Origin of the sequence: Bacillus sp. CR71, assembly GCF_003429245.1 — a bacterium.
In the GTDB taxonomy this organism is placed as follows: domain Bacteria; phylum Bacillota; class Bacilli; order Bacillales; family Bacillaceae_G; genus Bacillus_A; species Bacillus_A thuringiensis_S.
In genome coordinates this window covers 2,004,347-2,062,017 of sequence record NZ_CP031748.1, presented here as the reverse complement: position 1 = coordinate 2,062,017, position 57,671 = coordinate 2,004,347, and the positions used below count along the sequence as shown (strand labels likewise).

Here is a 57,671-nt window from a genome sequence, read left to right as displayed (position 1 = left end):
CTATCGTCAAAGACGAAAATATTTCTAACCCTTCTATGACAATTGTTGGTGATGTTGTTACTTTACGGAATCAAATTGCTTGGAAAGAACGTAAACCATTGCACGGCAAGAAAGTTTTACTTGCATCTGCAACAAATAAAAAAAGCGCAATAAAGCAAATGTTACAAGAGTCCGGTGCAGAAATATATCAAATTCCAATTTTCCAAAAGAAAGAATACACATTAACCTCTGAACAAATTAATAAGATTTTTAACGTTGATCGTCTTGTATTTTGTTCCGCTGAGAGTGTAGACATCTTAGTGCAATCATGTAGTAAATATCATAAAGATATTCGCTCCTTACAGGCAGAGCTTCAGTATATGAACCTTTCTATTCAAGAAAAGCTTATGCAATATGGATTGTTAAGTAAACCTGCGCAATTTTCTTCGAATTCAACGATTTATTTAGGACGAAACATTAACCGAATTGCTGTTATTCAAGAAAAAATTGGTGCTGGTTCCTATATGATGACTCATGAGTACACAATTGATCATCGCTTCGATGAAATTCATTCCCGTATGCTTTCTGAATTCTCATGGGACAGCATTGTATTTGAAGGTCGTGCTTCTATTGATACGTTTCTAGCAGAAATAAAACGCCTAGGCTTTATCAATATTCTTACTCTCCCATTCTCGTATACCGACGTTCCAACTTTACACTATGCGAATAAAGTCGGTTTTCATAATGTAGATGAGCAATTACAAGACATGATTATGAAGAAAGATTTGGTGGTACGATGAAAGGAATTGTATATGTTGGACACGGGAGCCGCTTACAAAAAGGTAACGAACAATTCATTCACTTTATTCAATCTGTTATAAAAGAACGTAACGAACGGATTCAAAAAATAGCTTTCCTAGAACTAACGACACCTACCATTTCGGATGCAGTTACAGAAGCAATACTAGAGGGTGCAACTGCAATAATGATTGTACCTGTTTTATTATTTGCAGCAGCTCACTATAAACGTGATATTCCTTTTGAGATAGAGAAAATACAAAAGCAATATCCACATATAACATTTTCAGTTGTACAACCTTTTAGTACACATCCACATATGGTTGAACTTGTAGTAAAAAGAATACGTGAAACTATGCCAATGCAAGGTAGTAGTGTTTTACTCGTAGGGAGAGGCAGTAGTGATCCACAGCCGTTACATGAATTACAACAAATCGGAGCAGTCGTCGAACGAAAACTCAGTATGCCAGTATCGTGCTCCTTTTTAACGAAAGGAACTCCCTCTTTTACTGCTGAGCTCAAGGCTATAACATCGACTTCATCCCATGTATATGTCATGCCGTACCTTCTCTTTACCGGATTATTACTTCAAAAAATTAAATTGCATGCAAAAAAATACGATCACGTTACAACTTGTAACTGTCTTCAGTTTGATAGATACATGAAGTTAACATTATTAGAACGAATGGAGGAATGCATATATGTATAACATGTACCCTCTTATGTTTAATTTAAATAAAAAAGTGGTCGTTATAGTTGGTGGTGGTAAAATCGCATATCGAAAAGCGTCCGGATTAAAGGATACAGGCGCTTTTGTCACCGTTATCAGCCCAGAAATTTGCGAGGAAATGAAGGAACTTCCTTATATTACTTGGAAGCAAAAAGCTTTTAGTAATAATGATATTAAAGATGCTCATCTTATTTATGCAGCTACAAATCAACATGCTGTAAATATGATGGTCAAACAGGCCGCCCATGATTTCCAGTGGGTTAACGTCGTAAGTGATGGTACAAAATCATCGTTTCACACACCTGGTGTCATCCGACATGATGAATATGTTGTCACTATTTCAACTTCAGGTAAAGATCCATCGTTTACGAAGCATTTGAAGCAGGAACTAACATCTATATTTCCTAAACTTATAAACAAGCTTTCTCGTACTCATAAAATGTAATCTATCACTTAGCTAAAATAGTAATTAACTTTGAACAAACGTTTTTTAGAGGCGTTTGTTCCTTTTGCTTTAGTTTCGCTTTTTAGGATCAGACAAACAATTGGACAAGAATCTGTGAAGAAAAATAGCGGCAACAATTACGGACAAAAAAAGCAGTTGCTTGAGAGCAACTGCTTCAATACAGGTTTTATATTGGATATTCATTCAACCAAATTAGCGCTTGTTCATAATCATCAAAAAATCTCACAGATTCTTTCGTATTAGATTGTTGTAAATAATCCATTATCTCCCCCTCTTCAAGGAGAAATGCAATTGCCTTACTGTTATTCAAAATGATTTCATTGAAGAACTTCTCTTTCCATACTTTTTGAACAGAAAAATGATTTGGCGTGTATCCTTTTCTATCCACCAACAATTTGTATTTCCGCCCTTCAGAAATGAATTGCTGACAAACCTGCTCAAAACCATTAAACCATTCATACACATCATCTGTTTTTATATTTCCAACTAGATGGGTAACAATTATATCTCCTGAAACTGTTGTGCTGATATTCTGTTTACTCAACTTGGAATCCCACCTTAGTTACAATTTTGCGGAAAAACCGCATAAAATCAATAAAGAAAAAATTCTTACTTGACACTCCCACCCCATCGCTATCAAACTAAGCTCATGTAACGTCAATTATAAGCGAAATTGTGTCTTTTTTCGCAAGTCTATATGTAGATGCTTTAAAGATTTGCATCCGAAATAACCCCTAATGCGTTTCCTTTTTTTGAATTAAACTGCTTGATTATCAGACATGGTACAATTGTAAACGACACCCAATATATCTAAGACTGTTTTCTTCTCATATCGATGGGATTTCCGTCCATCATTTATCGCCTCAAATCTATTCGTTTTTGCACGTATATTCAAAACAAAATATATGACAAATAAATAACGACAGTTACTGTAACAATGCTGAAAAGTGTTGAAAATAAAACGATTTGTGCATGTAGTTCAGGCTCTATTTGATACTCCATAGCAATGGTTGATGTATTTCTTGAAGTAGGAAAAGAACTTGCAATAAATAATGATTGTGCAACAATACCATCAATGTTTAGTAGATAGATCATGGCAAGTGCTAATAATGGTCCTATCAGTAACCTTCCAATTAAAGCCCATGTTATGACTCGATGGAAAAAATTAAGCTTAATGTTAGATAATTGCGCTCCTAGCAATATGATTGCTATTGCAACAAAACTATTCGCAAGCTGATTAAGAGGTAGAAAGATAGAATTAGGTATTTGAATTTTAAAAGATTGAAAGAGAACCCCTAATACAAGCGCATGAAGTACAGGCAGTCTTAGAAATGATTGAATAATACTTCCGATTGTTTTTGTTGCTGATAGTAAGTTATATATCCCATATGAATAAGTTAAAAGATTCTGGAAAATCACAATAAAAATTTGAATGGAAACCCCCACTGGATTGTGACTGAAAATCAATTGACTTACTGGTAATCCATAATTACCGGAATTCATTAACGAAATACTATTTTTTAGAGCTGCACTTTCTCCTTTTTCTAACTTTAATGTTTTTGAAATGAAATGACTTACTATGATCAGACTCAAACTATAAAGCATTAAATAGTATATTATCTGGAGCAACAAACCTGTCTCTATACTAATATCATATATATTCATAAATACAGCCGCTGGCATCAAGCAATAAGTAATAAGTGTAGATAGCTGCTTTAAGTTAAATTGGAACTTCCTTTGTAAAATTGCACCAATTAGCAGCAATATTAATATTGGTAATATTACGTCTAATATAATAAAAATAATCATTTAAAACCTCATTCTACATATATTTTAGTTGGATTAAACGCTCTCTTTTCTTTAACATATCAAATATGACTCATAAAGAAAATTATAGATTATTTATACAAATTCATAACTTTATCTTATTGAACTAAACTGTATTCTTTAGTTTAAGTGTACTTTTTTCACAATATCCGTTAGCCTTACCAAAAGATCTTGCCCTAAAAAAATCTGATACTGCAGTTACTATGCGAAGAATACTTACATCAATTCCATACTTGTCGCTTGAGTCACCTAACACACCTGATACTTGTTTATCTTGAGTGGACTTATATTTTTTTCATCTAAACATCCCGATTCAATTAAATATTTGCATTCTAAAAATGAGTTCGATCTTTAGAATAGATTTAAGATTTCCTTAACTAATCTGCCCTTTAATTAAATAACTTTTGACATCTATATTTTAAAATAAAATTCCATCAACCTTCTGTTTTTCATTTTAAAAGCACATTCTTATAGAAAACAAGCGTTTGTTGAGATAGCAATAAAAACATGTTGAAGCCTATTACTAAAAGAACCATCCCAAAATACTTTGGGATGGTTCTTTTTCCTTATTAATGATTCTTTAACATCACTAACAATTTCTCTTGGCTATACATCCATACTGTAATGATTAAACAAGCAAGTGCGACTTCTGATAACGCCATAAATCCAATTGCATAATGACCTGTTAATTGGAATAGTAATGTTAAAATTAGTGGCGGGAAGAATCCTCCTAGTCCGCCTAAAGCTGAAACGAGCCCATTTACAATACCGGCTTGTTCTGAGAAGTACATTGGAACGAGTTTGAAGATTGTACCATTTCCAATCCCTGCACAAAATGCGACTAGTAGGCAACCAAATGTATACACGTTCATACTAGGCATAAATGATAAAATAATACCTGAAAGTGTTAAACCGATAAATACGAAGATTAATATTTTAAATGGATTAAACTTATCACCGAGCCAACCACCAATCGGGCGCATAATTGTTGCGAGTACAATGAATCCGGCTGTCCGCATACCTGCATCTACTTTTTCTAATCCGAAGTGAGATACTAAAAAGTTTGGTAAGTATACTGTAAATGCGACAAATGATCCGAATGTTAAAAAGTAAAAGATACATAAAAACCAAAGTTTTTCATTTTTATATACACCTTTTATTTGTTCCATTAATGGTGTATTCACCTTTTTCTCCTTACGATCACCTAATAAAAAGTTCATAAGTGCAAATGCTGCAAGTAAAACTAAATAACATTGTACTGTCGTTCTCCAACCAACTGAAGTTGCGATAACAGGTGCTAAAAACGAAGTGATTGCTGTTCCGGCGTTACCGACACCGTAAATACCATTTACAAAACCGTGGCTCTCTTTCGGAAAGTATTTTGGTAAAGAAGTTACCCCTACTGAGAATACAGCTCCACCAATTCCTACAAATAATCCACCAATAATTAAATCCATCATAGAATTGGCAACACTAATATAAAAGACAGGAAATAATAATAGAATAAAACTAATAAAGAATAATTTTCTTGCTCCGAAACGATTTGTCCAATAGCCAATTGGAATACGAAGAACAGAACCTAAAATAACCGGTACTGCTGTTACCATAGAAATTTGTCCCGCAGTTAATGGAATATCCGCTTTAATATAAGGCATTAATGATGATAAAATAACCCATACCATAAAACCGATAACTAGATTAGAAGTTTGTAAACTTAATTGAAAATTAGGACCTTTCATCCTGTTCCCTCCTATGTATGCATAGTTATATTCATTCCCTCCAGCCTAATCACGTCCTAACATGATTAGGCTGAAAAGAATCAACCACCACTTACTGGCGGAATCATTGCTATGACATCGCCAGTTTGAATGATATCATCCTCATTTGCATACTCTTCATTTATAGCGACCATTATCTCACTTGAAATTGCTACGTTGTATTTCGTAATAAGGACTTCCTTTAGTTCAGCAACCGTAATATTTTCACAACCTATGTGTAATGCTGACTTACTTACTTCTTCTTGTAAATGTGCAAATAATAGTACTTCAATCATATTCTCATCTCCTTTCCAGGCTCACCATTTGCATACGCTACCTTCTCTAACTGATCACCTATCCATGACTCACCATCTTTCCAAAACTCTTTCTTCCATATTGGAACAATTTGTTTTATACGCTCCATAATATATTCGTTCGCCTCATAGGCAGCTTTCCGGTGTGGTGTAGAAACAGCGACGACAACAGCAAGATCAGAAATTTGTAATGTACCAATGCGATGTGTAATGGCGACATTTGTCCCAGGCCACATCTCTCCTACTTCGGTGCCAATTCTCTTAAGCTGTTTCTCCGCCATTGACTTATATGCTACATACTCTAAATATAGCGTACGACGGCCTTTCGTAAATTCTCTAACAGTACCAATGAAAGTCGCAACTGCGCCACATTCACGACGAATTACTTTGTTTGTAACTTCTTCAATTGAAATAGGTGTATCAATTACTTCATAATACGTATGTGCCATCTTGCACCTCTTATCTTTGTATAAGTTAGCAATCTATTTTTCTATTATTTGTATGATCGAAGTGGTTCTTCCCACGGCCACTCACTTCCGGCGCTTGATTCTAATAACAGTACCGAGACAGTTATTCCTGCTTTAAATCCTCTCGTTCCTCCCGGCAGGACGATACATGCATTCGCCCCTGCAAGTGAAGAAATTGCACTAGATTTGTCTAAACCAACTGGTGTAGCTTGCAATGTTCCATCTACAATTTCCACTTTCCCTCGTACAAAACGAGTAAATGGGTTTGCTTTCAGAAAGTCTTTCTGTAATATTGCCTCTGTACGATATACGTGCGAATCTTTTCTATGCAAATATGTTCCAATGACTGGCCGAACATATAATTCACAACCGACATAACAAGCTGAAGGATTACCAGATAGACCAAATAATAGTTTTCCTTCTAGCTCAGCTACAGTTGTCACACTTCCTGGTCGCATCGCTATTTTGTTGAAAAGCACATTAGCTCGTAATTCCTCATAAATAGCAGGTAAATAGTCATAGTCTCCTACCGAAACGCCACCAGTTGTAATTAAAATATCGACTTCTTTTATCGCTTTTTTCACAGTGTTATAACACGTCTCAAAATCGTCAGCGAATTGTCCATAATACTGTACAACTCCGCCCGCTCGTTCAACTTGAGCAGCTATCATATAGGAGTTACTATTTCGAATCTTCCCTGGCTTTAATTGTTCATGTACTTCAAGCAGTTCGCTTCCTGTCGTTACAATTCCGATAACCGGCTGTTTTACAACGTAAACGGTACTATAACCAAACGTAGAAAGAAGCGCCACTACTCCAGGGTTAATAACAGTCCCTTTTTTCACAAGGATGGTATTTTGTTTTACATCTTCACCTTTAAAAGAAATGTTATCCCCAGCAATAAAGGAGCGTTTCAATTTCATATAAGTCTTTTCACTTTCTTCAAATCCTTCAGTTAGCTCTAACATAACAACTGCATTACATCCGGCTGGAATTGCGGCACCTGTCATAATACGGACAGTTTGAAATGGTTTCACTTCTTCTGGAAAAACAAAACCTGCTCCAATTTCGCCAATCACTTCAAACTGAATGGGGTTACTACTACTCGCTTCTTTTGTATCTTCTGCTCGAATCGCAAACCCGTCGTATGGAGAGCGATCAAAGTGAGGGACATCATGATCTGCAATAACATCTTCTCCAAGAATTCTTCCGTAACTTTCTATAAGAGAAACCTTTTCTATTTCACCTTGATGAGCGTATTTCATTACACGTGCCACTGCTTCTGCCACCGGAATTGGTATACGTTTTTCTAACATTCTTTTTCACCTCGTTTTAATAAGGGGCAACGCTCTTTCTGTTCATCCTATATATTTTGCGTATAATCGTTTTGCTATTTTCACATCATTTGTTCCATGAATAAATGCCCTACCGTCTGTAAATAAAACGAAACGATATTCATCAATTAGAAATGATAGTAAGTAAGGCGTTTTTTGGACATGTACACTTTTTTGTAATCGTTTTTGAATTTCGTTTAAATTAAGATCTCTCTTTATTCCTGAACGGATTTGAACTGTATTCCGTCCGCATAGCACTTCCGTTTTCATCTGCGCTTCAAATGCTAGACTTGGATACGTTCGTGATTTCCCACAAGATGGACATGTACTTTTTTTCTGTCTATTTACTTTTAATGAAAGATATTGATTGTTCCAAATATCAAATGATAACATCGTTCCTCTTAACGACTCATAATCATCCACCAATATTTTCATCGCCTCTGTTACTTGGTGAGCAACGACCATTTGTACAGCTGGCTGAATGATTCCGGCTGTATCGCATGTTGCACCGCCCATAGGATGATCCATTAGACAGCGAAAACATGGTGTTTTCCCAGGAAGAATTGTATACGTTACACCGTAACTTCCAATGCATCCACCATATATCCAAGGTATATTTTCTTTTTGTGAAATGTCATTTATAAGTAGGCGCGTATCGAAATTGTCAGTCGCATCTATGATGAGATCCACTTCTTTTGTTAACTCTTCTATTTCTTGCATTGTGACATCCGTTACAACTGGTACAATTTTTACTTCAGAATTAATCTTCCTTACATGTTCTGCCGCTGCAATTGCTTTCGGTTTGCATTGCTGCGCATCTTCTTCTATGTATAACTGTTGCCGCTGTAAATTACTCCATTCCACGTAGTCACGGTCAGCGATTGTCAATTTCCCAATTCCCATCCTAACGAGTGTTTCTGCATTCGCAGCTCCTAATGCACCTGCACCAATTAGGAGCACATGCTTTTCTCTTATTTTTCTTTGTCCTATTTCACCAATTCCAGAAAACAATATTTGCCTTGCATATCGCTCTTGCATAGAGAATCCTCCTCTCACTATCCGCCAATGTAGGACATTTCAACTTTTGGACGTTGATTTGTACTTTCCGCCGTTCTTTCATCTGAATATCGATCTGTTCTATATCGCCATGTATGTTGTAAAATTTTTAATAGTGATGCATCAGAAATATTTCCTCGAAGAAGCGTTCGCAAATCCGTTCCTTTCGTTCCAAATAGACACGTGAAAAACTTGCCGTCTGCCGAGATACGAGCTCTCGTACAAGAAGAACAAAATGACTCAGATACTGAAGTAATAAACCCAACTTCTGCATCGCTCCCTACATATCGATACAATTTCGCAACTTCTCCAAAGTAACGAGGCTGAGCAGGCTCAACTGGATATACGCGATTAATCTTCTCTATTAATTGTTCCTTCGTAATAACTTGTTCAAAGTTCCAGTCGTTTGTACTGCCCACATCCATAAACTCTATAAAACGGAGCTGAATGTCTTGTTCTTTAAAATAACGAGCCATACGAAGAATTTGACTATCATTCATTCCTTTTTTTACGACCATATTTACCTTTACTTCTAATCCAGCAGCCTTTGCTGCTTCAATTCCTTTCAGTACAGGTTTTGTATTTACATTTCGTCCATTAATTTTTTTGAAGACATAATCCTCTATCGCATCTAAACTAATATTTACACGTTTTAATCCCGCTTCTTTTAACGCCTTTGCTTGTTTTGCTAAATGAATACCGTTTGTTGTGAGTCCAATATCTTTTAAGCCTTCTAGCTTTGCAAGTCTTGCAATTAACATCGGTAAGTCTTTACGCAATAACGGTTCACCGCCAGTAAGCCTAATTTTATTGACTCCCAGACTTATAAATAATCTCGCTAATCTTTCTATTTCATCAAACGTTAATAAAAGCTCTTCCTGTAAAAAAGCGTAATCAGGTCCGAACACTTCAGCAGGCATACAGTATGTACACCTAAAATTACAACGATCAATAACTGAAATACGTAAATCTTGAAGTGGACGTTCTAAAGAATCTTTCATGTTCTCGTGCATCTATATCCCTTCTTTTCTGCTGTAATCCTTAGTAAGCTTTCATTTTTTTATTTGCCTTCATTATAAAAAAGAAGCTACATATTCAATGTGACTTTTCTCACATTACTTTCCCCATTCAAAAATTCTTCACAAATCCGTTCGAATTTTGTTCACATCTTTAATCTCATCCACTTTGTCTATTGAATTTTTCAAACTAAAAATTGAAAATCACTTCCCCTTACGGTCATTGAAATTTCAATGTATTTTTAAAATAGCTCTTGCATTTTCATCATACTTACACTCAAAATAGGAAATGTATTGCTTATAAGAAGAAAGGTGATCACTGTGGCAAACAGTATGACATTATCTCAAGATTTAAAAGAATTACTTGCATCTGTTGAATATAAAATGCAAATTAAAAAAGGTAGTTTTATTTTTCAAGAAGGTATGGAGGCAACAGAGCTCTATATCATCCACTCAGGAAAAGTACAAATTAGTAAATTAAGTGCTGACGGGCAAGAATTAACACTCCGTATTTGTTCGGCATACGACATTATTGGAGAATTAACATTATTCACGGACAATGCGAAGTATTTATTAAATTCAAAATGCCTTGAAGATGTTGAAGTAGGGGTTATAAAGCGTGAAACCTTAGAAAAAGCATTGCTCCAAAAACCCGCACTTGTATTTGAATTTATGAAATGGATTAGTGAACATTTAAGAAGAATGCAAACGAAGTTCCGAGATTTAGTATTACACGGCAAAAAAGGTGCCCTGTATTCTACTCTTATACGAATGACAAATAGTTACGGTGTATTAAAAGAAAATGGGATTCTCATCGATTTACCATTAACGAATCAAGAACTTGCTAATTTCTGTGCAACTTCACGTGAAAGTGTAAATCGAATGTTAAATGAATTAAAAAAGCAAGGTACAATTTCTATTCATAAAGGGAAGATTACAATCCACGATTTACAATTTTTAAAATGTGAAATTGCTTGTGAAGATTGCTCTGCCTCTGTTTGTAGCATTGATTAGCATCTTATTTAGATGCTAATCTTTTTTCAATTTAAGCTACTTATTAACGGTTATTCCCTATATAAACAAAAACGAGGCCTTCCATATTAGACCTCGTTTCGTTTTAACCATTAGCTCCTATCCGTTTACAGCAGTATTATTTTTTCAACTCATTAGGAATACGTCTTCTGTAAATTACATAACTACGGCTTACATATTTAATTGGGGCACTAAATACATGTACAAGTCTTGTAAATGGCCATACTGCGAATAAACCCATTCCTGCAAGAATATGAATTTTAAACCATACTGGTACTTCCATCATATATTCAACTTTCGGTTGGAGAATAAAGAGACTTCGGAACCAAGGGCCAATCGTTGTACGATAATCAAATCCTTTTGAATCTATATTTAAAAATGTTGAAGAAAGTCCTGCTAGCATTACGATAAGTAATAAAATAAGCGCAATATAATCTCCCTTTGTACTCGTTGCAATGATACGCTTTACTGTTACACGGCGGTACGTTAATATAATTAAACCGATAATAGAAGCAATACCTGCCGGAAGCCCAAAACTAATTGCTACTACATGATACATATGCTCAGAAATACCTATTGAACGATATACAGCTTCTGGAATTAAAATCCCCATAACATGGCCGCCAATTACGAACATGATCCCAAAGTGGAATAATAGACTTCCGACCCGGAGCATCTTCTTTTCTAATAGTTCACTAGATTTTGATGTCCATCCAAATTGATCATAGTTGTATCTAAAAATATGTCCACCGATAAAGATCGCAAAAATGATATAGGGAAACAATACCCAAAGAAATTGATCCATCATTTTGACAACGCTCCTTTCTAATTTGTCTGTACACCCCATGTTTCGATAGCGAGTAGCACAGACGCAAGAATTGGTTCATACATACTACCCGCTTCTTTTAATTGAACATGTAATGCTTGTATATTTTCCGTGTATTTACTCATAATTGGTTCACTGTCTTGCTCATTTGCATTTGCAAAAAACTCAAGTAAAAGTGGTAAATAGTCAGGTAGTTCTTTATCTGTTACGCTAAAACCTGATTTTTTATAATGTTGTTTTAACTCTAGTAATTCAATACCTCTTTCTCTTTGTTCACCAGTGTTCATATAAGTAAGATACATATTTGTTTTCTTCCCAAAATCGAATGTATATACGTAACTATCAATGAGTTGATCATTCGTTTTATCTAGCGCTTGCTTTATAAAGCCTGTAAGTGACGCTTTAACGTCTTCCTGTTCTATTGTTTCAACCTCTTCTTGCAATTCAGTTAAAGCTTCTCTCCACCCTAGTTCGGGATAGGAGAGAAGAAAAGAAGAACAAGAAAAAGCTGTTTGTAAACTTTGTTTCATAATTTTCTGCCCCCTTTATTTAAGAAATTGTCATACAAGAGCCTGGACCACCTGTGAATGATAAACCACAGCTTCCTTGTTCGCTATATAAATCTGCCACTTGTTCACGGTGAGATGTCGGAATAACGAAGCGATCTTTATATTTCGCGATGGCAAGAAGACGATACATATCTTCTACATCCTGTTTCGTTAAACCAAGTTCTTTTAATACAGCTTCATTTGGCTCTTTATTAATTTGAAGTGCTCTCATATGCGTTCGCATAACAGCCATTTTCTTCAATGTAAGACGAATGTGTGATTCATCCCCCGCAGTGAGTAAATTCGCTAAATATTGAATTGGAATACGCATATTATCAATAGCAGGGAAAATCTCTTCTGCTTGCCAGTTACTACCTTTTCCCTCCACCATATTCATAATCGGGCTAAGCGGCGGGATATACCAAACCATTGGCATTGTACGATACTCTGGGTGAAGAGGTAGAGCAATTTTCCAATCGATAATCATTTTATAAATTGGCGATTGTTGCGCCGCTTTAATCCATTCTTCAGGAATTCCTTGTTTTTTCGCTTCAGCTGCCACTTCTGGATCATTTGGATCTAGAAAAACAGTAAGCTGAGATTCATATAAATCTTTTTCGTCTTCAACAGAAGCTGCTTCTTTTACTTTGTCAGCGTCATATAGCATTACCCCAATATACCGAATACGTCCTACACATGTTTCCGAACAAATCGTTGGCATACCCGCTTCAATACGTGGGAAACACATTGTACATTTTTCAGCTTTATTCGTTTGCCAGTTAAAATACACTTTTTTATATGGACAAGATGATACGCAGAATCTCCATGCGCGACATGCATTTTGATCGACAAGAACAATCCCATCTTCTTCACGTTTATACATCGCACCAGATGGACAAGATGATACGCACGAGGGATTCATACAATGTTCGCATATGCGTGGTAAATACATCATAAAGACGTTTTCAAAATCTGTTTTAATTTCTTCTTCCATTTTCTTTACGTTCGGATCTTGCAATCCTGTTATATGTCCGCCTGCTAAATCATCTTCCCAGTTTGGACCCCATTCAATTTTGTCGATAAATTCGCCTGTAATTGCTGATTTCGGACGAGCAACTGGTTGATGCTTACGTTGCGGACTATTTGTTAACGTTTCATAATCATAATTCCAAGGTTCAAAATAATCATCAATTGTTGGTTGATCTGGATTGTGGAAAATGTTCATAAGACGTTTCATTTTCGAACCAGATTTCAGCTGAATTTCACCATTTTTCAATTCCCAACCGCCTTTATATTTCTCCTGATCTTCCCATTGTTTCGGATAACCAATTCCAGGCTTCGTTTCTACGTTATTGAAGTACATATATTCAGCACCTGGACGATTTGTCCAGGTGTTTTTGCACGTTACGCTACAAGTATGGCAGCCGATGCATTTATCTAGATTCATTATCATTCCGACTTGTGCTTTAATCTTCAAGCCAATCTACCTCCTTCAGTTTGCGAATTACAACGTTTAAGTCACGCTGGTTCCCAGTCGGACCGTAATAGTTAAATCCATAACTTAATTGACCATATCCACCAATCATATGTGTCGGTTTTACGTGAATTCGAGTTGGACTATTATGCGTTCCCCCGCGGTTACTTGTTAATTTCGTACCAGGTACGTTAATGTGACGATCTTGTGCATGGTGCATAAACGCCATTCCTCTCGGTATACGATGCGTTACAACAGCACGGGCTACAACAACACCGTTACGATTAAAGCACTCAATCCAATCATTATCTGCTACACCAGCTTCTTCAGCATCCTCTTTATTCATCCAAACAGTTGGACCACCTCTAAACAGCGTTAACATCGGTAATGAATCGAAATACATACTATGAATGGACCACTTATTATGCGGCGTTAAATAATTTAACGTAATCTCTTTTCCTTCTACTTCAGGTCGTGATTTACGGAACGGTTTATGTTGCAGAATCGGTTTAAACGTTGCCATCGTTTCACCAAATTCTTTCATCATGTCATGATCTAAGTAGAAAGATTGTCGTCCAGTGATTGTTCTCCAAGGGATGAGGCGTTCCACATTTGTTGTAAACGGTGAGTAACGACGTCCACCTTTTTCAGAACCTGTAAAGGCCGGAGAAGTAATTACTGTTTTTGGCTGCGCTGTAATTTGTTCAAATGTGAAGCATTCTTCTTCACGTTCTTCTGCTAAATCACGTAATTTTAAATCCGTTTGTTTTTCAAGTGCTTCCCATGCTTTTACAGCCATATGACCATTTGTTGTAGAAGAAAGTGTTAATACCGCTTCAGCAGCATTGATTGCTTCTTTTATGTCTGGGCAACCTTTTGCAATAGAATCCGTTCGAACAACTCCTAATCGACTCTTTAATTGCTCATACTCTTTTTCTGCGGACCAAGAAATCCCTTTCGTACCAATCGGTTGTTTTCCCGCATTTGGTCCTAACGAAGTCATTTTGTCATAAATTGTTTTATAATCTCTTTCAACAACATGAATTTGTGGCATTGTTTTACCTGGTATTGGCTCACACTCACCTTTGCTCCAATCTTTAATCTTGCCAAGTGGTTGCGCTAATTCTTGCGGTGTATCGTGAAGAAGTGGCGTTGCAACAACTTCTTTCATTGGTTCAAGATCAATTTTCTTCGCTAAATCTGACACAGCTTTAGAAAGTGAAGTGAAAATATCCCAGTCAGAGCGCGCTTCCCACGGTGAACCGATTGCTGGATTAAATGGATGCACAAATGGATGCATATCTGTACTACTTAAATCATGTTTTTCGTACCAAGTTGAAGCAGGTAAGACGATATCAGAATAAAGCGCTGTTCCAGCCATACGGAAATCTAAGTTAATGAGTAAATCTAACTTCCCTTCTGGTGCTTCTTCATGCCATTTAATTTCTTCTGGTCGTAATGAATCACTATCGTCATTCATTAACCCGTTTGTTGTACCTAATAAATGTTTTAAGAAATATTCGTGTCCTTTACCAGAACTTGAAATTAAGTTCGCACGCCATACGAATAAGTTGCGCGGGAAGTTGTTTTTGTTATCTGGATCTTCAATCGCAAATTTTAGTTCTTTTTCTTTTAATCTTTGTGCAACATATTTTCCGATTTCTTCTTGCGTTGTTGCACCAGCAGCAACAGCTTCTTTATATAATTCAATCCCATTTTTCTCGAATGTCGGATACGAAGGTAGCCAGCCAAGTCGTGCCGCTAATACGTTGTAATCACCGTGATGTTGATAACGAGAGTTGCCTTCTACTGGTGATGCTAGATGTCCAACCGGTGTATCTTCATAGCGCCATTGATCTGTTACGAAATAGAAGAAAGATGTACCATTTTGTAATTTCGGTGGCCCTTGCCAATCTTTTGCCATCGCGATTGTTTGCCATCCTTCTGCTGGTCGTAATTTTTCTTGCCCAACATAATGCGCCCATCCCCCGCCGTTTACTCCTTGTGCTCCAACTAGAAGAACAAGATTTAAAACTGCGCGATAAATCGTATCAGAATTAAACCAATGGTTAATACCAGCTCCAACAATAATCATCGAGCGACCATTTGTATCAACGGCATTTTGTGCGAACTCACGAGCGATTTGAATAATTAGTTCTCGTTTCACTCCTGTCATTTTCTCTTGCCATGCAGGTGTAAACGGTACATCATCATTGAAGTCTTTCGGCTCTTGTCCGCCAAGCCCTCGGTTCACGCCGTAATTTGCTAACGTTAAGTCGTATACAGTTGTAACGAACACTTCGCCTTCTTCTGTCATAACCTTTTTCACTGGAATTGTACGTTCTAATACTTTGTTTCCATCATCAGAGAAGTACGGAATTTGTACAGTTCCAATCGATTCTTCCATTCCAAGTAAAGAAAGACGTGGGTCAATCTTTTCACCTGTTTCTTCATCTTCTAAACGCAAGTTCCATTTCTTTTCGTTATCCCAACGTGAGCCCATTGTGCCTTGAGGTGTTGCAAAATCATTCGTATTCTCGTTCCAAAGAACAGGCTTCCATTCTCCTAACTTCGTTTCGCGTCCAATATCAGAAGCGTTTAAGAAACGATCAGCAACGAATTGATCTCCTTTTTGTTTCAATGTGACAAAGAAAGGAAAATCAGTATATTGCTTCGCATACTTTGTGAAATATTCCACTTGATTATCTACGTAAAACTCTTGTAAGATCACATGCCCCATTGCCATCGCAAGTGCACCATCTGTACCTTGTTTTACACTAATCCAATCATCGGCAAACTTTGTAGATTCAGCGAAGTCAGGACTGACAGAAACGACTTTCGTTCCTTTATATCGAACCTCTGCTAAAAAGTGAGCATCTGGTGTTCTCGTCATCGGTACATTTGAACCCCATGTCATAATGTAACCAGAGTTATACCAGTCACTACTTTCTGGTACATCTGTTTGATCGCCCCAAATTTGAGGAGAAGCTGGTGGTAAATCTGCGTACCAATCATAGAAACTAAGCATTGGCCCGCCCATAAGTTGCATAAAACGACTACCAGCAGCATGACTTAACATCGACATAGCTGGAATTGGTGAAAAACCAACATTTCGGTCTGGACCGTATTTCATTACTGTGTAGAGTAATGAAGCAGAAACAAGTTGTAACACTTCATCCCAATTCGCACGAATGAATCCCCCTTTACCACGTGCCTGCTTATACTTGCGTGCTTTTTCAGGGTTTTCCACAATGCTTTTCCAAGCATCTAGTGGTGACTTGTTATTTTGTAATTCCTCTTGCCACATACTCCAAAGAACACCACGTACATACGGATATTTCACACGAAGTGGACTATAAATATACCAAGAAAAACTCGCTCCACGCGGACATCCTCGTGGTTCAAAATCAGGCATATCTGGACCTGTAGTTGGATAGTTAAGCTCCTGTCCTTCCCAAGTTACGATTCCATCTTTCACATATATATTCCAGCTACATGAACCAGTACAGTTCACACCATGTGTAGAACGAATTACTTTATCATGCTGCCAACGCTTTCTGTACACATTCTCCCATTCACGATCTTCATATGTTTCTTGAGTATGATTATCGTTATAACGATCTATTGGTGAAAAATATTTTAAACGTCTCATTAGTGCTGAAGGTTTCTTCTTCATACTGTTCACTCCTTTAATACGTCTCTCTTACATACCCTTACTATAAGAGAGGTTGTAAAATACAGATGTGACATTTCGCACAGTTCAAGAGATTGTCAAAAATTCAGTAGAAAATAAGTTTGTGAGAAAATCTTTTATTCCGTTTTGAAGGGTTATGATTAATCGTGATTATTAGGAGAATGGTATTTTGAGGTATCGACTATTTTGCAAAAGAAAAACGCAGGAGAAATTCCTACGTTTTTCTTTATAAATATATAAAAAAGAGTTTTGATATTATTTCAAAACTGCCATAAGGAAGAGTTTAGAAATTGTATATAAGGAATTTTTTCTTTAACAATACTATTTTATATCCAGACATATTTTACATAAAACTACAAATCATTATTTACTGTATTGCCCTTAGTTACGGAAACAATTATACTAGATGTAATCGAAATAAATATTCTGAATATTCTTAGAATTAACGATAAAATTTTTACTACCTGCAAATAGAATTATAAATTTGTCCACTAAATAGATTAGAAAACGATAATAAAATTAGGAGGATTACGATGCCCCAGCTTGATTCATTACATCCCACTGTAGAAAAAATAATCAATAATATTGAAAAAATAATGGTCGGAAAACGAAAAGAAACAATCTTAGCTTTGACAGCTCTCTTAGCTGAAGGTCATGTGCTATTAGAAGATGTTCCTGGTGTCGGCAAAACAATGCTAGTACGTGCTCTTTCTAAATCCATTGATGCGGATTACAAGCGAATTCAATTTACACCTGATTTACTGCCATCAGATGTAACAGGAGTTTCTATTTATAATCCGAAAGAGCTCCAATTTGAGTTCAAGCCTGGACCAATTATGGGGAATTTTGTACTTGCTGATGAAATTAATCGTACATCTCCTAAGACACAATCTGCTTTACTTGAATGTATGGAAGAAGGCAATATTACAATAGATGGCATTACAAGGCCTTTACCAAAGCCGTTCTTTGTCATGGCTACACAAAATCCGGTCGAATATGAAGGAACATATTCTCTACCAGAAGCTCAGCTCGATCGTTTCTTATTGAAACTAAAAATGGGATATCCTACACCAGAAGAAGAATTTGAAATTTTAAACCGGATGGAAAAAACAAATCCACTCTCTCAATTACAGGCCATTACTACAATAGAAGAATTACTTTATTTACAACAAAGCGTACGGGTAGTAAGTATGGACAAAGCAATTAAGCATTACATTGTAAAGCTTGTTAATCAGACTCGTACGTATAGCTCTATACAGCTAGGAGCAAGTCCACGTGGCTCAATTGCTTTAATGAAAGCTTCACAAGCTTATGCATTTATCCATGGCAGAAATTATGTTATTCCAGACGATGTTAAATTTTTAGCTCCTTACGTTTTAGCGCATAGGCTCATTCTAAAAATGGAAGCAAAATTTGAAGGGATAACAGGAGAACAAGTTATCGCAAAAATCGTTGCACGAACTACCGTGCCGACTCAAAGGACGATGAACCCTTGATGAAACAAATGCTGCGAGCGCTATATCACGTTATGAAGTTATTGCTACTCCCTTTATGCCTAGTCTTAACATTTGTGTACGCTATGTTTCAAGGAGGGTTTGTAAGTTGGTTTTTATTTTACAGCACAATTCCCATTGCTCTTTATTCACTACTACTCCCCTTCTACGCTTTACGGGACGCTGAAGTAAAACGAACAACAAACCAAAATGGATATGTAGTAGGAGAACAATTTGTAAGCACGATTACAATAAAAAGAAAATTTCCTTTTCCCTTACTTTATTTAGTTATAGAAGATGAACTGCCACCACAATTTATAAGTTGTAAACAAACAAAGATGAATAAGGTAGTACTCTTCCCAGGATTGAAACGAAATATTTCGTTTCAATATGTTATTGACACAATCCCTAGAGGCGAGCACACTTTTTCAAGCGTTCGTGTCAAAACTGGCGATTTATTCGGCATGATGGAGAAAGAAGTAACTTTTTCAGTTCCAGATACATTTTTAGTCTATCCCCAGTATGTAGATATAGCGTATCGACAATTGGAAAATCATTTCGAACAAGGAGCGCTTTCAGCAAATATAAATTCTGCAAAAGACTCTACAATCTCTGTCGGTGTCAGAGACTATAAACCTGGAGATCGCTTTTCATGGATTGATTGGAAAGCAACTGCACGAACAAACAATATTATGACAAAAGAGTTTGAACAACAGCGCAGCCATAATATCATGATATTCATAGACAGAACCGAGTCTCCTCTATTCGAATCAGTCGTCACATTTACTGCCTCTATCGTAAGGGCTGTCTTGAAACAAAATTCACCAGCATCATTCGTGTCTATCGGAAAAGAACAAACTATTTTCCCTTTAGATAATGGAGATACGCAGTTACAACAAATCCTTTGTCATTTAGCAAAAGTACAAGCAGACAGTGTATTCCCGCTCTCCCAGAGTGTAGAAATAGAACTAAGAAAAATTTATGAGCCCGTCACGGTTATACTCGTGACAAGTAATCTTTCTCCCGATATTCAAAAGGCGGCTGATTGTGCTGCTATAAGAAATAGAAAATGTATGATTTTTGTCGTGAAAGAAAAAGTGAATCAACTTTCACACCGAGAACTCAGTATATTAGAAACTCTAAAAAAACGACAAATATTTGTAAACACGGTTTATGAAAACCGGTATACAAACGTGTTTTTTGAGGTGAGCAAATGATAACATTACAAGCAAAATACAAGTGGGATACGAACAAATTCTTCATGCATGCATGTGTATTTCTTCTTTTACTAGAATGGATAAGACCTCTTATAGGTATTACAAATGTAGGTAGATTAGATATTTTCGTAACATTTATAGGAATTTGCTTCGCTCTCTCTTTTTTTCAAACGAGGTGGCAGATTCCAATAAAAATTGTCACAGTCCTATTTATCATTCATTCCCTATATTATAAAAATGCTTTTATAAATCCATCTTGGCTAACAACACTCTTTTCTGATATGTCTCGAAATTCCTCCCTATTTTTCCAAGGGAATTTACTAGATATTTCTCCAGTTTTTCCGACGGTTTTATTTTTTCTCTCATTTTGGTTTTTGAGTTCTTTCACTTCATTTTGGATTATTCATAAAAAACGTGGGTTTTTATTTCTTGTATTGACTATTATTTATATCGCAACTTTTCATAACTTACATTTATACACTGCAAACTACGCTATTATTCGTACTGTTGTCATCGGCTTTTTTATGCTTAGTCTTCTTCAAGTAGAACGAATAAAAGAGCGCGAACACTTACAAAATTATGCTAGGGAAATCTCAAAATTACTTAGACCACTTACAATATTTATTGTATTATTAGCAACCATCGCATACTTTGCTCCAAAATTTGGCCCTCAATGGCCAAACCCAATGGATTTTTTAAAATTCAACACATCTGAAGCAAGTAAAGAACAAAAAGTTTCTACAATTGGGTATGGTTTAGATGACTCGCGATTAGGTGGTCCTTTTAAGGCGGATCCTACAATTGTTTTCACAGCACGAACGCAAAACAAACAATATTGGCGAGTAGAAACAAAAGATTTTTATACAGGAAAAGGCTGGGAAATTTCTGAAAATCCGAAAAAGGTTTCTTTTAAAAATAAAAACGACGTCGTAAGCTGGTACGAACAAAATACAAAAACGGAAACGACTGAGGCAACAATTACCATGCTAAAAAGTTATCCTCACCTTACCTATCCAGCAGGATTAGTATCAGTTGAGGCTTCTTCTGATGTATCATACAGTGTTAACTCGTTTTCAGAAAAAATTTATACAATGAATGGAGACTCTTCTACTACTTTACATTCGTATAAAGTAACATATGAGATCCCTGAGTTTTCCATAGAAAACTTGAAAGCTGTAAAAACAAATGAAGGTCAAGAAACAAATCCTTATTTTATGACAAAGTACACACAACTTCCCGAGTCATTACCACAGCGCGTAAAAGACTTGGCTGCCAATCTTACAAATGATAAAGACAACCGATATGATAAAGTATTAGCTATTGAAAATTACTTCACAGACAACTCTTTTACATACGAATCAACGAATGTCTTATTTCCTGCCAAAAGCCAAGATTATGTAGATCAATTCCTTTTCGATACAAAAAGCGGCTACTGTAATAATTTTTCGACGTCTATGATTGTACTACTTCGTTCTGCCGGGATTCCTGCTCGCTGGGTAAAAGGCTATACAGAAGGAACTCTTGACAATACACTTGCCTCTGCAGAAGGTGCGGATGTTTATACAATCACGAACGATAACGCACACTCTTGGGTCGAAGTATATTTCCCAGGATACGGATGGATTCCATTCGAACCAACAAAAGGATTTACCAATCCCTATAATTTTATAAATAATACGCCTGCTCCTATTTCACAAAATAGCGAAGCAAATAATTCTAATAACGAGCAAATACACCAACGAAATAATGAAGCAAAACTTAAAAGTTTAATAGAACATACAGAAGAAGCTTCTACTAAAAAGGTCACAAATTCTAAAACTAGTTTTTCTTGGTGGTACGTATTCCTCTCTACGATACTAATTAGTATTGTGGGATACATTCTCTTTATCACTAGAATGAAATGGATGACATTTCTTATTATTCATTTCTATAGATACCGAAAAGATGATGCTGTTTATCAAAAAGCTTACGGTGCACTTTTAAAACAATTTGCGAGAATTGGCATACCACGGGGTGAAAGTCAAACATTCCGAGAATACGCTCTCCATATCGATACACTTTACAAATCGGCCGATATGCAACAACTTACTGCCAGTTATGAGAACGCTATATATCAACAGGGGCAGGCTGCAGCAGAATGGAAGACATCCGTACACTTATGGGAAGTGCTTATGAAAAAAGCAGGTTCTCTACCTAAATCAGATGGCTTTGATACAGTTATTTAATCTTGAAAATGTGAGTTTAAAGAAAACGTCTCAAAGAACTACATTGTTCTTTGAGACGTTTTTTAATAAAGTGAAACTCCTAATTATTCTCCAAGTACCTTCTCAATCTCAACCTCTAAATCTACCGGCTTCGTCTGCGGCGCAAAACGCCCTACTACTTTCCCGTCTTTTCCGATTAAAAACTTCGTAAAATTCCATTTCACTGCTTTCATACCGAGTAAACCTGGTGCTTGTTCTGTCATGTATGTATATAAAGGATGAGCCTTATCACCTTTCACATCAACCTTTGCAAACATTGGGAAGTTTACACCGTAGTTTAATTCACAAAAACTAGTAATGTCCGCTTCTGTACCTGGTTCTTGTCCCCCGAATTGGTTACAAGGAAATCCGAGTATTTCGAGTCCTTGGTCTTTATATTTATCATACACCTCTTGTAATCCTTTATATTGCGGTGTGAAACCACATTTACTAGCTACATTTACAATAAGAAGTGCTTTTCCTTCGTAATCTTTTAACGATTTTTCTTCACCTGTAATTGTTTTAGCTGAAAAATTATAAACTGTCATTGTCTTTGCCCCTCTCTTCACTATCATTCTATGTTTATACTATACTACATTCGTGAATATACAGCTCTTATTACGTACTTATACGCTATAATGATAGCGCTTTATTTCCGTTCGAAAATTCGGCACAAACTACTAGACTTTTATGATGGAAAGTTTTACAATCGAAATGTGAATAAAATGTGACAGTTTATATTCCATTATAAAAGAAAAGGATGGTGTTCATTATGAAAACTGCACAACATGAAACGATTTCAAATCGCGAGTTTTATTTCGTACTATATATGATGTTATTGTATGTTACTGGCTGGGTAATCGATGTAAATGGTTTATTCTTAAGCTCCTACTTTAATTTAGCAGGAGAAATTATGCTTCCATTAGTTGGTGGGATTGTTGGACTGTTCATTATGTCTATTAATAAACAACAAACGAAATAATAGTATTACAAAAGGCAGAAGACGAGCTTTCGTTTTCTGCCTTTTTTCTATTTTAGCGTATAATAGAAACATGTAATATATAAGGAGTGGTAAATATGAAAAAAGTAGAGCAATTATCTTCTCACCTATATCTTATTGATGATTTCGATTTACAGCATAATGAACGAACAGGTACGTACGTTTTATTAGGTGAAGATATTACTTTAATTGAAACTTGTGCAGCCCCTTCTCTTCCGTATATTTTAGACGGCTTACAACAATTACATATTGATTTAAACGAAGTTAAAAACATTATCGTTACACATGTTCATTTAGATCACGCCGGTGCTGCTGGTTTAATGATGGAAAAATGCCCAAATGCTACGTTATATGTGCATTCTCGTGGTGCTCGTCATATGATTGATCCAACAAAACTTATTTTAGGTGCAAAAGCTGTGTACAAAGAAGATTTCGATAAACTCTTTGATCCAATTCTTCCAATTGAAGAAGAACGTGTTCATATTGTACAACATGGTGATACGTTAAAAATTGCAGAAGACCGCATCCTTACATTTTATGATACACCAGGGCATGCGAAGCACCATATTAGCATTCACGATTCATTAACAAACGGGATTTTTACTGGCGATACAATTGGAATTTATTATAGAGAACTCGCAGACATTGATGTAGAGTTATATCTACCATCAACGTCCCCTTCACAATTCCAACCAGATGCGATGATTGCTTCTAAAAATCACATTCAAAGCATGAATGTAGATACTATTTATTTCGGTCATTACGGCGCATCCTCTCATGTTACAGAAATATATAATCAACTGGAACATTGGCTACCTATTTTCGTTCATACTGGTAAGGAAGTCTTTGAACAGTATAATGATTTCGATGAAGCGACTAAAGCTTTACAAACTTTATTAATGGATAAAATCTCTTCTCATCTTACAAAGTTAAACGTTCCAGCAGATCATTCCGTTTATAACATTTTACATCTAGATATAGAAATTAGTGCGATGGGCATTATTGATTATTTCACGAAGCAAGAAAAAGCAAACTCCACTATTAACTAACAGTAAAAGAAGAGATATACAACAGTAGTTATTGTATATCTCTTCTTTTTTTGAATATATTTTGAGTAAAGGATGGTGGAATATAATGCAAAGAGTAATGCTATACCTCTGCTTCACATTATTTATCGTCTTATTATTATTTGTTGGAGTGAAGATTCAATTTTATTTAGATACAGACGCGCAAGTGAACTTTAACGTTTATCCAAGATTATTCTACTTTACACTCTTTCCTCTTTTGGTCGGCATTTTATTACGATTCCTTCAATCCATTAATCACGAAACAAGTAAACAAAACTGGAGCTTTCAACCGGATAAGTTTATCGCTATTACAGTGCCTACAATATTAATTTCCTTTTCTCCAGCACTACTTTTCTCACCACTTGGCGAATACCTACCTTATTTAGCTAATGTTATTCTTATAAATACAACTTTTGTTACGATAATTAGTTTAATAGCTGGTTATTCACTATTAGATTGTTTTATACAAAAGGACAATGCAACGATGAAAAAATATAATTGAATGCTCTATTTAATCGTGCAAGTCAAGGATTGTACCTCCTTGGCTTGTTTTTAGAATAATTATATTCCTGTATAATACAGTTATCGAATAAAATTCGGAGGAATGATACAATGTTTTTTCAATTTTTTCTACTAGCAATCATTATGTCTTTTATTAGTGGTCGACTAATTGGTACAAAACTAAATCTTTTCAAACAAGCAAGTGCAGCAACTTTAGGTGTTTCACTTACGTCAGCTCTGTATTGGTTTTTATATTTACGCTATCAAGATGAATCGGTTGTCGGTGTTGATAGATATTTTTGGCTAGGAAGCTCATTAATTGTATCCATGCTTTGTTACCTAGTTTTTGAATTATTTGATCCTATTAGACGAGGCGAAATGGATGACGTAGTAACGGAAAGCCGAAATCCTATTTCAAAATTCTTCGCAAAGGTTGGTAGACAAAAAAGATATATGCGTGTCTCTTCTATTGCAATAAAACACGGAATGGGTAAATATTTAGCTTTAAAGCGCTCGCCAGAAGCAGATCGTAAGCTCGCCACTTCACTTCGAAATACACTAGAAGAATGCGGCGGTGTATTTATTAAATTCGGACAAGTTTTATCAACTCGCTCTGATTTATTACCACCTGCTTTTATTCACGAGTTATCAAACCTTCAGGAAAATGTAACGCGTTTATCACAAAAACAAGTTGAAGAAATATTAAAAAAGGAACTACATATACCAAAAGATGAAATTTTCAGCTCCTTTGAAATGGAACCGTTAGCTGCCGCCTCTATTGGCCAAGTACATAAAGCGAAGTTGAAAGAAAACGACCAGGATGTCGTCGTTAAACTACTACGTCCTAATATTTCTGAGACAATTAAACGTGACTTAGATATTTTAATTCATTTTTCTTTATGGATTTCCAACAAATCAACTTGGGCTAAAAATATCGGATTTCTTGATTTAGCACATGGCTTCTCCATCGCAATGAAAGAAGAAATTGATTTCAAAATTGAGGCTCGTAACTTCGAACAAGTGTCTGATTCACTAAAAAATAGCGAAACGAAAGTAAAAATACCGAAAGTATATAAAGAATACAGTAATTCAAAAATACTTGTGCTTGAATTTTTAGATGGAGTAAGTGTTAAAAGTGGGTCAGCATTATTAAATGAATTACAAATTGATACGAAAAAAGTACAACGACAACTCTTTGATTGTATTTTAGAGCAAATTTTCTTTAAAGGTATTTTCCATGCAGACCCTCATCCAGGTAATGTGTATATTCTTCGTGATGGCACACCTGCATTACTTGATTTCGGTTCCGTCGGGCGATTAGGAACACTACAACAAGATGCATTCAAGCGACTACTTATCGGCTTTGAGCGCAAAAATTCTTATGTCTTGCTTGATGGACTGCTTCAATTAGTTGAAAAGAAGCCAAATGTTGATAAAGAGGCATTAGAACAATCTATCAGTCAATTATTAATCCAAAGTACGTATGGTTCTACAAATGGTTCTGAAGAATTCATTCAGGGGCTATTTCAAATAATCGCTGAGTTTGAATTAGCATTTTATCCAATGGTTGCAGGGGCTTTCCGTTCTCTAATTACGCTAGAAGGAACGATGCTGCAACTAAATCCCGAATTCAATTTAATGGACGAAGCGAAACGCTTTGCGAAAGATCATGCAGCTAGTTTCATGTCAGTTAACAATTATTCTAGTTTAAAAGAAGCTGCAACAAACGAATTACTCGCTATGTTACCTGCCATGCGACGCATTCCTAGAAAACTAGATGATTTAAGTTCAAAACTAGAAAACGGAGAACTATCCGTTAAGGTTGGCTTTTTCTCTGACGAAACAAATGCATCGTTTATTACTACATTTATCTCACAATTCCTCATTGCATTTATTGGAACTGCATTTGGTGGGATTTCGGTAGGCGTATTGCATTTAGCAAACAGTGCGACAGAGCCAAATGATCAATTTTTAAGTGTCGTTGGTTACGGTGGTTTATTTATAAGTGCGATATTACTTGTAAGAGTCGCTATTCATGCGGTAAGGAAATTTAAGTAATAATAAAATGAGTATACAATCACGTAGATTGTATACTCATTTTTTATTGTTTACATATTCAATATGTAATAGTTAAACGAAAGAAAGCTTTGAGCTTTTTTACTTATCTCACCTTTTCATCTACATACTCCATAAACTGCTCCGCTTTAATAAATCTTTCTTTGTACGCCTCAGGTACTTCTTCTACTGTTATCCCGCCACTCGATTTCGTTTTTACTAACACAGTTTGATATGACATTAATGCCTCCATATATTGTTCATACTCTTCAGGAGTTAGTACTTCTTTACTAGATTTATGGCCATTTAATTTATCAAAATACGGATGAAGCTCCATTACTACCTTTTTCAATTCCTCTTTTTTAGCTGGTGATAATTGATCGTAATCTATATTACCGTTCGAATCTCCGTACGCAAGCTTTGCACTAGTTAATTTTTTCATTTCTTTTGTAAACTCTTCATATTCCTTCGTACCCATTTCATCTTTCGCTTCTGATAATTTTGCATTAAAACGCATATACGTTTCTAATGTCATTGCTCCGGCATGTTTTTTTAAATTCTCAAAAGATCCGTATATACCATCCGCCATAATAGATTGATACGCGAAACCAGTCGTCGGGATTAAAAGAGCTGCTGCAAGCACTCCTGCAATAAGATGTTTCTTTCTCTTACGCCCTCCTTGATTCATTTTAATTTGAACGATTACTTTTTCTTTTAACTCCGGCGGGGCAACAATCCCCTTCGCTTCTTCTCGTATAGATTCTCTAACTCTACAATCTAAACTCATTTCACATTCCCTACCTCTCCTAAAAAGATTTCTTCTACTTGCTCTTTTTGACGTAGTTTCTTTAATGCCGAATGAATTCTAGATTTCACAGTACCAATTGGAATATGTAATATTTGTGCTACTTCTTCTTGTGAATAATCGTGTAAGTATCTTAAGATAATAACTTGTTTCAATTTATACGGTAATTTATGAATGAGTTCAATTAGTTTTTTGTTTGATATTTTACTTACAACATCGTTAGAAAAATCAATTTGTACTGGTTTTCTTTGCTCTTCTGCTTTTTTTATAATGCGTAGTCGCATCCACCTCTTTCTTCTATAAGAGTGAATTTGTTTAATCGCAAGTCCAATTAGCCAAGGACGAAATGGCTTCTCACTATCATACTTACGAAGCGATTCATATAGTTGTATGTATATTTCTTGAACGACATCATCTACATCTGTTTTATCTTCAATTAAAAAATGTGCTGTTTTATATACTTCTTGAATCGTTTTATCATACAATTCGCTATACGCTTCTTTATTGCCTGATAAAGTTAATTGAATTAAATGTGCGTAATCTATTTCACCCTTCATATTCCAGCCCTCCTTTGTCTTACACTATATATTGGCAGGTAATTCATATTTCGTTCGATTTTTTAAAAGTTTTTTTATATAAATTAATATTATGATTCATTGAGTTCATAAGCTTCACTTATAAAGTCGCATAACTATTATATAATTTCCCAATTTCTAATGAACATTTAAAATGTTTTATATAGTCAAATTTAGGAGGACATATAATGAAAGCTATCGTTGTAACGTCGTTCGGTGGTCCTGAAGTGATGAAATATACAGATGTGGATATACCCGCTATTTCAGAAGATCAAGTTTTAATTCGTGTTGTTGCTACTAGTGTGAATTTCGCCGATATTAAATCCCGTTATGGTAAAAAAGGAAATAAAGCACTACCTTTTATACCAGGGATAGATGCCGCTGGTATTGTAGAACGTGTCGGTTCTCAAGTGAAAAATATTCATCCTGGACAACGTGTCATTGCTTTTCCTCAAAATGGATCTTACGCAGAATACGTTGTCGCAAACGAAAACCTTACTTTCGTTTTACCTGATGAAGTCGATTTTCAAACTGCAGCTGCTTGTCCGATTGTATCTTTTACAAGCTATAATTTACTCGCAAATGTTGCAAGGCTTCAACAAGGCGAGTCTGTACTCATTCATGCTGCGGCTGGCGGAATTGGTACAACAGCTATTCAACTTGCAAAACGATTAGGGGCTGGAACCGTTATTGGTACTGTCGGAAGTGAAGTAAAAAGAAAAATAGCTTTAAATGCTGGAGCTGATTATGTTATTTGTCACCAAGATGAGGATTTTGTAAAGAAAGTCAACGAACTGACAAACGGTGAAGGGGTTGATGTAATTTTAGACTCTATTTCTGGAACGGTTTCAGAAAAAAGTTTAAATTGTCTCGCTTATTATGGTCGCCTCATTCATTTCGGTAATGCTAGCGGTGAAATTGGTAATTTCCAAACGAAAGATTTACACGCAAGTTGTCGCTCTATACTCGGTTTTAGCTTTGGCACTACACGAAAAAAACGTCCTGAACTACTCCAAGAAACTGCAAATGAAGTTTTCCGTTATTTACGTGATGGCAGTCTAAAAGTAAAAGCAACGAAATCTTTTCCGCTTCAAGATGCAGGGAAAGCACATGAATGGGTCGAAAGTAGAAAAAGTACAGGGAAAGTAATACTAACTGTTCAGTCCTCTTCCTGAAATGAATACTTGAAACCGAGGTGTCATTCATGGGATCACGAATTATGCATGCTATTATCGCTATCAAGATTGCCGAAAAACTATATATCCAAGATAAAACTTCTTTCATACTTGGAGGTGTAGCCCCTGATGCGGTTCATTCAGCAGAAGAAAAAGGAACTTCACACTTTTACGCTGGTACAACGAAAAACTATACGAGAAGGATAGATTTCAATTCTTTTTTTCAAAAATATAAAGCTCATATGGATTCCCCTTTTCTCTTAGGCTATTACACCCATCTCATTGCCGATGACAATTGGCTAAGCGGCTTTTTTCTACCTTGGCTAAAAAATAGAATCGAAAATGACGAAACGATCGCACCCCTGTACTATAACGATTTTAAATTATTAAATGCAAAGTTGCTTCATCATTACGATACAGAACAGCAACTCTTCTCTCTTCTCAACCAAGAGGCTCACATCATGGATATTGAAGAAGTTTCTAAAGAAAACGTTTTTTCTTTTCGAAAGTATCTTTTTGAAGATATGTTGTATCCGGAGCAAAATTTGCATGAAGACTTACAAGTGTTTACGTTTGACCAAATCGTTGGTTATATTGAGACAGCCATTGAAAAAGGCGTATTTTATATTAATCAATTCTCTAATGAAAAATCCACTTCAAACATGTAATCCCCCTCAATATATTTGAGGGGGATTTTCACATAGTAATATTACTATTTGTTCTTTTCCATAACCGCAAAATAATTCCCTTCGCTATCAGCAAAGTTAAATACTTTACCAGAAGGCATAGTTACCATTTCTCCAACAGTAACATTTTTATTTTTTAAATCTGCATATAATTGATCCAGATTTTCTGAGAAGAACATTAAGGACGGTGTACCAAGATTTAATTCTGGGCTCATTTTCGAAATAACTTCTTTATTATGTAGTATAATGCTCGTTTCAGCACCATTAGTCGGAGCGATTTCAATCCATCTCATTCCTTGCTTGTTATCTTCCTCTGCTACTACATGAAACCCTACCTTTTCCGTCCAAAAATTTACTGCCTCATCTTGATTATTTACATACAGCATAATTTGTCCAACTTTATGGATCATTTCATTTCCCCCTAATGGTTTTTTATATTCTATGTAGGTTTCCACAGGTGCTATCGTTATTCCTTTTGAGTTGGTATGTACTTCTTTGCAAAATTTATCGACTGACTCATCCCATCCAGTTCGTCAAAATAATCATTTCTTTCAATCATGTTATATCCGTCGAATCCAATTTCATCTAATACTTTGAAAAATATATCGAAATCCACTTCACCATTTCCTACTGCTACTTCTATATACTTACTTGAACGATCGCTTTTCACTTCTTTACAATCTTTAATATGAGTTTGTACTATATAATCTTTTAATAGTAATAAACTTTCTTCCGGATTTTCATTTACATCACTTATTAAATTTGCTGGGTCAAAGTTAACAGCTAGTCCTTTCGAGTTTACAGTTTCTAAAAATTGTTTTAATACTATTGTTTTTTCAGATCCCGTCTCAATAGCAAAGACTCCCCCAAGTTTGAATGCTAATTCCCCTATCTCATAACAAACCCGTATCATTTTATCATAGTACTCACTTTTTTCATCATCTGGAACTTTCCCAATATGAGCTGTTATTATCTTTGCTCCCAGCTCCAAACCTCTGTCAGTAATATATTTAATCTGATCTATTGCACTGTCAACTTCTGTTCCTGTAATTCCATTTTCTCCAAAACTAATTGCTAATGATGGAATCTTTATTCCATTAAAAGATAAGCTTTTCTTTAAAGCAGTCCATTCTACCACTGGAATATTAGCTAAGTTGAAGTTTTTATTCATAGCATATAATTGAATATATTCTAAATCCCATTCCCTTGCTTTTTGTATTCCTTCGTTTACTTCAATATGTTTCGTATTCAAAAACATTCCTAATTTCCTATCCATATATGTACCTTCTTTTTATTATTTCGCATCAATTTAATATTCGACTTTTTTTATATTACTTCCTTTTACATATGTTGATTTAAAAAATGATGATAGATACATTTTAATAACCATTAATAAACCTCCTTGTATTATTCAATTGCAAATAAAAAAAGACGTAACTACAAATAGTTACGCCTTCCCCATTATTTATCTAGGCTTTTTCTTCCCAGTAAATGCTGGTTTCTTTTTCTTTGGTGCTTTCGGTTTCGTTTCTACGAATGATCCGTTGAACATTTCTTGCTTCGTAAATACGATGCCTAGTTTTTTCGCAAATTGCAGTAATTTACGTTCTTCTTGTTCTGTTACAAGAGAAACTACTGTTCCTTCTTTACCCATACGTCCAGTACGTCCTGAGCGGTGAATGTATTGGTCTACTGTGTCTGGTAACTCTAAGTGAATTACATGTGTTAAATCATCAATATCGATACCGCGTGCTGCAATATCAGTAGCAAGGAGAATCTCTAGTTTCCCACCACGGAATGCACGCATCGTCGCTTCACGCTCTTGCTTACTTGCTTCTGCATGAAGAGCTGCTGCTTTCATTTTACGGAATTGCAATTTCTGAGTAATTTCATCTAAACGGAATGGGTCATTTAAGAAAGCAACTGCTTTTACATCGCCCATATGCATAATTCTTCTTACGTAATCATTTTTTTCGCGTCGCTCACAAATGATATACGTATGTTCAACTAAGCTTTTTGACTCTGCACGTGTTATACGCACTAATTGTGGTTCAACTGCTAAATCGCGTGCAGCATCTTCTGCCGCTTTTGTAATTGTCGCCGAGAAGAATACTAATTGACGATCTCGCATTGTAGATTTAATTACATCTTGTACTGCGCCCATCATCTTTTGTTTTACAATTTGATCAAACTCATCAAATACAATCGTTTTTACTTCATGCATCTTTAACTTTTTCATTCGAATTAATTCTAAAATACGTCCTGGTGAACCGACAATTACTCTCGGGTGTTTCTTTAATTTTTCAACTTGGCGCTTAATATCTGCACCACCAATTAAAGATGCCCCTGAAATTTCAGTTCCTGCTGTAAACTTTTGAACCTCTTCATGAATTTGCATGACAAGTTCACGTGTTGGTGCTAAAACAACAACTTGTGGCTGTTTTACTTCAGGATTAATTTTATGTAAAAGGGGTAATAAGTACGCTAATGTTTTTCCTGTTCCAGTTGGAGATTCAGCTATAACGTCTTGTCCTTCTAAAATAGTTGGAATCGCTTGTTTTTGAATTTCAGTTAATTCTTTAAAACCAGCCTTCTCCCAAGCTTCTTGTAAAAATGGTTGCATATCTTTTATCATTTGTTTTTCTCCTTTATCTCTATTTTTGAAGAAAATGCTGTATTGTTCGCACCGTTTCTATCATGTGTGAAATAACAGCTATTAAATCATCAACATGGTCTTCTGTAATCGCTTTTTGAAATAGAACCTCTACCTTATTATGATATGAAATCGCTTGCTTATTATATTCGTATGAAACTTTCTGCATAATCATTCTTTCTTTTCCCCATATAGAACGCATTAAAGTTTCAATTTCTTCGCATCCTACTTCTGGTTGTTCTAACGGGAATGAAAATGCTAGCTTCATTTCACAACCTGGTGTAAACTGAGGCACTTCTAGTATTTCACCAGACAAGTTCTTTGCATCCACAGATAATGAAAATGTTGCTTCTACTAATGGTTCAAACGGTTCTGTTAATTGAAATGAGATATGATATATACGACTTAATGAAGCAAGGTCCATCATATCTTTTCGATCTGTTACAAGAATATCTCCATGTAGATCAAAATCATACACAGCACCTTCTACGATTACTTTTAAATTGTCAAAAGCAGTTGGATCAAACATAATTTCCTCCAAAAAACAGGCGCCTTTCGATGGAAAGGCGCCACTTGATGTATATATAGTTTACAGATAAACGAGATGAATTACAACCTTTTAGAATAAACCTACTGCTTTTCCATCTTCATTTACATCCATTTGAAGTGCTGCTGGTTGTTTTGGAAGACCTGGCATTGTTAACATTGTACCTGTTAACGCAACGATAAAGCCTGCACCGATAGATGGTTTTAACTCACGAATTGTAACGATAAAGTCAGATGGACGACCTAATTTTGTTGCATCGTCAGAAAGAGAGTATTGAGTTTTCGCCATACAAACTGGTAGGTTACTCCAACCTTCTCCTTCATATTGAGCTAATTGCTTACGTGCTTTCGGAGCAAATTCAATATCTTTTGCGCCATATACTTTTTGAGCAATTGTACGAATTTTTTCTTCTAAGGGTAATTCTAATTCATAAAGTGGTGCGTAGTTGTTTTCACCTTTTTCGATTTCTTTTAGTACTTTTTCAGCAAGATCAACTCCGCCTTGGCCACCTTTCTCCCAAACTTCTGTTAAGGATACTGCATAGCCACGCTCATTACACCACTCTTGTAAGTATGTAACTTCTGCATCTGTATCTGTAATGAATTTATTAATTGCAATTACGAAAGGCACACCGAAGCTTTGAATTGTTTCAACATGCTTCTGTAAGTTTTCCATACCTTTTGCTAATGCATCTACATTTTCTTCTTTTAATTGATCTTTTGCAACGCCGCCATGCATTTTAAGCGCACGAATAGTCGCAACAATAACAACTGCTTCTGGTTTAATACCAGCTGCACGGGCTTTAATATCTAAAAACTTTTCAGCGCCTAAATCAGCACCGAATCCAGCTTCTGTAATAACATAATCACCTAATTTTGCTGCCATTGTCGTAGCGATAACACTGTTACAACCGTGAGCAATATTCGCAAATGGTCCACCATGAATAATAGCTGGTGTATTTTCTAACGTTTGTACTAAGTTTGGCTTTAATGCGTCTTTTAATAATAGCGTTAACGCACCTTCTACACCTAAATCTTTAACCGTTACAGGTTGATTTGCAAAGTTATAAGCAACTACGATGCGAGATAGACGTGCTTTTAAGTCTTGAATATCTGTTGCAAGGCAGAACACGGCCATAATTTCAGATGCTACTGTAATGTCAAAACCGTCTTCACGTGGTACACCTTGTACAGGTCCACCAAGACCAATTACTACATTACGAAGGGCACGATCATTTAAGTCAACACAGCGTTTCCAAACGATTTTACGCGTATCAATTCCAAGTGTGTTTCCTTGTTGGATATGATTATCAATAAACGCTGCTAATGCGTTATTGGCAGTTGTGATCGCATGGATATCTCCAGTAAAGTGAAGGTTAATGTCTTCCATTGGTACGACTTGTGAAAAACCGCCACCTGCTGCTCCACCTTTTAATCCCATCGTTGGTCCAAGAGATGGTTCACGAAGTGCAATTACTGTTTTCTTACCAATTTTATTAAAAGCTTGACCTAAACCAACTGTTACTGTTGATTTACCTTCTCCAGCTGGAGTTGGGTTAATCGCTGTTACTAAAACAACTTTACCGTCTTTCTCATCTTGTAAGCGCTTAAAAATATCAAGAGATAACTTACCTTTATAATGCCCGTATGGCTCTAATTCATCTTCTAAAATATTTAAATCAGCTGTAATTTCTTGAATCTTCTTCATACTCGCTTCTTGTGCGATTTCAATATCGGATTTCACTGTTGTAGTAGTTGTCATATACCCTAGTCCCCCTTTAATTGGTTCTGATGATATTGTATCAGTTTTTTGTATTTTCTGCACTTATTTACCTCCTAAAAATTCTTTCATTTCTTTATACGTTTTTTAACATAAATACCCATAAGAATGTTAACGATTGTTGTAACTCTGTAGGTAGTTGACCTAGCATCTTCTCATTTACTCCGCGCTTATATACGCCGATGCCATCTACAACTTCAAAACCTTGTTCTTTCGCTAACTGTTCAAATTCCCAAGGCATCATCGTATTACAAACAACGTCTTTTCCATACAAGCGAGGATAACTGTTCTCTCGTGGCTTTGCTGTCGGTCCTAAAATTGCAATACATGCATATCCATCTTTCTTTAACACACGCTTTATTTCATTTAACGCTCGTAATGGCTCTTCCGTCCATTCTAAAGAATTAATTGCCATAATTGATTCAAATTGCTCATTTTCAAATGGTAATGCAGAAAGATCTCCTTTTATAAAAGATAAATTCGGTCCTTCTCCGCGCTCCTTACCTTTTTGAATCATCACTTCCGATAAATCTACTCCCACTGCTTTATAGCCTGCGCGACTTAATTTATATGTACCGTAGCCATCACCACAACCAACATCGAGCACTTGTGCTTCTTTCTTCACGTATTGTTCAAAAAATGGAATAATTGTACTTCTGCTCCCGCTGTCCCACATCTCTTGACTATTTTGATTCCAAAACTCTGCACTACTATCCCATTTCTTCTCCGCTGACTCGTGCCAATTAAATTTCGTCATACATTCCCCTACCTTCACGTATTATCATTCATTTCATTCTACATCATTTTCCAAAATTCCTGTTTTATCCCGCTTGCAGTAAGATACCTACCTCAAAATTCAATGGATGCGGACCAGTTAATGGGAGAGAACTGCTCATAAAAATCCAATTGTTGCTGGCTGATAATCAGTCCTAGTGGAAAAAATCCCACACTTTATCTTCACTAGGAGATGGATATGTTAACGATGGAATGCGTATTCTCCAATTTTTGCTTTACTTGGGTTTAACTCATACTCATGCTCTTCTCATTTTGAAAGATACTATAGATACACCCAATTGAAAGAGAGGGATGTACATGCGAAGAAAGAGAAATCATCATTTTAAAAGTGGTGAAAAAAACGAAGAGTATGCTGCTGAAATATCACCAGCTGGCATTCCAATTAGACATAAGCGTAAAGAAATTGCAAATGAGATAGAAGGTACAAATACCGGCGCAATGGTAGGCTATGTCGCTTTATTTCTTTCGTTATTCTCCATTGCTTTTTATCCAGTTACGCTCGGCTCCCTAGCAATTTTAGTTGGCCTATTAGCTGTCAATTTCGGAGCAAGAACACTTGGATATACAGCAATTGGCTTTGGTAGTTTTTCTGTTTTATTTACTTTACTTTATCCGCTTGCTTTGTCAGCGTTTTAAAAAAACACACCAAGTTATACTTGGTGTGTTCATTCATGATACAACATAATATGACCGCATCCACAACAATGTTTCGCTGTAATTTCTTGAAACACTGGATAATTTTCTTCATCTCGATGCTCAATAAATACTTTTTCAAATCGATACATGTTTGGTGCATATGCCCAATCTTGTTTCGTACGTGCATATAACGTTGAGGAAAAAAACTCCTCACCACCGCAAACGATACATGTGTTCTTCATCGCTATCCCTCCTATGCTTGTCTTACTTCATCTATATGAACATAAGCATAAAAAAAAGACCTTCTATTACTAGAAAGTCTTCTCTGAAACAAAAAGAAATGTACCAAACATTCCTACTCCGCTATATTCTTTTGAAACACCAGCTTCTGTTTTAAATGTTTGCTTTACAGTCATAAAGAATACACCATTTCGTGCATCTGTACTTTCAAATTGTAGTTTTTCTTTTTTACCATCTACATTTTGCGTGCATTCAAAACTACTCTCATTACAATTCAACGCATACTTATCCTCTACATACACTTTAAAATCTGATTCTTTCGGACAAGTTATAAGTAATATTGCCACGAGAATAATACTTATAATACCCACAATTGTATAATATTTCTTCATTTGTACTCCTTTCAAATGACAAGAAAACTTGACTTCATACGCCAAGTTTTCTTAGTCAACAACCCATTGCCACTCTTGTTCTTTCTTATCAAAAATGAGCCAACCTGTTTCTGTTGCTTCCTCTTTCAATTCATCGATATTATCTAACACCTCATCCGTACTTTCATACGAACCAACTACATATACCGGAATTTCAAGACCTCTTCTTGACTCAATCTTCCCTGCTAGATCTATGTAAAGACCATCTTCCATTAGTGGAATCAGCCCCATGATCAATTCTTTTGAAATTGCTGGGAAAATTTTTGATTTTTGGAAGAAAGAAAAACGTTTCTTACCGAAAGCACCGAGTTTATACGGAATGACTTTACTTAACATTCCTACAAAATCAGCAATTCTACGATAATACACTTTGTTGTACCATCCGTCATCATGTGAAAAATAAACAAATCGATTTTTCAACAGCGGAAAGAATGTTCTTGCAAGTGGTTCTTTTTTGTGAGCCAAATATAATAATTCTGCAATTTCTTTCGGCTCTAATTCATCTAAATCGCTTGCATCATCAAAATCTACCCAACAAAATTCATCAAATTCATCAATCTCTGCTTGAATTAACTTATGTATATTTTCTTCCTCAACATATTCAAATAAAGTATGATAATGAAAATCCGTCCATTCAAAGTTGTGCTTCAAAAGCAACACTTGATGAAGCGGTGAAGGGATGTTACTCGCAAACTCTTTAAACGTAATTCCTGATGTAATAAAACAATGACCTCGACGATTACCATTAATATATATCATATTCTTTACTTGGTCAGATCCTCCAGACAAAGCACCTAGCCACCTTCGTTTTATATGTTTCAATTCTATAGCATATTTTAACATGAAAAATTTTAGAAACATAGAAAAAACTTCAAAAACTATTTACAATTTCATGTGTTTTATTACATAGTGATTACAAGAAAAAACGCCTGCTCATAAGCAGGCGTTTTTAAAGGATTTCATCAGGGTTTTGAGGATGATGATTTCCCTCTTTCTTTTCTTCTTTTTGGAACATCGATTGAATTTTATCAATTGTTTGCGGAGCTAATTCAATCATTTTTTCTGCTAAATGTGTCGCATTTTGTAAATGAAGAATATTTACTCCATCTTTATTCACCACAAGAAATGCTACTGGTGTAATCGAAACACCACCCGCGCTACCGCCACCAAATGCAGCGTTACCGTTCGCTCTTTGTCCATCATTCGTTTGGAAATCAGAACCTCCTGCTCCAAAACCGAACGCTACTTTAGAAACCGTTAACACCACACCACCGTCAGCCGTTTGAACAGGCTCTCCAACAATCGTATTTACATCAACCATTTCTTTTAAATTTTCCATTGCTGCTTTCATTAACCCTTGAATTGGATGATCCACCGTTCATAACCTCCTTTGTCATATCTTTCCTAGTTTTTCCGAAAGTTTGTGAACTAAACATAAAATTTTATATTGATTTCAAAAAACTTAAGTTGTAATATTTAGAAAAATAAAAAAGAGGTCGATTCGTTATGATGCGAAAATTAACAAAGAAAGATCATGAACAAGTATTCGCTTATCTAAAAGAAGAAGCAGCCCTTAACTTGTTTATTATTGGAGATATTGAAGCTTTCGGTTATGACACAGATTTTCAAGAATTATGGGGAGTATTTAAAGAGAATGGAACATTAAAATCAATTCTACTCCGATTCCACGATTCATTTATACCCTATAGTAAAGAAGAATTTATTACCACTGATTATGAGGCACTTCTTTCCGCATATAAGCCACTTAAACTCTCTGGTAAGTCGACTATCGTAGAACAATTTGAAACTGCTTCAAATATACAACTAGGTACTAAAAATGAAATGTATTTTTGCGAATGTCTAAATGACAACAACTTACCTAGCACACCAATTCATGAAACAATTAAACTTGCCTCACTCGATGATATAGAACGAATTATGAAATTACGAAGTGACATCGCTGAATTTCCGACTACCAATGAATCAGAGAAAATATTAAGTCAGACTATCGAAACAAATACAGGACGCACATACTATATTGAAAAAGATGGCGTGATCATCGCATCCGCCTCTACTTCCGCTGAAAATTCATTATCCGCTATGGTAGTTGGTGTATGTACACACCCGAATTATCGCGGAAATGGCTACGCTTCACTCATATTACAAAAAATGATCCAAGACTTTACGAAAGAAGGCCGAACACTTTGTTTATTTTATAACAATCCAGCTGCTGGACGAATTTATAAACGACTAGGATTTAAAGACATTGGAATGTGGACGATGTATCGATAATAAGAAGTACTCTATAAGAGGAAATAGTTGTAACTTAGCAATAAAAGCCGATTACACAAAAACTTCACACCGTTATTATGAAGAAACTACTTGAGGAGCGAGGACTCTAACTAAAAAATGGTATGCATTCAAACTAAATTTAGACAGATAAAGTGAAACTTTAATCAGTGGGGGGTTTTCTCCATCCCCCACTGATTATTAGTTGAACCAATCGGACTTTTATGGGCAGTTGATCCCCCACCTAACTTCTTTGCTTTCGCTGCATTTTGAGGTGGGGGTCTTACTGCCCATTAAAGCGGGATAAACGCCCCAGTTGCATCTACTCCAGCAATTGGGGCGTTTATCCTCAAATTCTTTCCACTATATTTATGAAACACTTATCACACTTATATCGCTATTATCTTTCCGTACAAATGCCCTTCTAAATATTACTGCGTCTCATTATACTTTGCTTTAAAATCAATATATTCCTGTTTCGCATCTTTGTTATTACCTTGGTGACTATCAAAATATGTATGTATTTGTGATATGTGTTCTACTAACTTTCCTTCTTCATTTCTCTTATTATAATTCATTACAATACTTACTTCCAATATCTGCTCTGAACCCTTTGTAAACTCAATATGCAGTGCGATCGATCCACCACCATATTCATCATATTGTATTTTCAACTTATCATTAATAATACTTTGAAACTCTGATTCAGTTAGTTTATATCCAACAGTACTAGGCTGACCAAACTTTTTTATATCATCTCCTGGCTTCATCTTTAGTTTCCCAATCCCTTTTAAACGATCTACAATTAAGTTCACGTATGAAACATCCAGACTTGAATCCGTACTTTGTACCTGTCCATTCTCATAACTAATATTTGTACTATAATTAACTTCTTCTCTATAATTTTTATTATCTACTTTCGAGGTAATTTCTTGTGTTGTATTTCCATATAAACTTTTATCTTTCGTATTATATATACCTTTCGAAGTTTGATAAATTGTTTTACTGTGCTCTCCATCTTCCTTTTGCTCATATGTACTATATATACCTCTTTGTTTCACATACGCATATCCATCATCACTCGCAGACATAACCTTTTTCATGTCACCTTCATCCAAAGCTTTGACAAACGGCTCATAATCTATCTTTTTTTCAAAAAAACTACATGCTTGTAATAGGCTGATTGCTATTATGATAGTAATCATTTTAGAAACCCTTTTTTTGTTCATTTCATCATCACACTACCCACTCTATATTTTCAATTAGATAACCTACTAATCACTTTTATCACCTTACATAAGTAAATTTTCTTTTCGTAGTTCAAATACTCTCCTATAAATTATTACTTTTTCATCATCAAAACTTACAATACACACTTTCTTTATGCCTTACGTTTCGATTTACTTTTTTTATTTTTCTTTCGATATCTTGGAGTCTCTCTTTTATGTTGCTCCCACGTTTTATTAAATGACGGAAATTTAAATCTGCAATATGCTAATAGCTGAAATTCAGCTGCACCGATTGCTATCGTATACATTAAAAAGGTCCCTACTACATACATAAATAAATCATCAAACCCATAATCGTTATGAAAATATATCAAAATAAGAATAGTTACTGCGTATAGTGTAGCCCACTTCATCATCTTTCCTTTTGTTTTACTAAAGAAAGAAGCAGACCTCTCATCCATACTAAACGCACCTTCACTTGCCAATTTAAATGTATCTATTGTTGTTACGATATGAAAAATTACTGCTCCTAAAAGCAATAAACCCGCATACAGTATTGTAATCCAATCAATTGAATTATTAGCCATTTTAGTAACAGTCAAAGCAATAGGAGCTATTGTTGCCAATTGGAATGAACATAATAATACGACAAGGGTTTGTAGTTTTTGAAATTTAAATTGAGCTATCGGAAATGAATAAATGACGAAAAGAATTATTTGTATAATATATAAGAATACTTCTAACTTAACAATTCCTATATTAAAGAGAAGCATGCAGTAATCCCACCCGGCTGATAAAACAATAGAAAAAATGGTTATTGAACTAAATAGTATTCCTCCAAACATAAATCCTGTAGCCCCCTCAGGACTTAAACGATCATTACATGTCATCCTAAACTTATCTAAATCTTCTTCTTTTATATTCCACACCTTGACATTTCACCTTCTATACAGTTTAAATAATTTCCATTTACTTCAATTCTATTTCACTCTTATTTACTTTTCGATTTGGATTTTGTATTTCGCTTTCGAATTCTCCCTCGCATTCTCTCATTCTCTTCCCATGACATATTAAATGACTTGAATTTAAATCTACAGTACACCAATAGTTGAAATTCTGCCGCTCCAATGGCTACTGTATACAGTAAAACAATACCTACCGCATAAAGAACTAAAACATCAATTCCATAACCATTATGAAAATATATCAAAATAAACAGGATTAGCGCATATATTGTAGCCCACTTCATCACATCTCCTTTTCTTTTACTAAAAAATGAGATGGATCTTTCATCCTTACTAAACGCACCTTCACTCGCTTGTTTAAATGTATCAATTGTTGTCACAATATGAACGATAGCTGCTCCTACAAATAATAACCCTACACAAATTAAAGTCATTTGGTCAATTGAATAATCAGATATCCCAGGAAGAACTAACGCTGTAAATGTTATTGTACCTAATTGAAATGCATATAATAATACAACGAGCGTTTGTAACTTTTGAAATTTATAACGTGCTTTTGGAAATGAATATAGAATTAAAAAGATGAATTGTAAGCTATATAAAACAATTTCAGTTTTAACAATTGTTTTATCAAAAAAAGTATGATAATAATCCAAACCTCCTACAAAAATAAAAAACATGAATACTGAACTATAAACTATTCCTCCAAACATAAATCCTGTAGCACCTTCAGGGCTTAAACGATATTCACATGTCATCCTAAACTTATCTAAATCTTCTTCTTTTATATTCCACATCCTGGCTCTTCACCTTCTATACGTTTCAATTATTTTTCTAGCACTAAAATTTTATTAATATATTATTTATTTTTCGTTTTGAATTTCTTATTTTGTTTTCGAATTCTCCCACGCATTCTCTCATTCTCTTCCCATGACATATTAAATGACTTGAATTTAAATCTACAGTACGCCAATAGTTGGAATTCTGCCGCTCCAATGGCTACTGCATACATAACAACATTACACATAACATAACCAAACATTGTGTTTAATGAGTAATTATTATTTATATAAATCAAAACAAGAAGAATTAACACATAAATTACAGCACCTTGTATAACATGTCCCTTTGTTTTACTAAAAAACGAATCTGATTTGTCCCCACTACTAAATGCACCTTCGCTTGCTTGTTTAAATGTATCAACTGTTGTCACAATATGAACAATAATTCCACCTAATACTAATAGACCTACATAAACACGTGTATTGAGATCAATTGAATGCTCAATCATTCCAGAAAGAACAAATAACGTGCATCCGATAGTTCCAAGTTGAAATGCATATAATAATATAACGAGCGTTTGTAATTTTTGAAATTTATAACGAGCTTTAGGGAATAAATATAGAATTAAAAACATTACTTGCAAACCATATAACACTAATTCAATCCTAACAATTACCTTATCAAACAAGGTAGTATAATAATCTATTCCTCCTATAAAAATAATAACCATAAATAATGAAGTATAAAATATCGTTCCGAGCATAAATCCCGTCGCACCTTCAAGACTTAAACGCCTTCTGCATGTCATCCGAAATGCTTCTAAATCTTCCTCTTTTATATTCCACATCCTGACTTTTCACCTTCTATACAGTTTAAATAATTTTCATTCACTAAAATCCCATTACATTCCTAACTTTTTAAGTACATTTATCTTTGTGTAACTATATTCAGATAATATTATCTCTATATTAATTACCGTACATAATCAGAATACTTTTGATAGTTCAAATAGCCTTCTTTCTCCTCAAAAGCTCTAAATATTCTTCTCTCTTTCACTTAAGCATATCCCTCATACTCTATTTTTGTTTCCCCCGAAACTGCACTCACTTAGTAAAAACATTACTGTCATCACAATTATATCGAGATAATAAAGCTCTTTAATTTTATCTTCAGAAAGGTGATAACCTCCCATCAACAATATGCTAGGAGGTTATTACAGTTATTTTAAATTTGTTTTTATTTTAATGGATTCGATTTTTGCAAATAATAATGTTATTTAATTTGAGCAGCGAATATTAAAAACATACTGCTTAATAACTCGTAATTTTTCTAGTTGTTCATCGGTTGCTACCATCTCATATGAGTTATCTACAACCAAACGAATTTCAGTATCATTTTCTTTTACTTTTCGCAAGTCTTTTTCTGTACAATTAAACTCTCGAATGATTTCCCCTTGTGTGTTTACCAATCTAACGTAAATGTTTTTTTCTCCTTCTTCTTAAACATCTGAACTCCCCCTTATTTGTTTCCTATCATAGATAACCCTATTGTAATTAAGAGAAAGAAAACGATAATAAGGAAAGTCTTCCCTTTGCTTACTTGTGTTGTACAACCTTCCAAGACAGCCCATATAAGAATTGGAAAAAGAAGAATACCTAGGAGAATATCGACCAACTTGTTGCTACTCTTCTTTAGTGGTTTTTCTTCTACTATCGGTTTTATCTGAACAGCTTCTTTTCTTATTTGTTTCGGTTTCTTTTTCTTACGTCTATGATTCACCCAACTTACTCCGCCACATTTTAAACTTAGCTGCAAATTGATCTTCCATTCTTCAAAACAAATCAGCTCCCTTAGAATGATTTATTATTATGAAAAGACTTTTCATAATTCACATAATCTTGCTTCGCTTTCCTCTTTAACTTCATACTGTCACCAGTTACTCTAGGCATTTTTAGTTTCATTACGTTCCCTTATTGTTCCTATCATAAATCCTAAAGCATCCTCAGGACTCCAACGATGTTTACATATCATCCGAAATTTATCTAAATCTTCTTTTTTTATATTCCATATCCAAGTTTTCCACCTTTAACTACCTTTACTTAAATCATATAGATTAAAAATAAAAACCTTCTCATTTTAACGAAAAGAGAAGGTTTTCTTACTGTTATACATTCATGCCATATTCAAAACTTTCCCTCTTCAAATAACGTATTATAGTTGTTAATCTTTGGAATTTTATTTTTGCTATTAATTTAGGCATTTTTACTTTTCTTAAAAAACACCAAATATGCAAATAATGACGAAATTAAGAGGAATACACCCGCCCCTATACCCTCATATATTTTAAAATAAACAGCAGCAATTATCACAAATATTGACATTATTATTATTAGAATCATTGTATATTTCATTATAAATTCTAACGCTTGATAGATAGATACTATTGTCCTTTGAAAAAAACTTTGCTCTGTTTCTGAAACATTCCGATCCTTAATCAAAATAACACCTTCCCCTCTTTACAAATTGACTTTTGAATAAACTTTCCCCTTCAAACTAGCAACAAAGCGAACTATAGCACGTAACTACTACCAATACAGAATGAGCCCGTTGAAAATCGCATGTCGAAATATTAAGTTAATTACATATAAATTTGAGAACGAAAAACCTCCTCATTCTAACGAGAAGAGAAGGTTTTATTTATGATATTTCCCCAAACCCTATTCAAAACTATCTCTTTTATGATATTTCATGATGTTTCCATATGTTAAAAGCCACAAGCTTAAAATATTATTCTTCATTAAATACAGCAATCTTCACTTCAACATACTGTAAAGACTCATCACCGCTAAACACATGATAAATTGGCGAGGCTAAATTCAGATTATTATCCTCCATATACAGAAGCATTTCACCATATACCTGCTCTGTTAATTTTTCATAATCTCCCGTATATCGTTTCATGAGCATCTCATCAACATAATAATAGCTCCTAAATTGAAGTGTTTCTGATGCTGGAATTTTATCTTCATTCACTGGCATGAATAATTCAACGTACATATTTTCATCAGATGGTATATTTTTCAAAGCATAAAACATCGGACCTTTTACTGTTAAATTCTCTGTTGCAATTTCTGACATAAAATGTTCAATTGCTTCTTCCATATCTTCGTAATGAAAATAGTACTCTTTCGAAACAACATTTGTATATGCAATACTTTGTCCTTCAATTATCATTTTATTGTTTCACCTACTTCTCTAATAGGAGCATAAATATCTAGCCACATGTCACCGTATACGTCTAAACATACGTGATAAAAACCATTATCTAACTTGATATGATGCTGTTCTGCAAACTCATGTATTAAATTATAAGCCTCCTCAATATCACCATCTTCATCAGTAAATCGAACACTTAATGCCTCTTCAATAATTAATCCATCAACGTATTCATATGCAGAATTCTCTCCCAATTTAACACGCTCATTTACTGGAACAGAATACGTATATTCACCGTACTCTGGTTCATTTTCCAATGGCTGATATTTAAAAAGAACAGGACCTACAGCATATATTCCATTATGAACAACTTGATTTCTCAGTGCGATAGCAGGTAATAACCAATCTTCTTTTTTTACAATTTGAGTAATACTAATTAAATTTAAAAGTGATAATGCTTTATATTGAATTTTCATAATACCTACTCCTTTTACTATTCTTTCTCTTGGCTATATATTCTTTTGTTTCTTCAAATGTCACTTACGCTCTCTTTCATATTCCTTCCACATTATAGTAAATGGCGAACATTTAAACCTACTATACTCATTTCCTTTACGCCTTACGTTTTGATTTACCTTTTTTATTTTTCTTTTGATATCTTGGAGTCTCTCTTTTATGTTGCTCCCACGATATGTTAAATGAAGGGAATTTAAATCTACAATACGCTAATAGCTGAAATTCAGCTGCACCAATGGCTATCGTATACATTAAAACAGTACCTATTACATACCCAATAAAAGTATCAAACGCATAATCATTATGAAAATAAATCAAAATAAGTAGGAGTAATGCGTATATTGAAGCAACTTTCATCATAGTTCCTTTTGTTTTACTAAAAAAGGAAGCGGATCTTTCATTCATACTAAACGCACCTTCACTTGCCTGTTTAAACGTATCAATCGTTGTCACAATATGAACAATCACTGCTCCAAAAAATAAGAAACCTACATATACTAATGTAATTCGATCAATTGTATAATCAGACATTCCAGGAAGAATTAGAGCCGTGAATAATATCGTACCTAATTGAAATGCATATAATAATACAACAAATGTTTGTAACTTTTGAAATTTAAATCGAGCTTTTGGAAATGAATATAGAATTAAAAAAATTATTTGTAAGCTATATAACACAAGTTCCATTCTAACGATTGTTTTCTCAAAGAAAGTAGTATAATAGTCCCAACCAAACGTTACTAAAGTACCAATAAGAAAAAACATCATTACTGAAACAAACACTATTGTTCCTATCATAAATCCAAAAGCACCTTCAGGACTTAATCGACGTTTACATGTCATCCGAAATTTATCTAAATCTTCTTCTTTTATATTCCACATTACCTATATGCACCTTTCTTGTAGTCTTATTACCAAAATATAGATCCAAGTTTGTGTGTTACTTTTTTAACTCCTTTTTTAGCAAGATCAATTGCATTGTCTTCTCCTCCTAAAAAAGACCATTTTTTATTAATTGCCCATGTAAGTCCTACGGCAACACCAGCTCCAACCACAGTTCCAAGCGGCGGAAGGAAAAACGACCCTGCTACAGCACCAGTGGCCATCGCTCCAGCATTTGCTCCAATATCTACAGCTGAATCTGTTGCTATATCAGCTACATCATGTAACTGCCAACCATCATCTTTAGTAGCGTCTACAACATTCCCTCCGACTGACACAACAGCCCCAAAAATACCTGCTCCTTTCAATACTGTGGCCGGTTTCCCCATACCTTTAAACATTTCTTTCCATTTTCCAGGATGTAAATCCTTTAAACCGTCTGCATAAGCAGTCTTAAATGCACTCAATCCTCTCTCCCCAATTGCAGTAGGCAATCCTTTCTTCTCCCAATCAACGTGGAAATCTTGATAACTTTGAAACTCTGGTAATTTTAAAATGGTTTTTCTTGCTTTTTTTATTTGTGCATTTGTTGTTTTTAAATCACCAAATTCAAATTCTAATTTATTCTTGATAAATCGAACTAAAACATCATCATTATTATCCATTGTAAGGATTTTTGCTACTTTAACCAAATCTTCTTTCTTTAATGTCGATAGTTCATATACTCCTTTCCCTTTTCGACCTTTAGGATCAAAAAGGACGTCTAAAGCATAATTCTTTTTAACATAATGCATGCGTATATAGGAAGCTAAAAGAGCCTTAGTTCCCTTAACACTAATGTCGAATTTGGTCATTGTATCTGCCATTACCTTAATGATATTTCCAATTGCCACGCTAGATATAAGCTTCCCTATTGCAGCGATAGACAAATTTCCATTATTCACTTTTATTTGTTGCATTCCCTCATCTATTTTATGCATTAATTCATCAAACTCTTGCAGGTCACTTTGTTTACTATTATAAGTCTCTAATTTTTCTAATGTATCACTGATTTCTTTTTGGCTTTTTACAGCGCCTTCAGTGATACTTGATGATGATGGGTATTGAGTTGCGACGATGTCACTAATCGTACCTACTGTTTTTTTTGCCTCTTCACTAGAGTGGCTGAATCCCTCACTATATCCATGAACTTTTTTCTTTACATCATCCAAATAACTTCCATGAATTTTTGCATCTGCATCACTGTCAACCTCACTGTTAAACTCCTCTATTGCTTTTTGAAATTGACTTTTTAACATTTCCGTTGTAACTGTAAATCCAGTGATAACAGCTCCATGAACTGTAGATAAATGATTCTTAATAGTATCAGCAGCTTTTCCTTGAAAAGAGTTAATTTGTGTAAAGTCCTCTATTTTTTGCTGCAATGTTTCCAAATGTTGATTTAACTCTTCAGCACTTGAATTAAAGCGCTCTTGCAGTTCTTTTACTTCTTGTAACTCTATGATTTTGCTCATATTTTCCCCCTCCTTTCCCTTTACATAGCACGGTGAGCTGAACTGTCTTTCAAATCTTTTCCAAGCTTTTCATCTTGCTGAACCATTTCTTGTCCTGTTTGCTGAATTCTACTAATATCTTTTTGTAGTATTTGTTCATATTGCTGCACTTTTTTCGATAACTTTTCAATCGCTTCACAATATTTTTTCAGTTTACTTAAATTCGTACGATGTAACTGCATACCATTAAATTTAGTCTTACCTAAATCACTAGCACCACTTTTCAAATCACTTACTTTCGCATCAAATACCCCTTTATTTAATTTAATTTCCCCCATTTATCATTTCCCCGCCTTCTGTACTTCTACTTGAATACTAGCGTCAACCATTGAAACACTTCTACTTAGAGAAAGAATACTAGACTCACATGTAGCGATTTCTCTTTCAAGCCGCCGTATAGCTTGATCGATGTCTTCTTGCACTCTCCCTAGTTCTCCGATAAACTTCCCTAAATTCGAAATGACTTGTTGTTCATATGTTTCTTTAAAAGTAGTTGCTCTTTGCCCTTTCCAACTACTCTCGTTTATTTCTAAGGACTTAAACTGCTCTTGATTTTGTTTAATTGCTTCAAGATTATTTACAAATTTCCCTTTAGCAGTTATTAGCCTTCTTAGTTTCATTTGTAGTTCAGCCAATTGCCCTTGTTGATGACTTATACTACTTAATAAACCAGATTTTTGACTATTTAATTCCTCTATCCCCATGCAAATCCCCCCTTAAATAGTTGGCACTTTAATTCTAGTAGCAAAACGATTTTCAACAAAATACCCTTCAAATGGATTTAATTTTGTACTACTTAAATCTTTATTAGATACATCGAAGACCATTTGGCCTGATGATTTTCTAAGTAAAATAACATGAGATTGCGTTTTTATTGTTTTTGAAACTAAGTCGTATCGACTGTCAATTGAATCAACATCACAGCCAATTACGAAGTGGATGCCCATAAATGCACCATTTGTTATTAATTCCGCTAAACTATATATATCGCTATCCTCTAAATTACTTAAAATATCATTTACATCTGCAATTACGATTACAATCGGCTTAAATTTCTTAATAAATTCTGCCGGGTTCACTGTTTCACTTGATGCTTCCTGTTCCTCTTTAAACGCCGCTTCTCTCGATTTATAAGCATTTGTAACTTGTTTAATCGTTTTCTCAATTCCTGTTTTTTCAGCTACATATAAAGCAGCGCTCTCTCTATAGTTTGAGAAATTGCGTGTTCTTGTATCAATTAAACCTAGGTCAAAGTGTCCACTGTCTGCTAACTGTTGAAGGAATTGATGAACTACATTTTCAACTTCATCTTTCTTGATTCCCCCTACAACAATATTAGACGCTTCCGTTAAATCTAATTCGAGAGGTGTAACGCTTTCTGTTTCTACACCAAATGTTAGTTTGCCTGCTTCAATAATTTTTCTTGTTTCTGGCCATGCAATAAATTCTTTGTATTCTAGAACTTCAGGTACCATAGGAATTGCTTTCGGTCTTTCTCCATCCCAGAAGGAATCCATCTCTTTTCCTTCAGCTTGTATATTTTCAATTCGAGTAAGGACATCTTCTCCATCTGTCGGTAAAGCTGTTTGGAAGATTGTTGGTTCGTCAATTTTAACTAAACCACGTCCTGCTAATTCTTCAATTTTCAACTCTGTTCTTCCTACAATCGCTCTAGATTCTGCCTCATCTATCATATATAGAGCAATTTGTAGTTTAATATTTGTATTTACTTGTACTCTCAATGCATTTTGACGTGTAGCTGTAAGCATTAAATGAATTCCTACCGCTGCCCCTTCACGTACAATTTGTGCAATAATGCGTTCAAAATCTTCGACAAATCCAGCTTCTCTAACAGCATCATAGTTATCTAATGTAATTAATATTGTTGGTAATACTTCTTTACTAGCTCTCTCATACATTTCAAGACTCGCAACGCCATATTTACTTAGCAATTGCTTTCTATCTTTTAATAGGTCTTCTATGCGACGAAGAAACTTCTCGCATTTTTCAACTTGGTCTAATGTAATGATGTCTGCCACATGCGGTAAAGATTTTAATGGCATTAAACCATTTGTTCCGAAGTCTAATAAATACACATGCAAATGCTCCGGACTATGTTGACGAGCTACATCCATAATGACTGATTGTAAGAATGTTGATTTTCCGTAGCCTGGACTTGAGAAGACCGCTACGTGTCCGTCTTTACTAATATCTAGTGTTAATGGTGTTTGTGATTGTAATTCAGGCTGATCTAGTAGACCAACTGTTGCTTGTAATGGTTTCTTTTCTTTCGTCCATGCTTCTTTGAACTGAATAGCATGTAAGTCTTGTAAATATACGCTTTCTGGAAGTGGTGGTAACCACGGTCTTGCTAATGCTTCAATTTCATTTATTTCTGCGTAATCGTGAATGTAGTCAATAACAGCATCCAGTTCAGATGGTACGCTTATTACTTCTTTACTGCTACCAAGTCCACTTAAATCTTCACTTAATATTTCATATTGTCCTAGATCATTTATTGCATAGATTGTTGCGTCTAAATGTTCTTTATCCTCTTTGTTTTCTACATAGTCTGCTCCGCTCCAAGCTGATTGGAATAGTTCATAAATTTCATTATTCCCAACTTGTAAGTAAGCACGTCCTGGTAATGTAATTTCAGCAGCATCCGGTGTTTTTAAAATTTCATTACTATCTGACGTATTTTGAACTTTTAGTGCTAGTTTGAATTTCGAGTTACTCCAAATTTGATCATCTACAACACCACTCGGTTTTTGCGTAGCTAATATTAAATGGATTCCGAGTGAACGACCGATACGCGCTGTTGAAACTAACTCTTTCATAAATTCTGGTTGTTCTGACTTCAGTTCCGCGAATTCATCACTAATTAAAAATAGATGTGGCATCGGTTCACTTACTAAGCCTTCTTTATACAGTTTTTGATACTGATTAATATGGTTTACATCATTTTCCCCAAATAATCGTTGTCTTTTTTGTAATTCAGCTTTAATTGATGCGAGCGCTCTCATACTTTGTGCTCCATCTAAGTTCGTAATTGTTCCTAATAAATGCGGTAAGTTTTTGAATAAATTCGCCATACCGCCGCCTTTATAGTCAATTAGTAAAAAGGCTACTTCGTACGGATGGAAATTAACTGCTAGAGATAAAATGTACGATTGTATAATTTCTGATTTACCTGAACCTGTTGTACCTGCTATTAACCCGTGTGGTCCGTGTGCTTTTTCGTGTAAGTTTAAGTTTACGATATCTTCTTTCCCACGTAATCCAAGTGGTACAGCTAAAGATTTATGCGCTGCATTTTTCTCCCAGCGACTTGTAATATTCAGTTCTTTTACTTTTTCAACGCCGTACATTTCTAAAAATGTTACGCTTTCTGGAATACTATTTTTTAAGTTTTGCAAATGATTTAATGGTGCTAATGCCCTTGAAATATCTTCTAAATTGAACCCTTTTGGCACATGATTTAGTTTAAATTGACGGTTAACAAGCTCTCCTTGCTCTAAGATGATGTTCCCTTGTTTTGCATCTCTTATATCTATTACCGTTTTCACATGCTCCGGTAAACTTTGCATAACATCTTGTACAAATACAAGTGATACACCTAATTGACTCGGATCATCATTAAAGAATTCCATAACAACATGGTCTAATATTAGTTTTTCATCTGTAATGAGAACGACATAGTGCGGTGCAAAGTACATTTTTTCATTAGTAGAACTTTTTTCATCTAGTTTTAATTTTCGTTCTTTCAATATTTGATACAAACTATTTAACACTTGATCACGGCTACGATCATGGTATACAAATCCACGTACATTTATATCGCGAACACTTCCATGAGGTAACCAGCGCATCCAATCCCATTTTTCTTTTTCTTCTTCCGGAAAAATAGTAATAAACTGCAAGTCATAATAACTATGGAATAAAGCCGTTTGTGCAACTAATAATTGTAATTGCTCTAACACTAAAGAGCGTTGACCAATATAACCGACTGGTCCATTCATTAAATCTGTTACAACTGGTACATCTTCCAATGATAGATAACGCTGTCTTAGTTCACGTGCTATATCAATTAATTCATCTTTCGTTTGACTAAATTCTTCTTCATTAAATTGAATTTCAAAACTCGTATTAGCTTGTCCTGTTCCAACGCTAAATGTTAAGAAATCATGATGTAACATTGTTTTTTCATAAATTCGAGGATTTACTTGAACTGCCATATTACGTATTACTTCTACATTTGGATTGTGATAATGTAATGCGTGACGCTGTTTTTCACTTTCTGCATGTAAATCTTTCGTTTTTTGTTTTATATACTCTCTATAGCTTTTATCTCGTTCAACAATGTCGACTTTATATTGCTTCAAATTTTTAATATACGATGTGACAGAAACAATGATTGTTACTAATGTCATCGCAATCGATGCGATAATAAACATTCCATATTTCATGAAAATAGCAAGTAATACAGTTACGACAATCATGACAAGTGAAGGTGCAATGATTCTTGCTAAATGCTCCGTTGGTTTTGATGGCATACTTGAAGGCTTTGCAATTGTCATTTTCTCTTCTGGTTCACGGTAAATAATACGTGGTGAACGATGATAGTCTGGATAACCACTTTGATAATTCGTTTCTGATTCTACTAAAATAGGTAACGCAGATTTCACTTTATCTTCTGAAGAAAGTACTTGAATGTCTTCACTACCAATCTCCAATAAAATACCATCAAAATATAATACGTCTCCTGATTCCAACATAACGCTATCTTTTAACTTCGTATAATTATGAAATACATCCCCGCCATACACGTTCACTTTAAAAGAATCGTACAACGTTTCGCGAGATAGCATTAAATCTACACTAGTCCCGGTAATAGAAATATCATCGTAATCGTTTCGACTCACTGTAAGAGAAAGTTTCGTTCCGATATCAAACACTTTAGTTGTGCCAATAATAAATATAAAGATTTTCAAGCTCACATCTCTTGTTTTTCCAATCTCAACTTCCTTATTGAATTCTATTAATTGATCCTGTACCATCCAAGCATTTACTTCATTATTCCACTTTAACTCTATTTCTTGTTCTAAACTTGGATTCGTAATATCATTTGTCCACTCTTTTCCAATCGACACTATTGATTGCTCATTTGGATGTAATGTGCACTTATATATTTTGTCTCCATAAGTCAATACTAATAGTTGCTCCATCCGTGTTCACTGCTCCTTTTCAACTGTCTCATCAAGTGCTTACTCTTTTTTCTCTGTGTCCGAAAAATTTTTATCGCTTGATGAATTGCCATATTTCTTTTTATATTCATCTAATTGTTGCTCATATGTTTTTAACTTTTGATCACGTTCTTCTCCTGATAAATCCGGATTATTTTTCAGTGATTCAATTTGTTTAACAAGGCCGTACATAATAAGCTGAGGATCATCAAGTGTCTTAGCTAAATCTAATGATTTATCAAAATTACCTTTTCCGTTATACATCCAATACAGCAAATACTTTTCATCACTTTTCAAACTAATGTTTTTCATAATCGATTTCTTTTGAGCTTCACCTAGTTTTTCAGCTGTAATGTATGCAAATGCTAACTCATATTTAGATGCAATCGGTAATGATTCAAATTCCTCTTCATTTAATTGCGTAATGACTTTGTCATAATCAGTTGCTATGAAACTTGCATTTGCTTCTAACAATTTATTTTGATAAGGAAATTTTATAAAAGTGAAATATATTAAAGGAGCAGCTAAAATAACTGTCGCCGCTATGAAGGAAAAAGCTAAGTATTTAAACGATTTATAGCTTTTTTTAGGTACTAACTGCATATTTTTCTCTGTTTTTGTTTGTTCCTTCTCAAAGCTGTCATCAAGAAACTGCAGTAATGCATCTAAGCTTTCCATTTGAGCAACGGTCTGTTCAAATGTTGTTTCTTTTGCATCTTTTAGTAACCCAGCATACAAATCATCAAAGTTATGTTTTTGGGAGAATAAAGCAATAATTAGACACTTATATTGTGTTAAAAATTGTTCTTCTGATAACGGGGTTGGTGGAACAATATCTCGAATTCCTCTATGTATAATACTTGGTATTAAATTAGCATTAAAAACTATATTGTCTGGATGTAAAAAGAACGTGATTCGTTTATTCAAATATTTACGAAACTGCGCAACATTCCGAAGTAGTCTTAATTTCTCATTTCTTCCAAAACGGCTAAGATTGTCCCACTTATATAATTTTTTATCTACTTGATATAGAAACGTAAACATATCATCCGCTTCTTCTATTGTTAATGGTACAAATTCAGATGATACGCCCGTAATTATATCGAATTGACGGAAGTCTTTTATACGTGTTTGAGATTTGGTCATCTCCAATTTCCAATTTTCTTTTTCTATTTGAAATTGATAGTTCATTGCATCAATTTGAATTATTTTTTCCGTCATGTTTATCCTCTTCTCCTTTTCTTTATAACCCGTAATAACTTATTTTCAAATAACTAAAAGTAAAAAATATTCTTTATAAAACTTGCAAAATATCTCCATCTGTTATTTGGTGATCAATTAAACGATCATTATCTGTTAAAACAATTGACTTATTTTTCACTTTAATTACAAAATGTGAACCTTCATGATTATCAATCTTTAGCGTATCTAATAAGTTTTTCAATAAATATTTAATAGATTGGTGATTCGGAATACGCAAATCGTATGTATTTCCATTCCATTTATTAAAATCTACTGTGACATTAATATGTGTTTGTATTGCCATCGCTTTACCTCCAACTTTTACGAAGAACCGTATAAATACCGATGCAAATAAGTAGAATGCCGCCGCCAAATAATAATATTATTGTTATACTAATTGGCTCTTCATTCATTGTTTCATTACTCGCTACTTCATCTGCACTTTTTCTGACAATGTATTCACTGCTAAACAAACTATTTTTCGTATCTTTAACACTATTATTCTCTTTTTGTTTTATAAAAAGAGAATCTCGCAGAGCTTCCATATCTTTTTGTTCTTTCTTTTTCTTTTTCTCAATTTCTTCTTCTATATCTTGGTTAAATAACTCAATTGATGCTTTATCTAATTCTGTTTCCTTATGTTCCTTTTTATTTTTTTCTTGGTCGCTTTCTTCAAGTCGATCCACTTTAAACTTAATCTTCCCATCATCACCAAGATAACTGTCAGCCGCGCTCCTTATCGGTAGCGCGACAAACAGTAAAAGGATAGAGAGAAATGATAACTTAGCCACTATGCTCCATTGTTTGATCATTTACTTCTTTTTCCTCCCATTTCTTATGCCATACAAATAGATTACTAACCAATCCAATAATGGCAATTACAAACAATACGACAAAAATAACTTTCCCAGTATCTTTACCACTAATAAAATCATTTAGAAAACTTTCTATATACTGAAGCGGTGAGAATTGACGTATCTTTCCGACAGAAGACATTTGATCTACTTTACTTCCAACTGCCTCAGTTAAAAATAGGTACATGCTTAAAAATACTAATAGTATAAACATTCCTACCATTTTTATTTGTCGTAATAAGTAGGTTGAGACCAATACAAACGCCATCATAATAAATGTGATGAACGCAATCCATAGTAAACTTTGATCCTGACCGAACTTTAAAAGACGCCCAGAAATGATACCTATACTAATTCCTTCCACAATTGATATACCGAAAGCTACTACTGTAGTTGGTACATTCATATCAATTAATGAGAATTTCTCTTCAAAATGATCCGATTGCATTCGTTTCTTTTCTTGATTCGCAATTGCGTATGCTGTAAATAATGCAACAATGAAACAAGTTAATACAATTAAGTACGGTGTAAAAGCATTACCTGCTACAATTACTCCATCATTTTGCTTTTGAACTGGACTAGCTAAAAAGTCATATAGCATTTCATTTTGACGATCTCCAATACGACTATTCGCTAAAATTTTCGTAAAGTTTTTGGAGAATGATTTATCATCTTCCATTTTCTTTGTAAAGTCATTTAATAATAAATCAGCTTTTGAAACAATTGTCGTTCCGCTGTCTTGAATTTCTTTTGCTTGTCCATTAATTTGATCAAATGTTTTATATACATCGTCTGAAGTTGCTAAACTATGCTTCGAACTTTCGACCAATGACTGACTTTGCATCATTAATGATTTAATACCAGAATCTAACGATAAAACAGCCGTTTGCTCACCAGCATGATTTGTTGTTACTACTTGCTGCTCTTCAACTAGCTTTAAGCTATTCTCACGCCATTTCGCTAAACCTTTTACATACTCTCCTAAATTTTCATTCATACTAGTTGCTTGTTGCGTCGTTCCATTTAATTTCTCCGCTAGTAGCATAGAATTTTGATCCGCACTAGTAATAGATTGTTGATAAGAGTTTATTTTTTGTTTTAAACCTGACATATCTTGCTTTATTTCTGTAGTAATACTTGATGAAACAAGATTTGAAATTAAATCGATTAAGCTTTGTTTATTTAATACGTAGTACAAAGATTGATCCGTCGCAATTGCATCTAAACTTCCCTCTTCTAACTTAGGACCTACATCTTTCGTTCTTAAATCAATCCCATAATACATTTCGTAAAGGCTCATTAAACCTTGATAACTTTCGACTGTATCTACTGCTTCTTTTATTAATACACTAGAAGTAATATCTGGTATTTTTTCTGTTTTTTGATGTATAACTTGATTCGTTGTACTTTCAATAATTTTTGAATTGCTACCGTTATCTGTCCCAGTGTCTGGCTTCTCTCCTGTATCAGGTTTTTCTCCTGTGTCAGGTTTCTCTCCTGTATCAGGTTTTCCTCCCGTGTCTGGATTTCCTCCTGTATCAGGTTTTCCTCCTGTATCAGGTTTTCCTCCTGTATCAGGTTTTCCTCCCGTATCAGGTTTTCCTCCTGTATCAGGTTTTCCTCCTGTATCAGGTTTTCCTCCTGTATCAGGTTTTCCTCCTGTATCAGGTTTTCCTCCTG

56 protein-coding genes and 1 pseudogene (1 of these 57 cut by a window edge) are annotated in these 57,671 nt (G+C 34.8%); 15 read left to right on the top strand and 42 right to left on the bottom strand.

The genetic code is table 11. The features are described 5' to 3' along the window. The 3 genes in view from DOS87_RS10595 to DOS87_RS10585 are tightly spaced (each overlapping or abutting the next) and all read left to right on the top strand, a layout consistent with a single transcriptional unit that may run on beyond the window. Positions 1-779: the 3' portion of a uroporphyrin-III C-methyltransferase gene (locus DOS87_RS10595; protein WP_001014927.1), read on the top strand. It extends 646 nt beyond the left edge of the window; the window shows 779 of its 1,425 coding nt (coding positions 647-1,425); its start codon lies beyond the left edge, outside the window; the stop codon is at positions 777-779. After that, the gene (locus DOS87_RS10590; RefSeq protein WP_000676489.1) at positions 776-1,486 is read left to right on the top strand and encodes a sirohydrochlorin chelatase; all 711 of its coding nucleotides are present in this window, start codon (positions 776-778) and stop codon (positions 1,484-1,486) included. The genes DOS87_RS10595 and DOS87_RS10590 overlap by 4 nt, the downstream gene beginning before the upstream one ends. Then, positions 1,479-1,952 carry a precorrin-2 dehydrogenase gene (locus DOS87_RS10585; RefSeq protein WP_000282583.1) on the top strand — a complete coding sequence of 158 codons (474 nt, stop codon included), beginning with the start codon at positions 1,479-1,481 and terminating at the stop codon, positions 1,950-1,952. The genes DOS87_RS10590 and DOS87_RS10585 overlap by 8 nt, the downstream gene beginning before the upstream one ends. 187 nt (positions 1,953-2,139) lie before the next feature. On the opposite strand, the gene DOS87_RS10580 is transcribed toward DOS87_RS10585, so the two are convergent. The 8 genes from DOS87_RS10580 to moaA form a co-directional block, all read right to left on the bottom strand. Further along, the gene (locus tag DOS87_RS10580; RefSeq protein ID WP_000043368.1) at positions 2,140-2,517 is read right to left on the bottom strand and encodes a hypothetical protein; all 378 of its coding nucleotides are present in this window, start codon (positions 2,515-2,517) and stop codon (positions 2,140-2,142) included. Positions 2,518-2,864: 347 nt separating this feature from the next. After that, positions 2,865-3,782 carry an AEC family transporter gene (locus DOS87_RS10575; protein ID WP_000583193.1) on the bottom strand — a complete coding sequence of 306 codons (918 nt, stop codon included), beginning with the start codon at positions 3,780-3,782 and terminating at the stop codon, positions 2,865-2,867. A 587-nt stretch (positions 3,783-4,369) separates the two neighbouring features. Continuing rightward, on the bottom strand, positions 4,370-5,539 hold the full coding sequence (gene narK / locus DOS87_RS10570; protein ID WP_000678170.1) for a nitrate transporter NarK: 1,170 nt from the start codon (positions 5,537-5,539) through the stop codon (positions 4,370-4,372). 80 nt (positions 5,540-5,619) lie between these two features. Further along, on the bottom strand, positions 5,620-5,853 hold the full coding sequence (moaD, locus tag DOS87_RS10565; protein ID WP_000573687.1) for a molybdopterin converting factor subunit 1: 234 nt from the start codon (positions 5,851-5,853) through the stop codon (positions 5,620-5,622). Continuing rightward, positions 5,850-6,320: a molybdenum cofactor biosynthesis protein MoaE gene (locus DOS87_RS10560; protein WP_000951544.1), complete on the bottom strand. Its 471-nt coding sequence runs from the start codon at positions 6,318-6,320 to the stop codon at positions 5,850-5,852. Before DOS87_RS10560 ends, moaD begins: the two co-directional genes overlap by 4 nt. Positions 6,321-6,364: 44 nt before the next feature. Then, positions 6,365-7,654: a molybdopterin molybdotransferase MoeA gene (gene glp / locus DOS87_RS10555; protein ID WP_000890797.1), complete on the bottom strand. Its 1,290-nt coding sequence runs from the start codon at positions 7,652-7,654 to the stop codon at positions 6,365-6,367. A 42-nt stretch (positions 7,655-7,696) separates the two neighbouring features. Then, entirely contained in the window at positions 7,697-8,710 is a 1,014-nt protein-coding gene (locus DOS87_RS10550; protein WP_001158062.1) for a molybdopterin-synthase adenylyltransferase MoeB, read from the bottom strand. A 17-nt stretch (positions 8,711-8,727) separates the two neighbouring features. Then, positions 8,728-9,741, bottom strand: a complete 1,014-nt coding sequence (moaA, locus tag DOS87_RS10545; protein ID WP_000545009.1) for a GTP 3',8-cyclase MoaA — start codon at positions 9,739-9,741, stop codon at positions 8,728-8,730. A 324-nt stretch (positions 9,742-10,065) separates the two neighbouring features. Between moaA and DOS87_RS10540 the strand changes: the two genes are divergently transcribed. Beyond that, positions 10,066-10,758, top strand: a complete 693-nt coding sequence (locus DOS87_RS10540; protein ID WP_000013863.1) for a Crp/Fnr family transcriptional regulator — start codon at positions 10,066-10,068, stop codon at positions 10,756-10,758. A 136-nt stretch (positions 10,759-10,894) separates the two neighbouring features. Here the strand turns inward: DOS87_RS10540 and narI are convergent, their stop codons facing one another. The 4 genes from narI to DOS87_RS10520 are packed head-to-tail and all read right to left on the bottom strand — an operon-like array spanning position 10,895 to position 17,300. Further along, positions 10,895-11,584 (bottom strand): respiratory nitrate reductase subunit gamma, encoded by a 690-nt coding sequence (gene narI, locus DOS87_RS10535; RefSeq protein ID WP_000969224.1) that lies wholly within the window; start codon positions 11,582-11,584, stop codon positions 10,895-10,897. Positions 11,585-11,601: 17 nt separating this feature from the next. Beyond that, on the bottom strand, positions 11,602-12,132 hold the full coding sequence (gene narJ, locus DOS87_RS10530) for a nitrate reductase molybdenum cofactor assembly chaperone (RefSeq protein ID WP_000814227.1): 531 nt from the start codon (positions 12,130-12,132) through the stop codon (positions 11,602-11,604). Positions 12,133-12,151: 19 nt separating this feature from the next. Beyond that, on the bottom strand, positions 12,152-13,627 hold the full coding sequence (gene narH, locus DOS87_RS10525; protein WP_000692656.1) for a nitrate reductase subunit beta: 1,476 nt from the start codon (positions 13,625-13,627) through the stop codon (positions 12,152-12,154). Beyond that, complete coding sequence (locus tag DOS87_RS10520; protein WP_000729100.1) at positions 13,617-17,300, bottom strand: nitrate reductase subunit alpha; 3,684 nt, start codon at positions 17,298-17,300, stop codon at positions 13,617-13,619. The genes narH and DOS87_RS10520 overlap by 11 nt, the downstream gene beginning before the upstream one ends. A 551-nt stretch (positions 17,301-17,851) precedes the next feature. Between DOS87_RS10520 and DOS87_RS10515 the strand changes: the two genes are divergently transcribed. From DOS87_RS10515 to DOS87_RS10505, 3 genes are read left to right on the top strand one after another with little or no spacing between them, the layout of a single operon-like run. Next, on the top strand, positions 17,852-18,814 hold the full coding sequence (locus DOS87_RS10515; protein ID WP_001135803.1) for an AAA family ATPase: 963 nt from the start codon (positions 17,852-17,854) through the stop codon (positions 18,812-18,814). Beyond that, entirely contained in the window at positions 18,814-20,028 is a 1,215-nt protein-coding gene (locus DOS87_RS10510; RefSeq protein ID WP_098578241.1) for a DUF58 domain-containing protein, read from the top strand. Before DOS87_RS10515 ends, DOS87_RS10510 begins: the two co-directional genes overlap by 1 nt. Beyond that, positions 20,025-22,253 carry a transglutaminase TgpA family protein gene (locus DOS87_RS10505; RefSeq protein WP_079245475.1) on the top strand — a complete coding sequence of 743 codons (2,229 nt, stop codon included), beginning with the start codon at positions 20,025-20,027 and terminating at the stop codon, positions 22,251-22,253. The genes DOS87_RS10510 and DOS87_RS10505 overlap by 4 nt, the downstream gene beginning before the upstream one ends. Positions 22,254-22,336: 83 nt before the next feature. On the opposite strand, the gene bsaA is transcribed toward DOS87_RS10505, so the two are convergent. Then, positions 22,337-22,819, bottom strand: coding sequence for a glutathione peroxidase (gene bsaA, locus DOS87_RS10500; RefSeq protein ID WP_000219526.1), 483 nt, complete (start codon positions 22,817-22,819; stop codon positions 22,337-22,339). Positions 22,820-23,043: 224 nt separating this feature from the next. Between bsaA and DOS87_RS10495 the strand changes: the two genes are divergently transcribed. The 4 genes from DOS87_RS10495 (at position 23,044) to DOS87_RS10480 (ending at position 26,897) form a co-directional block, all read left to right on the top strand. Then, complete coding sequence (locus tag DOS87_RS10495; RefSeq protein ID WP_000844984.1) at positions 23,044-23,253, top strand: DUF3925 domain-containing protein; 210 nt, start codon at positions 23,044-23,046, stop codon at positions 23,251-23,253. Positions 23,254-23,348: 95 nt separating this feature from the next. Then, the gene (locus DOS87_RS10490; protein ID WP_098578242.1) at positions 23,349-24,320 is read left to right on the top strand and encodes an MBL fold metallo-hydrolase; all 972 of its coding nucleotides are present in this window, start codon (positions 23,349-23,351) and stop codon (positions 24,318-24,320) included. Positions 24,321-24,405: 85 nt separating this feature from the next. After that, positions 24,406-24,840 carry a hypothetical protein gene (locus DOS87_RS10485; protein WP_001190002.1) on the top strand — a complete coding sequence of 145 codons (435 nt, stop codon included), beginning with the start codon at positions 24,406-24,408 and terminating at the stop codon, positions 24,838-24,840. A gap of 110 nt (positions 24,841-24,950) precedes the next feature. After that, positions 24,951-26,897 (top strand): ABC1 kinase family protein, encoded by a 1,947-nt coding sequence (locus DOS87_RS10480; protein ID WP_000465998.1) that lies wholly within the window; start codon positions 24,951-24,953, stop codon positions 26,895-26,897. Between the two features lie 103 nt (positions 26,898-27,000). Here the strand turns inward: DOS87_RS10480 and DOS87_RS10475 are convergent, their stop codons facing one another. Together DOS87_RS10475 and DOS87_RS10470 are read right to left on the bottom strand one after the other, a co-directional pair. Beyond that, positions 27,001-27,681 carry a DUF3600 domain-containing protein gene (locus DOS87_RS10475; RefSeq protein ID WP_000050700.1) on the bottom strand — a complete coding sequence of 227 codons (681 nt, stop codon included), beginning with the start codon at positions 27,679-27,681 and terminating at the stop codon, positions 27,001-27,003. Continuing rightward, positions 27,678-28,256, bottom strand: a complete 579-nt coding sequence (locus tag DOS87_RS10470) for a sigma-70 family RNA polymerase sigma factor (RefSeq protein WP_098578243.1) — start codon at positions 28,254-28,256, stop codon at positions 27,678-27,680. Before DOS87_RS10470 ends, DOS87_RS10475 begins: the two co-directional genes overlap by 4 nt. 206 nt (positions 28,257-28,462) lie before the next feature. On the opposite strand from DOS87_RS10470, the gene DOS87_RS10465 reads away from it, so the two are divergent. Then, positions 28,463-29,449: a quinone oxidoreductase family protein gene (locus tag DOS87_RS10465; protein ID WP_000644643.1), complete on the top strand. Its 987-nt coding sequence runs from the start codon at positions 28,463-28,465 to the stop codon at positions 29,447-29,449. 29 nt (positions 29,450-29,478) lie between these two features. After that, positions 29,479-30,117 carry a zinc dependent phospholipase C family protein gene (locus tag DOS87_RS10460; RefSeq protein WP_000535582.1) on the top strand — a complete coding sequence of 213 codons (639 nt, stop codon included), beginning with the start codon at positions 29,479-29,481 and terminating at the stop codon, positions 30,115-30,117. A gap of 44 nt (positions 30,118-30,161) precedes the next feature. Here DOS87_RS10460 and DOS87_RS10455 read toward each other — a convergent pair whose 3' ends face one another. From DOS87_RS10455 to DOS87_RS10430, 6 genes are all read right to left on the bottom strand, one after another. Beyond that, the gene (locus DOS87_RS10455; RefSeq protein WP_000581472.1) at positions 30,162-30,545 is read right to left on the bottom strand and encodes a VOC family protein; all 384 of its coding nucleotides are present in this window, start codon (positions 30,543-30,545) and stop codon (positions 30,162-30,164) included. Positions 30,546-30,601: 56 nt separating this feature from the next. Continuing rightward, entirely contained in the window at positions 30,602-31,411 is an 810-nt protein-coding gene (locus tag DOS87_RS10450) for a sugar phosphate isomerase/epimerase family protein (RefSeq protein ID WP_000375201.1), read from the bottom strand. 189 nt (positions 31,412-31,600) lie between these two features. Beyond that, entirely contained in the window at positions 31,601-32,770 is a 1,170-nt protein-coding gene (locus tag DOS87_RS10445; protein WP_000588599.1) for a DEAD/DEAH box helicase, read from the bottom strand. Positions 32,771-32,789: 19 nt separating this feature from the next. After that, positions 32,790-33,317, bottom strand: a complete 528-nt coding sequence (locus DOS87_RS10440) for a hypothetical protein (protein ID WP_000460216.1) — start codon at positions 33,315-33,317, stop codon at positions 32,790-32,792. Between the two features lie 90 nt (positions 33,318-33,407). Continuing rightward, the gene (locus tag DOS87_RS10435; protein ID WP_086396575.1) at positions 33,408-35,096 is read right to left on the bottom strand and encodes a formate--tetrahydrofolate ligase; all 1,689 of its coding nucleotides are present in this window, start codon (positions 35,094-35,096) and stop codon (positions 33,408-33,410) included. Between the two features lie 94 nt (positions 35,097-35,190). Then, positions 35,191-35,871, bottom strand: coding sequence for a class I SAM-dependent methyltransferase (locus tag DOS87_RS10430; RefSeq protein ID WP_061666634.1), 681 nt, complete (start codon positions 35,869-35,871; stop codon positions 35,191-35,193). A gap of 335 nt (positions 35,872-36,206) precedes the next feature. On the opposite strand from DOS87_RS10430, the gene DOS87_RS10425 reads away from it, so the two are divergent. Continuing rightward, the gene (locus tag DOS87_RS10425) at positions 36,207-36,545 is read left to right on the top strand and encodes a hypothetical protein (protein ID WP_001253201.1); all 339 of its coding nucleotides are present in this window, start codon (positions 36,207-36,209) and stop codon (positions 36,543-36,545) included. Positions 36,546-36,574: 29 nt separating this feature from the next. Here the strand turns inward: DOS87_RS10425 and DOS87_RS10420 are convergent, their stop codons facing one another. From DOS87_RS10420 to ytfJ, 4 genes are all read right to left on the bottom strand, one after another. Continuing rightward, a complete protein-coding gene (locus tag DOS87_RS10420; RefSeq protein ID WP_000798747.1) occupies positions 36,575-36,787 on the bottom strand; it encodes a hypothetical protein in 213 nt (70 codons plus the stop codon). A gap of 69 nt (positions 36,788-36,856) precedes the next feature. Then, positions 36,857-37,177, bottom strand: a complete 321-nt coding sequence (locus DOS87_RS10415; protein WP_000761171.1) for a hypothetical protein — start codon at positions 37,175-37,177, stop codon at positions 36,857-36,859. 51 nt (positions 37,178-37,228) lie between these two features. Continuing rightward, entirely contained in the window at positions 37,229-38,005 is a 777-nt protein-coding gene (locus tag DOS87_RS10410) for an oxalate:formate antiporter (protein ID WP_000014087.1), read from the bottom strand. A 160-nt stretch (positions 38,006-38,165) separates the two neighbouring features. After that, a complete protein-coding gene (ytfJ, locus tag DOS87_RS10405) occupies positions 38,166-38,591 on the bottom strand; it encodes a GerW family sporulation protein (protein WP_000349986.1) in 426 nt (141 codons plus the stop codon). A 131-nt stretch (positions 38,592-38,722) separates the two neighbouring features. Between ytfJ and DOS87_RS10400 the strand changes: the two genes are divergently transcribed. Further along, on the top strand, positions 38,723-39,508 hold the full coding sequence (locus DOS87_RS10400; protein WP_000984757.1) for a GNAT family N-acetyltransferase: 786 nt from the start codon (positions 38,723-38,725) through the stop codon (positions 39,506-39,508). A 428-nt stretch (positions 39,509-39,936) separates the two neighbouring features. On the opposite strand, the gene DOS87_RS10395 is transcribed toward DOS87_RS10400, so the two are convergent. The 17 genes and pseudogenes from DOS87_RS10395 to DOS87_RS30085 all read right to left on the bottom strand — a co-directional run. Then, positions 39,937-40,710, bottom strand: a complete 774-nt coding sequence (locus DOS87_RS10395) for a DUF3952 domain-containing protein (RefSeq protein WP_000628346.1) — start codon at positions 40,708-40,710, stop codon at positions 39,937-39,939. 176 nt (positions 40,711-40,886) lie between these two features. Then, a complete protein-coding gene (locus DOS87_RS10390) occupies positions 40,887-41,663 on the bottom strand; it encodes a hypothetical protein (RefSeq protein ID WP_000267122.1) in 777 nt (258 codons plus the stop codon). A 62-nt stretch (positions 41,664-41,725) separates the two neighbouring features. Continuing rightward, positions 41,726-42,496 carry a hypothetical protein gene (locus tag DOS87_RS10385; RefSeq protein ID WP_098831075.1) on the bottom strand — a complete coding sequence of 257 codons (771 nt, stop codon included), beginning with the start codon at positions 42,494-42,496 and terminating at the stop codon, positions 41,726-41,728. Positions 42,497-42,558: 62 nt separating this feature from the next. Then, positions 42,559-43,329, bottom strand: a complete 771-nt coding sequence (locus DOS87_RS10380; protein ID WP_000267147.1) for a hypothetical protein — start codon at positions 43,327-43,329, stop codon at positions 42,559-42,561. A 671-nt stretch (positions 43,330-44,000) separates the two neighbouring features. Then, positions 44,001-44,261: a hypothetical protein gene (locus DOS87_RS10370; RefSeq protein WP_002083293.1), complete on the bottom strand. Its 261-nt coding sequence runs from the start codon at positions 44,259-44,261 to the stop codon at positions 44,001-44,003. A 473-nt stretch (positions 44,262-44,734) separates the two neighbouring features. After that, positions 44,735-44,980, bottom strand: coding sequence for a hypothetical protein (locus DOS87_RS30090; protein WP_000588631.1), 246 nt, complete (start codon positions 44,978-44,980; stop codon positions 44,735-44,737). 289 nt (positions 44,981-45,269) lie between these two features. After that, on the bottom strand, positions 45,270-45,716 hold the full coding sequence (locus tag DOS87_RS10365) for a DUF5085 family protein (protein ID WP_000582719.1): 447 nt from the start codon (positions 45,714-45,716) through the stop codon (positions 45,270-45,272). Continuing rightward, positions 45,713-46,174: a DUF5085 family protein gene (locus DOS87_RS10360; RefSeq protein ID WP_000701786.1), complete on the bottom strand. Its 462-nt coding sequence runs from the start codon at positions 46,172-46,174 to the stop codon at positions 45,713-45,715. Before DOS87_RS10360 ends, DOS87_RS10365 begins: the two co-directional genes overlap by 4 nt. 136 nt (positions 46,175-46,310) lie before the next feature. Then, entirely contained in the window at positions 46,311-47,096 is a 786-nt protein-coding gene (locus DOS87_RS10355) for a hypothetical protein (protein ID WP_000267116.1), read from the bottom strand. Between the two features lie 29 nt (positions 47,097-47,125). After that, positions 47,126-48,610, bottom strand: coding sequence for a T7SS effector LXG polymorphic toxin (locus DOS87_RS10350; RefSeq protein WP_000034621.1), 1,485 nt, complete (start codon positions 48,608-48,610; stop codon positions 47,126-47,128). Positions 48,611-48,630: 20 nt separating this feature from the next. Further along, positions 48,631-48,927: a TIGR04197 family type VII secretion effector gene (locus DOS87_RS10345; RefSeq protein ID WP_000503886.1), complete on the bottom strand. Its 297-nt coding sequence runs from the start codon at positions 48,925-48,927 to the stop codon at positions 48,631-48,633. 3 nt (positions 48,928-48,930) lie between these two features. After that, complete coding sequence (locus DOS87_RS10340; RefSeq protein WP_000510565.1) at positions 48,931-49,353, bottom strand: YwqH-like family protein; 423 nt, start codon at positions 49,351-49,353, stop codon at positions 48,931-48,933. Between the two features lie 12 nt (positions 49,354-49,365). Next, on the bottom strand, positions 49,366-53,877 hold the full coding sequence (gene essC / locus DOS87_RS10335) for a type VII secretion protein EssC (RefSeq protein WP_044784205.1): 4,512 nt from the start codon (positions 53,875-53,877) through the stop codon (positions 49,366-49,368). Between the two features lie 39 nt (positions 53,878-53,916). Continuing rightward, positions 53,917-55,116, bottom strand: a complete 1,200-nt coding sequence (essB, locus tag DOS87_RS10330; RefSeq protein ID WP_098578307.1) for a type VII secretion protein EssB — start codon at positions 55,114-55,116, stop codon at positions 53,917-53,919. Between the two features lie 73 nt (positions 55,117-55,189). Continuing rightward, positions 55,190-55,441 (bottom strand): EsaB/YukD family protein, encoded by a 252-nt coding sequence (locus DOS87_RS10325; protein ID WP_001007566.1) that lies wholly within the window; start codon positions 55,439-55,441, stop codon positions 55,190-55,192. A 4-nt stretch (positions 55,442-55,445) separates the two neighbouring features. Next, the gene (gene essA / locus DOS87_RS10320) at positions 55,446-55,949 is read right to left on the bottom strand and encodes a type VII secretion protein EssA (protein ID WP_000595661.1); all 504 of its coding nucleotides are present in this window, start codon (positions 55,947-55,949) and stop codon (positions 55,446-55,448) included. Then, a pseudogene (locus tag DOS87_RS30085) lies at positions 55,921-57,671 on the bottom strand (type VII secretion protein EsaA); the annotation flags it as partial. The pseudogene DOS87_RS30085 and the gene essA, both read right to left, overlap by 29 nt.

Coding starts and splice junctions, on each gene's coding strand:
- DOS87_RS10590 (WP_000676489.1), top strand. CDS start 776: ATGAAAGGAATTGTATATGTTGGACACGGGAGCCGCTTACAAAAAGGT.
- DOS87_RS10585 (WP_000282583.1), top strand. CDS start 1,479: ATGTATAACATGTACCCTCTTATGTTTAATTTAAATAAAAAAGTGGTC.
- DOS87_RS10575 (WP_000583193.1), bottom strand. CDS start 3,782: ATGATTATTTTTATTATATTAGACGTAATATTACCAATATTAATATTG.
- narK (WP_000678170.1), bottom strand. CDS start 5,539: ATGAAAGGTCCTAATTTTCAATTAAGTTTACAAACTTCTAATCTAGTT.
- moaD (WP_000573687.1), bottom strand. CDS start 5,853: ATGATTGAAGTACTATTATTTGCACATTTACAAGAAGAAGTAAGTAAG.
- DOS87_RS10560 (WP_000951544.1), bottom strand. CDS start 6,320: ATGGCACATACGTATTATGAAGTAATTGATACACCTATTTCAATTGAA.
- glp (WP_000890797.1), bottom strand. CDS start 7,654: ATGTTAGAAAAACGTATACCAATTCCGGTGGCAGAAGCAGTGGCACGT.
- DOS87_RS10550 (WP_001158062.1), bottom strand. CDS start 8,710: ATGCAAGAGCGATATGCAAGGCAAATATTGTTTTCTGGAATTGGTGAA.
- moaA (WP_000545009.1), bottom strand. CDS start 9,741: ATGCACGAGAACATGAAAGATTCTTTAGAACGTCCACTTCAAGATTTA.
- narI (WP_000969224.1), bottom strand. CDS start 11,584: ATGATGGATCAATTTCTTTGGGTATTGTTTCCCTATATCATTTTTGCG.
- narJ (WP_000814227.1), bottom strand. CDS start 12,132: ATGAAACAAAGTTTACAAACAGCTTTTTCTTGTTCTTCTTTTCTTCTC.
- DOS87_RS10520 (WP_000729100.1), bottom strand. CDS start 17,300: ATGAAGAAGAAACCTTCAGCACTAATGAGACGTTTAAAATATTTTTCA.
- DOS87_RS10515 (WP_001135803.1), top strand. CDS start 17,852: ATGCCCCAGCTTGATTCATTACATCCCACTGTAGAAAAAATAATCAAT.
- DOS87_RS10510 (WP_098578241.1), top strand. CDS start 18,814: ATGAAACAAATGCTGCGAGCGCTATATCACGTTATGAAGTTATTGCTA.
- DOS87_RS10505 (WP_079245475.1), top strand. CDS start 20,025: ATGATAACATTACAAGCAAAATACAAGTGGGATACGAACAAATTCTTC.
- bsaA (WP_000219526.1), bottom strand. CDS start 22,819: ATGACAGTTTATAATTTTTCAGCTAAAACAATTACAGGTGAAGAAAAA.
- DOS87_RS10495 (WP_000844984.1), top strand. CDS start 23,044: ATGAAAACTGCACAACATGAAACGATTTCAAATCGCGAGTTTTATTTC.
- DOS87_RS10490 (WP_098578242.1), top strand. CDS start 23,349: ATGAAAAAAGTAGAGCAATTATCTTCTCACCTATATCTTATTGATGAT.
- DOS87_RS10485 (WP_001190002.1), top strand. CDS start 24,406: ATGCAAAGAGTAATGCTATACCTCTGCTTCACATTATTTATCGTCTTA.
- DOS87_RS10480 (WP_000465998.1), top strand. CDS start 24,951: ATGTTTTTTCAATTTTTTCTACTAGCAATCATTATGTCTTTTATTAGT.
- DOS87_RS10475 (WP_000050700.1), bottom strand. CDS start 27,681: ATGAGTTTAGATTGTAGAGTTAGAGAATCTATACGAGAAGAAGCGAAG.
- DOS87_RS10470 (WP_098578243.1), bottom strand. CDS start 28,256: ATGAAGGGTGAAATAGATTACGCACATTTAATTCAATTAACTTTATCA.
- DOS87_RS10465 (WP_000644643.1), top strand. CDS start 28,463: ATGAAAGCTATCGTTGTAACGTCGTTCGGTGGTCCTGAAGTGATGAAA.
- DOS87_RS10460 (WP_000535582.1), top strand. CDS start 29,479: ATGGGATCACGAATTATGCATGCTATTATCGCTATCAAGATTGCCGAA.
- DOS87_RS10455 (WP_000581472.1), bottom strand. CDS start 30,545: ATGATCCATAAAGTTGGACAAATTATGCTGTATGTAAATAATCAAGAT.
- DOS87_RS10450 (WP_000375201.1), bottom strand. CDS start 31,411: ATGGATAGGAAATTAGGAATGTTTTTGAATACGAAACATATTGAAGTA.
- DOS87_RS10445 (WP_000588599.1), bottom strand. CDS start 32,770: ATGATAAAAGATATGCAACCATTTTTACAAGAAGCTTGGGAGAAGGCT.
- DOS87_RS10440 (WP_000460216.1), bottom strand. CDS start 33,317: ATGTTTGATCCAACTGCTTTTGACAATTTAAAAGTAATCGTAGAAGGT.
- DOS87_RS10435 (WP_086396575.1), bottom strand. CDS start 35,096: ATGACAACTACTACAACAGTGAAATCCGATATTGAAATCGCACAAGAA.
- DOS87_RS10430 (WP_061666634.1), bottom strand. CDS start 35,871: ATGACGAAATTTAATTGGCACGAGTCAGCGGAGAAGAAATGGGATAGT.
- DOS87_RS10425 (WP_001253201.1), top strand. CDS start 36,207: ATGCGAAGAAAGAGAAATCATCATTTTAAAAGTGGTGAAAAAAACGAA.
- DOS87_RS10420 (WP_000798747.1), bottom strand. CDS start 36,787: ATGAAGAACACATGTATCGTTTGCGGTGGTGAGGAGTTTTTTTCCTCA.
- DOS87_RS10415 (WP_000761171.1), bottom strand. CDS start 37,177: ATGAAGAAATATTATACAATTGTGGGTATTATAAGTATTATTCTCGTG.
- DOS87_RS10400 (WP_000984757.1), top strand. CDS start 38,723: ATGATGCGAAAATTAACAAAGAAAGATCATGAACAAGTATTCGCTTAT.
- DOS87_RS10395 (WP_000628346.1), bottom strand. CDS start 40,710: ATGATTACTATCATAATAGCAATCAGCCTATTACAAGCATGTAGTTTT.
- DOS87_RS10385 (WP_098831075.1), bottom strand. CDS start 42,496: ATGTGGAATATAAAAGAAGAAGATTTAGATAAGTTTAGGATGACATGT.
- DOS87_RS10380 (WP_000267147.1), bottom strand. CDS start 43,329: ATGTGGAATATAAAAGAGGAAGATTTAGAAGCATTTCGGATGACATGC.
- DOS87_RS10365 (WP_000582719.1), bottom strand. CDS start 45,716: ATGATAATTGAAGGACAAAGTATTGCATATACAAATGTTGTTTCGAAA.
- DOS87_RS10360 (WP_000701786.1), bottom strand. CDS start 46,174: ATGAAAATTCAATATAAAGCATTATCACTTTTAAATTTAATTAGTATT.
- DOS87_RS10355 (WP_000267116.1), bottom strand. CDS start 47,096: ATGTGGAATATAAAAGAAGAAGATTTAGATAAATTTCGGATGACATGT.
- DOS87_RS10350 (WP_000034621.1), bottom strand. CDS start 48,610: ATGAGCAAAATCATAGAGTTACAAGAAGTAAAAGAACTGCAAGAGCGC.
- DOS87_RS10345 (WP_000503886.1), bottom strand. CDS start 48,927: ATGGGGGAAATTAAATTAAATAAAGGGGTATTTGATGCGAAAGTAAGT.
- DOS87_RS10340 (WP_000510565.1), bottom strand. CDS start 49,353: ATGGGGATAGAGGAATTAAATAGTCAAAAATCTGGTTTATTAAGTAGT.
- essC (WP_044784205.1), bottom strand. CDS start 53,877: ATGGAGCAACTATTAGTATTGACTTATGGAGACAAAATATATAAGTGC.
- essB (WP_098578307.1), bottom strand. CDS start 55,116: ATGACGGAAAAAATAATTCAAATTGATGCAATGAACTATCAATTTCAA.
- DOS87_RS10325 (WP_001007566.1), bottom strand. CDS start 55,441: ATGGCAATACAAACACATATTAATGTCACAGTAGATTTTAATAAATGG.
- essA (WP_000595661.1), bottom strand. CDS start 55,949: ATGATCAAACAATGGAGCATAGTGGCTAAGTTATCATTTCTCTCTATC.